This is a genomic window from Streptomyces sp. P9(2023) (assembly GCF_032436795.1).
GTDB lineage: Bacteria > Actinomycetota > Actinomycetes > Streptomycetales > Streptomycetaceae > Streptomyces.
Map to the genome: position 1 here is coordinate 110739 of NZ_JAUPWM010000001.1, position 54295 is coordinate 165033.

Annotated in this window: 54 protein-coding genes and 2 pseudogenes (2 of these 56 only partly in view); 24 read left to right on the top strand and 32 right to left on the bottom strand. The window is 72.7% G+C overall.

Features of this window, described 5'->3' with window-relative positions; all coding sequences use genetic code 11:
* The 3 genes from Q5762_RS00580 to Q5762_RS00590 form a co-directional block, all read right to left on the bottom strand.
* Positions 1-174: the start of an NUDIX domain-containing protein gene (locus tag Q5762_RS00580; RefSeq protein ID WP_315889865.1), read on the bottom strand. 327 nt of this gene lie to the left of the window's left edge; only the first 174 of its 501 coding nucleotides appear in the window; the start codon lies at positions 172-174; its stop codon lies off the left edge, out of view.
* Positions 175-289: 115 nt separating this feature from the next.
* On the bottom strand, positions 290-880 hold the full coding sequence (locus tag Q5762_RS00585) for a response regulator transcription factor (RefSeq protein WP_315889866.1): 591 nt from the start codon (positions 878-880) through the stop codon (positions 290-292).
* Between the two features lie 34 nt (positions 881-914).
* A complete protein-coding gene (locus Q5762_RS00590) occupies positions 915-1799 on the bottom strand; it encodes a YhjD/YihY/BrkB family envelope integrity protein (protein ID WP_315889867.1) in 885 nt (294 codons plus the stop codon).
* A 262-nt stretch (positions 1800-2061) separates the two neighbouring features.
* Between Q5762_RS00590 and Q5762_RS00595 the strand changes: the two genes are divergently transcribed.
* The gene (locus Q5762_RS00595; protein WP_315889868.1) at positions 2062-2550 is read left to right on the top strand and encodes a PaaI family thioesterase; all 489 of its coding nucleotides are present in this window, start codon (positions 2062-2064) and stop codon (positions 2548-2550) included.
* Positions 2551-2553: 3 nt separating this feature from the next.
* On the opposite strand, the gene Q5762_RS00600 is transcribed toward Q5762_RS00595, so the two are convergent.
* The 3 genes from Q5762_RS00600 to dnaK form a co-directional block, all read right to left on the bottom strand.
* The gene (locus tag Q5762_RS00600; protein WP_315889869.1) at positions 2554-2922 is read right to left on the bottom strand and encodes a luciferase family protein; all 369 of its coding nucleotides are present in this window, start codon (positions 2920-2922) and stop codon (positions 2554-2556) included.
* A 284-nt stretch (positions 2923-3206) separates the two neighbouring features.
* Complete coding sequence (locus Q5762_RS00605) at positions 3207-4406, bottom strand: PP2C family protein-serine/threonine phosphatase (protein ID WP_315889870.1); 1200 nt, start codon at positions 4404-4406, stop codon at positions 3207-3209.
* Positions 4407-4577: 171 nt separating this feature from the next.
* Positions 4578-6494 carry a molecular chaperone DnaK gene (gene dnaK / locus Q5762_RS00610; RefSeq protein ID WP_315889871.1) on the bottom strand — a complete coding sequence of 639 codons (1917 nt, stop codon included), beginning with the start codon at positions 6492-6494 and terminating at the stop codon, positions 4578-4580.
* 130 nt (positions 6495-6624) lie between these two features.
* Here dnaK and Q5762_RS00615 point away from each other — a divergent pair, with 130 nt between their 5' ends.
* Positions 6625-6993 (top strand): hypothetical protein, encoded by a 369-nt coding sequence (locus Q5762_RS00615; RefSeq protein ID WP_315889872.1) that lies wholly within the window; start codon positions 6625-6627, stop codon positions 6991-6993.
* Positions 6994-7043: 50 nt separating this feature from the next.
* On the opposite strand, the gene Q5762_RS00620 is transcribed toward Q5762_RS00615, so the two are convergent.
* Entirely contained in the window at positions 7044-7247 is a 204-nt protein-coding gene (locus Q5762_RS00620; RefSeq protein WP_315889873.1) for a cold-shock protein, read from the bottom strand.
* 107 nt (positions 7248-7354) lie between these two features.
* Between Q5762_RS00620 and Q5762_RS00625 the strand changes: the two genes are divergently transcribed.
* Together Q5762_RS00625 and Q5762_RS39905 are read left to right on the top strand one after the other, a co-directional pair.
* The gene (locus Q5762_RS00625) at positions 7355-7936 is read left to right on the top strand and encodes a nucleosidase (protein WP_315889874.1); all 582 of its coding nucleotides are present in this window, start codon (positions 7355-7357) and stop codon (positions 7934-7936) included.
* A gap of 454 nt (positions 7937-8390) precedes the next feature.
* Positions 8391-8567, top strand: a pseudogene (locus Q5762_RS39905) (hypothetical protein); the annotation flags it as partial.
* Here Q5762_RS39905 and Q5762_RS00630 read toward each other — a convergent pair.
* Positions 8551-9561, bottom strand: coding sequence for a helix-turn-helix domain-containing protein (locus Q5762_RS00630; RefSeq protein WP_315889875.1), 1011 nt, complete (start codon positions 9559-9561; stop codon positions 8551-8553). The pseudogene Q5762_RS39905 and the gene Q5762_RS00630 overlap by 17 nt on opposite strands.
* A gap of 52 nt (positions 9562-9613) precedes the next feature.
* Between Q5762_RS00630 and Q5762_RS00635 the strand changes: the two genes are divergently transcribed.
* On the top strand, positions 9614-10072 hold the full coding sequence (locus Q5762_RS00635; protein ID WP_315889876.1) for a cupin domain-containing protein: 459 nt from the start codon (positions 9614-9616) through the stop codon (positions 10070-10072).
* A gap of 12 nt (positions 10073-10084) precedes the next feature.
* Here Q5762_RS00635 and Q5762_RS00640 read toward each other — a convergent pair whose 3' ends face one another.
* Together Q5762_RS00640 and Q5762_RS00645 are read right to left on the bottom strand one after the other, a co-directional pair.
* Positions 10085-11905 (bottom strand): alpha/beta fold hydrolase, encoded by a 1821-nt coding sequence (locus Q5762_RS00640; RefSeq protein ID WP_315889877.1) that lies wholly within the window; start codon positions 11903-11905, stop codon positions 10085-10087.
* Between the two features lie 106 nt (positions 11906-12011).
* Positions 12012-13874 (bottom strand): CocE/NonD family hydrolase C-terminal non-catalytic domain-containing protein, encoded by a 1863-nt coding sequence (locus tag Q5762_RS00645; RefSeq protein ID WP_315889878.1) that lies wholly within the window; start codon positions 13872-13874, stop codon positions 12012-12014.
* Positions 13875-14241: 367 nt separating this feature from the next.
* Here Q5762_RS00645 and Q5762_RS00650 point away from each other — a divergent pair, with 367 nt between their 5' ends.
* On the top strand, positions 14242-15084 hold the full coding sequence (locus tag Q5762_RS00650; protein WP_315889879.1) for a hypothetical protein: 843 nt from the start codon (positions 14242-14244) through the stop codon (positions 15082-15084).
* Between the two features lie 49 nt (positions 15085-15133).
* On the opposite strand, the gene Q5762_RS00655 is transcribed toward Q5762_RS00650, so the two are convergent.
* Genes Q5762_RS00655 through Q5762_RS00665 form a run of 3 tightly spaced genes read right to left on the bottom strand, consistent with a single transcriptional unit; the run spans position 15134 to position 18490 of the window.
* A complete protein-coding gene (locus Q5762_RS00655; protein ID WP_315889880.1) occupies positions 15134-16237 on the bottom strand; it encodes a PP2C family protein-serine/threonine phosphatase in 1104 nt (367 codons plus the stop codon).
* Between the two features lie 58 nt (positions 16238-16295).
* A complete protein-coding gene (locus Q5762_RS00660; RefSeq protein ID WP_399494114.1) occupies positions 16296-17852 on the bottom strand; it encodes an MFS transporter in 1557 nt (518 codons plus the stop codon).
* Positions 17853-17866: 14 nt separating this feature from the next.
* Positions 17867-18490, bottom strand: a complete 624-nt coding sequence (locus Q5762_RS00665; protein ID WP_315889882.1) for a TetR/AcrR family transcriptional regulator — start codon at positions 18488-18490, stop codon at positions 17867-17869.
* 300 nt (positions 18491-18790) lie between these two features.
* Between Q5762_RS00665 and Q5762_RS00670 the strand changes: the two genes are divergently transcribed.
* From Q5762_RS00670 to Q5762_RS00680, 3 genes are all read left to right on the top strand, one after another.
* Complete coding sequence (locus Q5762_RS00670; protein WP_315889883.1) at positions 18791-19375, top strand: TMEM165/GDT1 family protein; 585 nt, start codon at positions 18791-18793, stop codon at positions 19373-19375.
* Between the two features lie 131 nt (positions 19376-19506).
* Positions 19507-20124: a TetR/AcrR family transcriptional regulator gene (locus Q5762_RS00675; protein ID WP_315889884.1), complete on the top strand. Its 618-nt coding sequence runs from the start codon at positions 19507-19509 to the stop codon at positions 20122-20124.
* Positions 20108-21766, top strand: coding sequence for an acyl-CoA dehydrogenase family protein (locus tag Q5762_RS00680; RefSeq protein ID WP_315889885.1), 1659 nt, complete (start codon positions 20108-20110; stop codon positions 21764-21766). The genes Q5762_RS00675 and Q5762_RS00680 overlap by 17 nt, the downstream gene beginning before the upstream one ends.
* A gap of 94 nt (positions 21767-21860) precedes the next feature.
* On the opposite strand, the gene Q5762_RS00685 is transcribed toward Q5762_RS00680, so the two are convergent.
* Positions 21861-22202 (bottom strand): DUF5713 family protein, encoded by a 342-nt coding sequence (locus Q5762_RS00685; protein WP_315889886.1) that lies wholly within the window; start codon positions 22200-22202, stop codon positions 21861-21863.
* Between the two features lie 153 nt (positions 22203-22355).
* Between Q5762_RS00685 and Q5762_RS00690 the strand changes: the two genes are divergently transcribed.
* Entirely contained in the window at positions 22356-23651 is a 1296-nt protein-coding gene (locus Q5762_RS00690; protein ID WP_315889887.1) for an amidohydrolase, read from the top strand.
* Here the strand turns inward: Q5762_RS00690 and Q5762_RS00695 are convergent.
* Complete coding sequence (locus Q5762_RS00695; RefSeq protein ID WP_315889888.1) at positions 23648-24553, bottom strand: LysR family transcriptional regulator; 906 nt, start codon at positions 24551-24553, stop codon at positions 23648-23650. The genes Q5762_RS00690 and Q5762_RS00695 overlap by 4 nt on opposite strands.
* Positions 24554-24648: 95 nt before the next feature.
* Here Q5762_RS00695 and Q5762_RS00700 point away from each other — a divergent pair, with 95 nt between their 5' ends.
* Together Q5762_RS00700 and Q5762_RS00705 are read left to right on the top strand one after the other, a co-directional pair.
* Entirely contained in the window at positions 24649-25935 is a 1287-nt protein-coding gene (locus Q5762_RS00700; RefSeq protein WP_315889889.1) for an MFS transporter, read from the top strand.
* On the top strand, positions 25932-26249 hold the full coding sequence (locus Q5762_RS00705; protein WP_315889890.1) for a cupin: 318 nt from the start codon (positions 25932-25934) through the stop codon (positions 26247-26249). The genes Q5762_RS00700 and Q5762_RS00705 overlap by 4 nt, the downstream gene beginning before the upstream one ends.
* Before the next feature lie 25 nt (positions 26250-26274).
* On the opposite strand, the gene Q5762_RS00710 is transcribed toward Q5762_RS00705, so the two are convergent.
* Positions 26275-26781 (bottom strand): tetratricopeptide repeat protein, encoded by a 507-nt coding sequence (locus Q5762_RS00710; RefSeq protein ID WP_315890234.1) that lies wholly within the window; start codon positions 26779-26781, stop codon positions 26275-26277.
* A 196-nt stretch (positions 26782-26977) separates the two neighbouring features.
* Here Q5762_RS00710 and Q5762_RS00715 point away from each other — a divergent pair, with 196 nt between their 5' ends.
* From Q5762_RS00715 to Q5762_RS00725, 3 genes are all read left to right on the top strand, one after another.
* Positions 26978-28597, top strand: a complete 1620-nt coding sequence (locus tag Q5762_RS00715) for a PHB depolymerase family esterase (protein WP_315889891.1) — start codon at positions 26978-26980, stop codon at positions 28595-28597.
* Between the two features lie 115 nt (positions 28598-28712).
* Entirely contained in the window at positions 28713-30158 is a 1446-nt protein-coding gene (locus tag Q5762_RS00720) for a threonine/serine exporter family protein (protein ID WP_315889892.1), read from the top strand.
* A 131-nt stretch (positions 30159-30289) separates the two neighbouring features.
* Complete coding sequence (locus tag Q5762_RS00725; protein ID WP_315889893.1) at positions 30290-32791, top strand: ATP-dependent Clp protease ATP-binding subunit; 2502 nt, start codon at positions 30290-30292, stop codon at positions 32789-32791.
* 103 nt (positions 32792-32894) lie between these two features.
* Here Q5762_RS00725 and Q5762_RS00730 read toward each other — a convergent pair whose 3' ends face one another.
* The 3 genes from Q5762_RS00730 to Q5762_RS00740 form a co-directional block, all read right to left on the bottom strand.
* Positions 32895-34298, bottom strand: a complete 1404-nt coding sequence (locus tag Q5762_RS00730; RefSeq protein ID WP_315889894.1) for an ABC transporter permease — start codon at positions 34296-34298, stop codon at positions 32895-32897.
* A 171-nt stretch (positions 34299-34469) separates the two neighbouring features.
* Complete coding sequence (locus Q5762_RS00735) at positions 34470-35264, bottom strand: metalloregulator ArsR/SmtB family transcription factor (RefSeq protein WP_315889895.1); 795 nt, start codon at positions 35262-35264, stop codon at positions 34470-34472.
* 62 nt (positions 35265-35326) lie between these two features.
* A complete protein-coding gene (locus tag Q5762_RS00740) occupies positions 35327-35980 on the bottom strand; it encodes a TetR family transcriptional regulator C-terminal domain-containing protein (RefSeq protein ID WP_315889896.1) in 654 nt (217 codons plus the stop codon).
* An 87-nt stretch (positions 35981-36067) separates the two neighbouring features.
* Here Q5762_RS00740 and Q5762_RS00745 point away from each other — a divergent pair, with 87 nt between their 5' ends.
* The 3 genes from Q5762_RS00745 to Q5762_RS00755 all read left to right on the top strand — a co-directional run bounded on the left by Q5762_RS00745 (position 36068) and on the right by Q5762_RS00755 (position 38445).
* On the top strand, positions 36068-37285 hold the full coding sequence (locus tag Q5762_RS00745) for an FAD-dependent monooxygenase (protein ID WP_315889897.1): 1218 nt from the start codon (positions 36068-36070) through the stop codon (positions 37283-37285).
* Positions 37286-37325: 40 nt separating this feature from the next.
* On the top strand, positions 37326-37895 hold the full coding sequence (locus Q5762_RS00750; RefSeq protein ID WP_315889898.1) for a PadR family transcriptional regulator: 570 nt from the start codon (positions 37326-37328) through the stop codon (positions 37893-37895).
* Positions 37896-37989: 94 nt separating this feature from the next.
* Positions 37990-38445, top strand: a complete 456-nt coding sequence (locus Q5762_RS00755) for a peroxiredoxin (RefSeq protein WP_315889899.1) — start codon at positions 37990-37992, stop codon at positions 38443-38445.
* Positions 38446-38708: 263 nt separating this feature from the next.
* On the opposite strand, the gene Q5762_RS00760 is transcribed toward Q5762_RS00755, so the two are convergent.
* Complete coding sequence (locus Q5762_RS00760) at positions 38709-38852, bottom strand: hypothetical protein (RefSeq protein WP_315889900.1); 144 nt, start codon at positions 38850-38852, stop codon at positions 38709-38711.
* A gap of 134 nt (positions 38853-38986) precedes the next feature.
* Between Q5762_RS00760 and Q5762_RS00765 the strand changes: the two genes are divergently transcribed.
* The 3 genes and pseudogenes from Q5762_RS00765 to Q5762_RS00775 form a co-directional block, all read left to right on the top strand.
* Entirely contained in the window at positions 38987-39388 is a 402-nt protein-coding gene (locus Q5762_RS00765; RefSeq protein ID WP_315889901.1) for an SHOCT domain-containing protein, read from the top strand.
* A 143-nt stretch (positions 39389-39531) separates the two neighbouring features.
* A complete protein-coding gene (locus Q5762_RS00770; protein WP_315889902.1) occupies positions 39532-40359 on the top strand; it encodes a hypothetical protein in 828 nt (275 codons plus the stop codon).
* Positions 40360-40462: 103 nt separating this feature from the next.
* Positions 40463-41098 (top strand): annotated as a pseudogene (locus Q5762_RS00775) (FAD-binding oxidoreductase); the annotation flags it as partial.
* A 33-nt stretch (positions 41099-41131) separates the two neighbouring features.
* Here the strand turns inward: Q5762_RS00775 and Q5762_RS00780 are convergent.
* The 4 genes from Q5762_RS00780 to Q5762_RS00795 form a co-directional block, all read right to left on the bottom strand.
* Complete coding sequence (locus Q5762_RS00780) at positions 41132-41500, bottom strand: peptidase inhibitor family I36 protein (RefSeq protein WP_315889903.1); 369 nt, start codon at positions 41498-41500, stop codon at positions 41132-41134.
* A complete protein-coding gene (locus Q5762_RS00785; protein WP_315889904.1) occupies positions 41497-42216 on the bottom strand; it encodes a hypothetical protein in 720 nt (239 codons plus the stop codon). Before Q5762_RS00785 ends, Q5762_RS00780 begins: the two co-directional genes overlap by 4 nt.
* Positions 42217-42553: 337 nt before the next feature.
* Positions 42554-43330 carry a polysaccharide deacetylase family protein gene (locus Q5762_RS00790; protein ID WP_315889905.1) on the bottom strand — a complete coding sequence of 259 codons (777 nt, stop codon included), beginning with the start codon at positions 43328-43330 and terminating at the stop codon, positions 42554-42556.
* A 240-nt stretch (positions 43331-43570) separates the two neighbouring features.
* Complete coding sequence (locus Q5762_RS00795) at positions 43571-43948, bottom strand: hypothetical protein (protein ID WP_315889906.1); 378 nt, start codon at positions 43946-43948, stop codon at positions 43571-43573.
* Between the two features lie 121 nt (positions 43949-44069).
* Between Q5762_RS00795 and Q5762_RS00800 the strand changes: the two genes are divergently transcribed.
* Complete coding sequence (locus Q5762_RS00800; RefSeq protein WP_399494123.1) at positions 44070-44603, top strand: DUF6328 family protein; 534 nt, start codon at positions 44070-44072, stop codon at positions 44601-44603.
* A 9-nt stretch (positions 44604-44612) separates the two neighbouring features.
* Here the strand turns inward: Q5762_RS00800 and Q5762_RS00805 are convergent, their stop codons facing one another.
* The 3 genes from Q5762_RS00805 to Q5762_RS00815 all read right to left on the bottom strand — a co-directional run bounded on the left by Q5762_RS00805 (position 44613) and on the right by Q5762_RS00815 (position 47913).
* Entirely contained in the window at positions 44613-46160 is a 1548-nt protein-coding gene (locus Q5762_RS00805) for an ATP-dependent DNA ligase (protein ID WP_315889908.1), read from the bottom strand.
* Between the two features lie 76 nt (positions 46161-46236).
* Positions 46237-47355, bottom strand: a complete 1119-nt coding sequence (locus tag Q5762_RS00810) for a DUF6397 family protein (protein WP_315889909.1) — start codon at positions 47353-47355, stop codon at positions 46237-46239.
* A 153-nt stretch (positions 47356-47508) separates the two neighbouring features.
* The gene (locus tag Q5762_RS00815) at positions 47509-47913 is read right to left on the bottom strand and encodes a roadblock/LC7 domain-containing protein (protein WP_315889910.1); all 405 of its coding nucleotides are present in this window, start codon (positions 47911-47913) and stop codon (positions 47509-47511) included.
* Positions 47914-48069: 156 nt separating this feature from the next.
* Here Q5762_RS00815 and Q5762_RS00820 point away from each other — a divergent pair, with 156 nt between their 5' ends.
* Positions 48070-48495 (top strand): PPOX class F420-dependent oxidoreductase, encoded by a 426-nt coding sequence (locus tag Q5762_RS00820; protein WP_315889911.1) that lies wholly within the window; start codon positions 48070-48072, stop codon positions 48493-48495.
* 74 nt (positions 48496-48569) lie between these two features.
* Here the strand turns inward: Q5762_RS00820 and Q5762_RS00825 are convergent, their stop codons facing one another.
* From Q5762_RS00825 to Q5762_RS00845, 5 genes are all read right to left on the bottom strand, one after another.
* On the bottom strand, positions 48570-49187 hold the full coding sequence (locus tag Q5762_RS00825; protein ID WP_315889912.1) for an ATP/GTP-binding protein: 618 nt from the start codon (positions 49185-49187) through the stop codon (positions 48570-48572).
* Entirely contained in the window at positions 49168-49584 is a 417-nt protein-coding gene (locus Q5762_RS00830) for a DUF742 domain-containing protein (RefSeq protein ID WP_315889913.1), read from the bottom strand. The genes Q5762_RS00825 and Q5762_RS00830 overlap by 20 nt, the downstream gene beginning before the upstream one ends.
* 13 nt (positions 49585-49597) lie before the next feature.
* On the bottom strand, positions 49598-50032 hold the full coding sequence (locus Q5762_RS00835; protein ID WP_315889914.1) for a roadblock/LC7 domain-containing protein: 435 nt from the start codon (positions 50030-50032) through the stop codon (positions 49598-49600).
* Positions 50029-52881, bottom strand: coding sequence for a nitrate- and nitrite sensing domain-containing protein (locus tag Q5762_RS00840; RefSeq protein ID WP_315889915.1), 2853 nt, complete (start codon positions 52879-52881; stop codon positions 50029-50031). Before Q5762_RS00840 ends, Q5762_RS00835 begins: the two co-directional genes overlap by 4 nt.
* 129 nt (positions 52882-53010) lie before the next feature.
* Complete coding sequence (locus tag Q5762_RS00845) at positions 53011-53958, bottom strand: MHYT domain-containing protein (RefSeq protein WP_315889916.1); 948 nt, start codon at positions 53956-53958, stop codon at positions 53011-53013.
* A 151-nt stretch (positions 53959-54109) separates the two neighbouring features.
* Between Q5762_RS00845 and Q5762_RS00850 the strand changes: the two genes are divergently transcribed.
* Positions 54110-54295: the start of a methyltransferase domain-containing protein gene (locus Q5762_RS00850; RefSeq protein WP_315889917.1), read on the top strand. It continues 417 nt past the right edge of the window; only the first 186 of its 603 coding nucleotides appear in the window; the start codon lies at positions 54110-54112; its stop codon lies beyond the right edge, outside the window.

Genomic DNA, 54295 nt, shown 5'->3' on the forward strand with positions numbered 1-54295 from the left:
CGGGGTCTCCCCCGGGTCCATGTTGCCGCCGGGCCACTGCCAGAGCTCGGTGCGGTAGCTGGCGCGCAGCTGGAAGGGCCTTCCGTCGGTGTCGGTGAAGTACAGGCAGGCGTACGCCGTCGCCCTCGGCAGCGTCGCGATGTACTCGGCGGGCGGCAGCCAGGTGTTCGCCATGGGTCAGCTCTCCTTCGACGGGCCGGGTGGTACCTCCATCCAACCGGTCGCGTTGCCCCGGCCCGGTGCCCGGCGATCATGTTCGCCGGATCGTGTGATCACGGGGCGCAGGCAGTCACGGGGTCACGAGGCCCGTCTCGTACGCGATGATCACGAGCTGGACCCGGTCGCGGGCGTCGAGTTCGGCCAGCAGGCGGGTCACGTACGTCTTGGCGGTGGCGACGCTGATGACCAGTTCCTGGGCGATCTCGGTGTTGGAAAGGCCGCTGCCGATGAGGGTCAGCACCTCGCGTTCCCGCTCGGTGATCGAGGTGAGCTCGCCCCGGCGCGGCGCGCCCGTCGCGGGGCGGCCGGTGAAGTCCTTGATGAGCCGGCGGGTGACGCTCGGCGCGATCAGGGCGTCCCCGGCCGCGACGACGCGGATCGCGGCGAGGATGTCGTCCAGGCCCATGTCCTTGACGAGGAAGCCCGAGGCGCCGGCGCGCAGCGCCCCGTAGACGTAGTCGTCGTCGTCGAACGTGGTGAGGACGAGGATGCGGGTGGGGCCCGGGTCGGCCATGATCCGGCGGGTGGCCTCGATGCCGTCCATGCCGGGCATCCGGAGGTCCATCACGATCACGTCGGGGCGGAGGGTCTCGGCCAGTTCGACGGCCTCGGCGCCGGTGCCTGCCTCGCCGGCGTGGGCGCTGGTCGCGGCCGTGGTCACGGTGACGGCGGCGCACCGAAGGGACCGGTGACTGTCAGGGAAGGTCGTCGCCGGGCAGTTCGGCCGGCAGGCGGTCGATCCGGCGCAGGACCAGGTGCTCGTGGATCAGGCGCCCGACGAGGGCGGCGCCGTAGACCACGAAGCCGACGCCGACGAGCCAGGACTGCAGGACGAGGACGGTGCCGAACGGACCGTAGGTGACCGCGTTGGAGGCGATCAGCGGGGAGAAGACGAACTGCGAGAAGATCCGCAGCCCGAACAGCCCCAGGGCCGTGCACAGCGCCCCTGGGGCCAGCGCGCGCCAGCGGATCCGTCCGCAGAGGAGGAAGCGCTGCGACCACCAGAAGAAGAGGAAGGCGCCGAAGACGTCGCCGACGGCGACGAAGAAGGTGACGGCGGTCGAGGACTCGGCGGGGACAGGGGATTCGATGAAGAGGAGGAGAGCGGCGATGAGGACGGCGAGCCAGACGACGTGGCGCCACATCGTGTGCCAGCGGGCGGTGGGCAGGTCCCAGACCCGTTCGTAGCCGGTCTGGACGGCCGATCCGAAGGTGACACCGAACGCGGCGACGGCGGCGAGACCGAAGGCGGTGGTGCGCTGCAGAGCCTCCCCGGGCTGGCCGAACAGCATCTCGACCTCCTCCTGGGACACCTCGGAGACGCCGAGGCCCTGGATGAGCCAGCGGGCGAAGCCCTGGCCGCTGGCGAGGTCGGCGGCGGCCACGACGATGAGCAGCGGGACGAGGGTGAGGAGGCTGAGCGCCGCGAAGCCCATCGCGCGGTGCATGAGCTCCACGTCGCGGCCTCGGTTCCAGGCGAGCCCGACGACCGACGTGAGGACGGACCGGTGGAGCCGCTGGAACCGGTGGCCGTGCTCGGCGGGGGCACGGTCGTGGGGCGGGCCGGAAGTGGGGGGCATGCCACGGGGAGTACCCGCCCGGACGGTGGACACCTCCGCCATGCCGCCGAACGGGGGGTCCGGGTCCGTCGTGGACAGCGGATGACGGGAGGTCTAGCGTCGATCTTCGTGGCCGGACGGAACCGTCGGTCGGGATCGGGGCGAACCCTCACGTTCAGGGTGAGGGTCGGGTCACGCTCGGCTTCAGGATCAGGGTCGAAGTCGGGGTCGGGGTCGGGGTCAGGGCCACGAGGGTCGGACCAGGGCGAGGAGTGGAGTGGGCATGAAGCGGTCACGCACGGTCGAGTGGGAGGACGCCTCGGCGACCGCGAAGGCGGCGGGGACGATGGCGGGGCTCGACTTCCTGCGGGAGATCGCGGCCGGGCGGCTGCCTCCCGCCCCGCTCGGCTCGCTGCTCGGCTTCGCGCTGGAGGAGGTCGAGGACGGCCGTGCGGTCTTCGGCTTCGAACCGGCCGAACAGCACTACAACCCGATCGGCAGCGTGCACGGGGGCGTGTACGCGACGCTGCTCGACTCGGCGGCCGGGTGCGCCGTGCATTCGACGCTCCCGCGGGGCATGGCGTACACCTCGCTGGACCTGAACACCCGCTTCCTGCGCCCGATCACGGCCGACACGGGCAAGGTGCGCGCGATCGGCACGGTGAAGAGCCGGGGCCGCCGCACGGCGCTCGCCGAGGCCGGTCTCTACGACTCCTCCGACCGGCTCCTCGGACATGCCACGAGCACCTGCATGCTGTTCCCGACGGAGTGACAATCAGGCCCGCACGGGGGTCCGGCAGCTCCGGGTGCAGCCGTCCGGTGCGGCGTCCGGCCGCCCGGTGGAGGCCTGCAGCGCGGCGCTCACCAGGGTCGCCAGAAGGTCGATGTCGGATCCCATGTCCAGCCGGACCGTCACCCACCCCGACCCGGCGCGCAGCCGCACGGCGCTCGATCCGAGCAGCGCGGGGCGCAGCTTGGCGATCATGGCGCGGGTGAGGTGGACGTCGGCCTCGTGCTCGCCGTGGAAGTGGACGATGTCGTGCGTCGCGGTGCGCAGACCGAGCTCGGCACCGCACTGGGCGCGGCCGGGGGCCAGCGAGGGCCAGCTCATCAGACGTTCACTGGCGTGCCGGGCGGTGTTCATACCAGGAGCGTGCCGGGACGAAGGGCCGTGCACAAGCGTCCGGCGGAATTAATCGCGCCCAGGCGTGAAACAGGCCCGTCCTCGGTGACACAGGGCGCCTACGACGCCCCAAAAGCACCTTGCGAGACACGCCGGTTGAGGCGTGTGCGCCCCGGCGGCGACCGGCGCGCGCCGACCCCGTACCGGTTCGAACGGCGTTCACCGGCAGGTGGGCGTACGGGGGTGAGGACGCCCGCTCGGAGCGCTGGGGCGTACCGGTTCACGGCGGGCTGGAGCGTACGTGTTCACGGCGGGGTGGGGCGTTCGCGGATCCGGGCCGCGAGTACGGCGACGTCGTCCTCGGCGTGGTGGGCGTCGAGCCGCTGGAGGACCTCCTCCACCAGCTCCTCGGGGCCGGAGCCGGGACGCAGCCGGAGCGAGGAGAGCCGGGCGAGCGAGACGTCGATGTCCTCGCCGCGCCGCTCGACCAGGCCGTCGGTGAAGAGCACGAGCGTGTCCGCCGGGGCCAGGGTGCGGGTGACCGGTTCGTAGCCCCCGACGCCGGTGCCCAGCGGGGGGCCGACGGGGAGCTCGACGAGCTCCCCGGAGCCGTCCCCCGCGAAGATGGCGGGCGGCAGATGGCCGGCGCTGGCGAAGGTGGCCGAGCCGCGCGCCGGGTCGACCTGGACCAGCAGGCAGGTCGCGGGGCGCAGCCCGCCGTCGTCGGCGACGACGGAGTCCAGCTGGCGGAGCACGCGGTGCGGCGGCAGGTCCGTGGAGGCGACGTCGCGCAGCGCGGACCGGTACGCGTTCATGTCGACGGCGGCGTCCAGGCCGTGCCCCATCACGTCTCCGACGACGAGCAGGCTGCGGCCGAAGTGGAGCCGTACGCTCTCGAACCAGTCGCCGCCCACCAGCGTCCTGGCGCCGACCGGCAGATAGCGTCCGGCGACCTCCAGGTTGGGGTGCGGCCGACCCGGCTCCGCCACCAGGGCCTGCTGGAGGTGGAAGGCGGTCCGCTCGGTGGCGGCGAGCCGGCGGGCGTGGCCCAGGTGGACGGCGGCGAGCCGCGCCGCGTCGCGGACCGTGGCCGTCTCGTGCTCCCTCAGGCCCTCGGCGCGGGCGCTCACGGCGTTCACGTACCCGATGACCCGGCCCAGTGACTCCAGGGGCGCCGACACGACCCGGACGTGGGCACCACCGGGGGCCACGTCCGCGTATGTGCCGGGTACCCCGCTCTCGGGGGGCGGCTCCACCTGGTCGACCAGTTTCGGGTCCCCGGCCACGGCGACGCGCGCCCAGCCGGGCCCGTCCTCGGGCCGGACGTCCACGGCCGCGGCGTCGTACCCGTGTCGGCAGAGGAACCCGGCCAGGTCCTCACAGACGCCCTGCTCGTCGGGGTGCGAGCCGATCTCCTCGATCGCGTCCGTGGCGGCCCGCAGCCGGGCCAGGACCGCCGCATGCTCCTCGACCAGGGAGGCCTGTTCCCCCACTCGCTCCGACAAGGCACCTCCACCGCCGCTACAGCCCCGAGCAGCGCACACATCCCATTGGACCAGCGGGGCGACATGCCCGCGCGCCACACCGGCCGGACCAGGAGTCCATCACATTCCGTGACCCCTTAGCCATATCTTTCGGCCACCAAGCTACGCCGCGTCGGCGAGCTCGTCCGATCTTCACGAATTTCCCCCGCCGTCCTTCCGCTTGTCCTTGCCCTCGCCCTCCTCCTCGTCCTCGACGATCTCGGCGTCCACGACCTCGTCCTCCCCCGCGGCCCCGGCCTCGCCCTGCGGGGCCTCGGCACCGGCCGACGGTGCGGACTCCCCGGACGAAGAGCGCGCGTACATGGCCTGGCCGAGCTTCTGGGAGACGGCGGCGAGCTTCTCGGTGGCGGTACGGATCTCCGAAGTGTTGTCGCCCTCGGCGGACTCGCGCTTGAGCTTCTCCTTCAGCTCGGCGACGGCCGTCTCGACCTCGGCCTTGACCTCACCGGGGACCTTGTCCTCGTTGTCCTTGAGGAACCTCTCCGTCTGGTAGACCAGCTGCTCGCCCTGGTTACGGGACTCGGCGGCCTCGCGGTGGCGGTGATCCTCCTCCGCGTACTGCTCGGCCTCCTGGCGCATCCGGTCGACCTCGTCCTTCGGCAGCGAGGAGCCACCGGTGACGGTCATCTTCTGCTCCTTGCCCGTGCCGAGGTCCTTGGCCGTGACGTGCATGATGCCGTTGGCGTCGATGTCGAAGGCGACCTCGATCTGCGGGACGCCACGCGGCGCCGGCGGCAGCCCCGTCAGCTCGAACATGCCGAGCTTCTTGTTGTACGCCGCGATCTCGCGCTCACCCTGGAAGACCTGGATCTGCACCGACGGCTGGTTGTCCTCCGCCGTCGTGAAGATCTCCGACCGCTTGGTCGGGATCGTCGTGTTGCGCTCGATCAGCTTCGTCATGATGCCGCCCTTGGTCTCGATACCGAGGGACAGCGGGGTCACGTCGAGGAGCAGGACGTCCTTGACCTCACCCTTCAGGACACCGGCCTGTAGCGCGGCACCGATCGCCACGACCTCGTCCGGATTCACGCCCTTGTGCGGGTCCTTCCCCGTCAACTCCCGTACCAGCTCGGTCACCGCGGGCATCCGCGTCGAACCGCCGACCAGGATCACGTGGTCCACGTCCGCCAGGTCGATACGGGCGTCCCGTACCGCCTGGTGGAACGGCTCCTTGCAGCGCTCCAGCAGGTCCGCCGTCAGCTGCTCGAACTGGGCCCGGGTCAGCCGCTCGTCCAGGTGCAGCGGGCCCTCGGGGGAGGCGCTCACGTACGGCAGGTTGATCGACGTCTCCGTCGCCGCGGACAGCTCGATCTTCGCCTTCTCCGCGGCCTCGCGCAGCCGTTGCAGCGCCATCTTGTCCTTGGCCAGATCCACCCCGTACCCGTTCTGGAACTGCTTCACCAGATGGTCCACGATCCGCTGGTCCCAGTCGTCACCGCCGAGGTGCGTGTCGCCGTTGGTGGCCTTCACCTCCACCAGGCCCTCACCGATCTCCAGGAGGGACACGTCGAAGGTGCCGCCGCCGAGGTCGAAGACGAGGATCGTCTGGTCCTTCTCCTTGTCCAGGCCGTAGGCGAGCGCCGCGGAGGTCGGCTCGTTGATGATCCGCAGCACCTTCAGCCCGGCGATCTCCCCCGCCTCCTTCGTCGCCGTGCGCTGGCTGTCGTTGAAGTACGCGGGCACCGTGACGACCGCGTCCGTGACGTCCTCGCCCAGGTAAGCCTCCGCGTCCCGCTTCAGCTTCTGCAGCACCCGCGCGGATATCTCCTGCGCGGTGTAGCGGCGGCCGTCGATGTCACCGCTGTCAGGGAAGCGCCACTGCGCGTCGCCGACGTGACGTTTCACCGAGCGGGCGGTGCGCTCGACGTTGGTCACGGCCTGACGCTTGGCTACCTCGCCGACCAGCACCTCGCCCTTCTTCGCGAAGGCCACCACGGACGGCGTCGTCCGGGCACCCTCGGTGTTGGTCACGACGGTGGGCTCGCCGCCCTCCAGGACGGACACCACCGAGTTCGTCGTTCCCAGGTCGATCCCGACCGCACGTGACATGGCGTTCTCCTCCACGCGGCCCCGTCTGGCAGCTACCCGGCCGCGGCCCGATCATGGGAGGGAGATGCCCCGGAGGCCGCGGAGACCCCAGGGAAGCCCCGGGAAACCCCGGAACGGTCGGTGAGGTGCGATGGCACGCGTGACGGTGGAGGGCACGGACATCGTCGTACGGCTGTCCCCGCGCGAGAAGCTGGCCGCGCGGCGCCGGGCCGTACGGGTGCCGGTGGCCGCCCTGCGCGAGGTGCGGGTCGAACCCGACTGGTGGCGGGCGCTGCGCGGGCGGCGCGGCCGGGGTCTGTGGATCCCCGACCGGCTGCTCGTCGGGACCCGGCTCCTCCCGGACGGCCGCGATTTCGCGGCGGTCAAGCCGGGCACGCCCGTCGTCTGCGTGGAGTTCCGCCGCGACGCTCCCTTCGCGCGGCTGGCCGTCTCAGACCCCGATCCGGAGCGGGCGGTGCGGGAGTTGCGCCCGTACGTCCCCGCGGACCTGCTGGGGTGATGCGGTGATGCGGTGATGCGGTGATGCGGTGATGCGGTGGTTCCACCCGATCAGGTCGGGCTGACGTTCTCGGCCTGGGGGCCCTTCGGACCCTGCACGACGTCGAAGGCGACCTTCTGTCCCTCGGCGAGTTCGCGGAAGCCGGTGCTGGCGATGGCCGAGTAGTGGACGAACACGTCCGGGCCTCCGCCGTCCTGCTCAATGAAGCCGAAGCCCTTCTCGGCGTTGAACCACTTCACTGTTCCTGTTGCCATGACGAGCTCCTCGGCTCTCGACTACACCTCCATGGTCTCTCGGTGCGGGCCGGAAGTCCCGGCGGGCGAGTTCCCGGCGGGTAATCCCCGGCGGGTAGCGTGGCCGCATGGAACTCATCGGAGACATCTCCGCCGACCGTCCCCTGCTCGTCCTCGCCGTCAAGGAGGAGGCCCAGTTCCTCGACACGGATCTGCCGATCCTGCTCACCGGCATGGGCAAGGTGAACGCGGCGACGTCGCTCGCGACCGTCCTGGGGCGCGGCCCGCGCCCGTCCGGCGTCGTCAATCTGGGGACGGCCGGGGCGCTGCGTCCGGGGTGGACGGGGACGCACGTGGTGGGCACGGTGATCCAGCACGATCTGGACGGGGAGTTGCTCGCGACGCTCACCGGAGAGACGTACGGGGAGCCGGTCGTCCTGCCGGACGGCGGTGACGTGACCCTGGCGACCGGTGACGCCTTCATCTCGGACGAGGCGGCCCGGGCCCGGCTCGCCGGACGCGCCGCGCTGGTCGACATGGAGGCCTACGCCCTCGCGACCGCCGCCGGTCTGGCCGGGGTGCCGATCCGGATCGTGAAGCACGTGAGCGACGAGGCGGGCGACGGCGCGGCCCGGACCTGGCGGGAGTCGGTGGCGGAGTGTGCGCAGGCGCTCGCGCAGTGGGCACGGGAGAACACTCCGTACCGGTAGGGCATACGAGCCGCTCAGGCACACGAGGCGCAGGGCCGTCGGTCGGTGCGTCGACCGCCTCACCTGCCGTGTTGTCCGACAAACCTGTCCGTCACAGGAACGACCCCAGGGGCTGCTGGCCCGATCGCGTGGCCCCGGGGACCCGCCTCCCTTCGGGATCGCCCGGCGAAGAGCAGGTTGAGCGCGAACCTGCTCCGGCCGGACCGGGCGATCTCAGAGGAGCGAGCATGGCGACCGACCGCACCCAGCCGACCGTCCCTCAGGTGACACCCGAGGGCGTCGGAGTCGTCGACATCCGGGCCACCAACAATCTGGGCACCTCCCCGGCCGTCCCGCGCGGCCAGTTCGCCTACGGCGGCCCCGCCGCCGCGGTGGTCACAGGGATCAACCGGACAGCGGCCGGAAGGACGACCAAGTCCAGGTCAACGGCGCCCACTTCACCTCGGACTCCCAGGTCTCCTTCGGCGACAACCTCGCCGAGCTCGTCGACTACGCCCCCGAGCAACTGCTCGTCAAGGCGCCCGCCCCGACCATCGCCCCCGGCAAGCCCGCGACCATCGACGTCACCGTCCTCTCGAACGGCTACTCGTCCCCCGCGAGCCCGGCGGACGAGTTCACCTACCTGGAGTGACACCGGCGCTGACCGGTGACGTCGTCGGGCCGAAGCGGCGGCGGTACGCGGACGGTGAGAGCCCCGTCTCGCGGTTCATCAGGGCGCGCAGATGGGCGGTCGTGCCCAGTCCGCTGGCACGGGCGACGACATCGAAGCGGGTTTCGCCGAGCTCGATCAGCCGGCAGGCGAGGGTCACCCGCTCGCCGGTGAGCCAGGCGAGCGGGGTGGTGCCGAGCTGCGCGCGGAACCGGCGGTGCAGGGTCGCCGGGCTGACCGCCGCCCGGGCCGCGAGGTCGGCGACGGTGAGCGGGGAACCGAGCCGCTCCTGCGCCCAGACCAGGAGCGGGGCGAGGGACTCGTCGGGGATCTCGGGGACCGGGCGCTCGACGAACTGCCGCTGTCCGCCGTCCCGGTGGGCGGCGAAGACGAGCCGGCGGCTGACCGCGTTGGCTGCCTCGGCGCCGTGGTCGCGGCGGACGACGTGGAGACCGAGGTCGAGGGCGGCGGCGCTGCCGGCGGCGGTGAGGATGTCCCCGTCGTCGACGAACAGGACGTCCGGTTCGAGGCGTACGGCGGGGAAGCGGGCGCGGAAGGCGTCGGCCCACTGCCAGTGCGCGGTGGCCCGCCGGCCGTCGAGGACGCCGGCCTCGGCGAGGGTGAACGCGCCGCTGCAGAAGCCGATCAGACGGGCGCCGCGCGCATGGGCGCGGCGGACGGCGTCGAGCACGGCGGGGCGGCGGGGCACCTCGACGTCGGGGCGGTTGGGGACGATGAGGGTGTCGGCGTTCTCGGCCGCTTCCAGCCCGGCGACTCCGGTGAGGGTGAAGAAGCCGTCGCGCATGAGGGTGTCGGGTTCGGGCGAGCAGAGCCGGAAGTCGTACAGGTCGCGTCCGAGCTCGGGGCGGCGAAGCCCGAAGACCTCGGTGGCACAGCCCAGTTCGAACGGGTTGGAGTTCGCGTCGACGATGACGACGACCCGGTGCACGCCGTGCTGAGAGGATCCTTGCGACATATGCTCTTTCTAGCACTCACGCCGGGTGACGGACAGCGCGCAGGATGGCCGCATGAGCCAGAACACCGCCGTGAACAGCACCTCCAGCTCCCCCATCACGCCCAGCTCCCCCATCACGCCCAGCTCCCCCATCGCCCTCGCCACCGCCCTCGCGTCCTTCGAGGACCTGTGGAGCCCGCGCATCCTGACCCGCGTCAACGACTACGACGTGCGGGTGGCGAAGGTGGCGGGCGAGCACCTGTGGCACGCGCATGAGGACACCGACGAGTTCTTCCTGGTGATCGAGGGCGAGCTGCACATCTCGCTGCGCGAGGACGGGACGGAGCGGACGGTGTCCCTCCCCCGGGGCTCGGCCTTCACCGTCCCCAAGGGCGTGGAACACCGCCCGTACGCCCCGACCGGCGCGTCCCTCCTGCTCTTCGAGCCGACGGGCACCCTCACGGTCGGTGACCGCCACGAGGCGATCCCCGACCATGTGGACGCGACGACGGGCCACGCGCTGGAGGTCTGAGCCCATGGCCCGCTAGGACAGCGGCAGATCCAGATACGTGGGGTCGGCCGCCGTCGATCGCACGGCGATCTCCGTCCGGTCGATGCTCGCGTCCGCGTACAGCTGGTCACGGCTGCTGACGACCAGCATCAGCCGGTGCCCCGCCGGGATGTCGTACGCCGCCGCCTGGAGGTCGATATCGGTGGTGATCGGTTCGTTCGGGGTGACGTCGAGGAAGGTCTTCGGCTCGTGCGTGATGATCCGCGCCGTGCCGAGGACCGGGTTCACGTCGAAGAGGTACGCGACGAGCGTGGCCGAGGACGCCGACGGGGTGAAGGTGAGGTGCAGCCGCGGGGTCCCGCGGACGCTCTTCGCCGCCGGCAGGACGGGCGTCTTCCAGACCGCCGCGTTCTGCCGGTCGAACCAGCGGGTCCGGTACGTCACCGGTGCCCCGTAGACCTCGGCCGTCCCGGTGGTCACCGGGTTCTCGGCGGCCGTGAAGCCGGCGTCCGCGCCGGCCGTGAACGGCCGCTCCCAGGTGGCCGCCACGCCCTGGGACAGTTCCCCGTCCTTCGGGTGGAGGAAGTCCGGCCTGGACGCCGGTTTGAGGTGGAGCCGCTCGGTGGAGCCGGTGACGTCGGCCCAGGCCTTGCGCTCCTCCACGTCCGCCGGCCGCACGATCAGCCGTGAGATCGGCGGCAGGTTCGGCACGGTGATCGGCACCGGCAGCGGGACGGTGGTGTAGGTGAACATCACCTCGTTGGCGACCTGCGGCAGCGTGTCGACCCCGTTCTCCTCGCCGAGGAGGTGGTGGGCCAGCCAGCGGTAGCCCTCGTCCACGACGCGGTTCGGCAGGCCCGCGAGGCCGGGGAGTTCGGCGCCGCTGTGGTCGCCGATGGAGAGCAGCAGCCGCTTGGGGCCGGTGAGCCGGTGGAACATGTCCAGGGTCTGGTTCACCGGGCAGAGCGTCTCGTGCCAGTGCCCGCCGATGAGGATCGGGACGCGGCGGGCGTTGATGGCGTCGACGTGGGTGACCGGCGAGCGCACCGCCGCCCAGGCCGTGACCCCGTCCATGTTCCGGTGGACGAAGAAGTCGTCCAGGAGGGCCTGCGTGGCGGCGTCGAGGTGGCCGATCGTCTGGCCGTCCTGGGTCTTCGTGGCCGCGAGGAGCGCCTGGAAGGCGCGGATGCGGCGCGTGCTGTTCCCGTACATGCACGCGGCCAGGTCGGACCAGCCGCTGAGCGCGACCACCGCGTCGACGCGCGGGTCGTGCGCGGCGGCCATGCAGCTGATGCCGGCGCCGTAGGAGTCGCCGAAGAAGCCGACCTTCGTCGGTTCGGCGCCGGTCCGCCGGGTGGCCCAGTCGATCGCGGCGGAGGCGTCGCGCCAGTCCTCCTCGCCGCAGACACCGATGAATCCGCCGGACCGGAAGAAGCCGCGCGGCTGGTACGCCAGGACGTGGTAGCCCTGGAGGGACAGCTTGAAGGCGAGGATCGCGAACGCCTGCCAGGGCGCGCCCCAGGCGGAGGGGATGACGACCAGGGGGCGCGGGCGGTCGTCGCGGTGGCGCCAGAAGCCGCCGTCCAGGACGACGCCGTCCTCGCGCCGGATGGTGGCCCGCTCCCAGACCGCGACCCGGGCGAAGCCCTCGATGTCGGCGGCCAGGTCGGTGGCCAGCTCGCCGGGGAGCCCGGCTGCCGTACGGATGGAGTCGGCGGTGGCTGCCGCGCCGGGCCTCAGGGCCGCGAGGAGCGGCTCCCAGGCCGCCTGCGGGGCGCCGATCCGGCTGAGCGCGACGGTGGGGGTGACGGGAAGGGTGGTGGGGTCGGCCTGCTGCTCGTACTCGTCCTGCATGTGGAGTCCTTCGCTGTGCGGTACGGGTGTCCCGGTACGGGTTGTCCGGTACGGGTTGTCCGGTACGGGTGTCCCGGTACGGGTGTCCAGAGGGAGCGTCCGGGTGTCAGCCGAGCGGCAGGCCGAGGTGGGCCGGGACGCCCTCCGGGGAGCCGATGACCGTCTGCGTCCAGGCGACGGAGGCGTCTCCGTACAGCGGGTCCTTGCTGTCGATGACGAGCATCAGCCGGTGTCCGGCCGGGATGTCGTACGCGGCGGCCTGCAACTCCCACTCCACGAAGTTCTCCTGATCGGGCGTCAGCCCGTACAGGTTGAACGGCTCGTGGGTGATGATCCGGGCCGTGTCGTCCTCGGCGACGTCGAAGAGGTGGGCGAAGAGGCTCGCGGAGGAGGCGGAGCTGCGGGCGGTCAGACGTAGCGTCGGGATGCCGCGGACGCGGCGCGGTTCGGCGAACGGTTCGGTCGTCCAGACGGCGGCGTGCGCGCGGTCGATCTTCCGGGTGTCGTAGACCTTGGGGTTGCCGGCGTACTCCGCCTTCCCCGTCTTCATCAGGGCGTCCATGGCGGTGGCCTCGGTGTCGACACCCGCGACGAACCCGAGCTCCCAGCCGGTCTCCTGACCGCTCTCCTCGCCGTCGGCGACGAGCCGGCCGTCGGATCCCTGGCCACCGGCTCCCGTCAGCGCGAACCGCTCGGTTCCCGTGGTCACGTCGGCCCAGTCGGTCACCGACTCGCGCCGCGCCGGTTCGACGATCGTGTTCTCACCGGTCGGCTCGCCCGTCTCCGGGTCCAGGACCGGCACGGTCACATAGGTGAACATGACCTGGTTGCTGACCCGGTCCCAGGTGTCCACGCCGTTCGGCTCGCCCTTGAGGTGGTGGTCGAGCCAGTCGTACGCCTCCCGCAGCGGCGTGTTGTCGGCAACCGGGCCGATCAGCCCGCCGCCTTCAGGTGCCGCGTGGTCGCCGATCCACATGTTGAGGCGCTTGGGCACCTCCAGCAGATTGAAGGTCGTGAGGAGTTCGTTGACCGGGAAGAGCGACTCGTGCCAGGTGTTGGAGATGAACGTCGGGGTGCCGTGCCGGTTGGTGTCCTCGATGTACGACTCGGGGGCGCGCCGGTTCCCCCAGTCGACGACGTCCGCCATGTTCCGGTCGGCCTGGAAGTCGGCGAGGATCCGGCGGTTCTCCTCGTCGAACTTCTCCTCGACCGGTCCTCCGGTGAGGCTCAGCAGCGCCTCGACGGCCTTGACGTGCCGGGTGCCGTGGTCGTACAGGCTGGTGGCGAGGTTGCCCCAGGTGCTGAGCGCGACGACGGCGTTCACCCGCTCGTCGTGGGCGGCGACCAGCTGGCTGATCCCGGAGCCGTACGACTCGCCGAGGAAGCCGATGGCGCTCGGCGCGAGGTGGTCGACGGCGTGGTCGATGACGGTGGAGCCGTCCGCCCAGTCGTACGGGCCGGCGACGTCGACGAACCCCTCGGAGGTGGACGGCAGGAAGGGGAACCCGAGGCCTCGGGGCGTGTACGCGAGGACGTGGTAGCCCCGGCGCGCCAGCGAGAGGTACGCCCACATGAAGAGCGGCCAGCCGAACGGGGTCCAGCCGGCGGGGACGACGACCAGGGGGTGCGGCCCCTCGCCCCGCTGCTTGAGGCTGAACGCGGAGAGCCTGTAGCCCTCGGTCGTCACGATCCGCGGGAGGCCCGGTTCCGCGAGGGCCAGCGCCTGGCGGACGGTCTCGCCGAGGTCGCCGGGGAGCAGGGCGTCGCCACCGGGGGTCCCGACGGCGTGCGCGAGGGCCTGGCCCAGCCGGGCGGCCACGGGGTGGACCGATCCGTCGGCCGCCCACATCCCCTCGTCGGCGAGCCGGGCGATCTCGGCGGAGGTGATTCCGGGACTGTCGGAGCCGAAGCCGGATCCGTCGAACGAGCTGAAGGAATTCGCCGGGTTGCTGGAGTTCTCCTGGGGCACGTGCACCCGTTCCTCTCGTCTGATGTGCCGAAGTGTCCGCTGTGCGGACGGCCGCCAGCCAAACGCATTGCGGACAGAGGCACCAGAGCGCGCACGAACAGCGCACGAGGCACTGAACCGGGTCATGAGCGACACCTCTTGCCCGGATTTCCACGTTTCGGACCGGCGCACCCCGTGCGGACGCGGGCCCGGCCGTCGCCCGCCCTGCGCGATTGGCCGACGCGTGGACCATCCTGGAGACGTGGGCACCGTGCGGAAGCGCACGGCGGTGCCGCTGGTGCGCCCGTGCGCCCCCGATGCGGACGTGAGCGCCGGGGCGCGTTCGGCCCACGATGCACACCTGGGGCCTTCGAGGGAGGCGGGACGCATGAGCGACTGGGGCGCAGGGCGGTCCGGTGAGGGCGCGACGGGCGAGGATGGGCGCGCCCCGGGCGGCAAGACACGGTTCGAGGACATCTACGACCGGCCCGACCCACGGGCGTACTTCCGGCGCCTGGCACCGCTGGAGTACGAGATTCCGCAGCAGGCCCAGGCCGCGTTCCGGCGCGCGGCGGCCGAGCGGGACGGGGGGACGGTGCTGGACCTGTGCTGCTCGTACGGGATCAACGCGGCCCTGCTCAACCACGATGTCACCCTGGCCGAGCTGTACGCGCGCTACACCGACCCGGCCGTGAGCGCGCTGACCGCGGCCGAACTCGCCGTACACGACAAGGAGTTCTACGCGTCACGACGTCGTGCGGACGCGGTCCCGGTGATCGGCCTCGACGTCGCGGGCAGCGCCCTGCGGTACGCGCGGGGGGTCGGGCTCCTGGACGACGCGTACGCGGAGAATCTGGAGGGGGACGCCCTGCCGAGCCCCCGGCTGCGCGCCGCGATGTCGGACGTCGGGCTGATCACCCTGACCGGTGGGGGCAGTTATCTCACCCGGCGCACCTTCGCCGCGCTCCTCGCATGGGCGGGCCGGCCGTTGCGGGTGAGCGCCTTCGTGCTGCGGACGGTCTCGTACGGGCCGATCGCGGACTGTCTCGCCGAGCACGGCCTGCGGACCGTCGTCGACCGCTCGCGGACCTATCCGCAGCGGCTGTTCACGGACGCGGCCGAACAGCGCTTCGCGGTCGAGGCGGTACGGGCGCTGGGGGCGGATCCGGCGGGCCGGGAGGAGGCGGGTCGGTTCCACACGGTGCTGTACGAGTCGACGCCTGAGGGCTAGCCGGGGCGTTTTCAGAGCTCTGGGCGGTCCCGGGCTCTGGGCAGGCGTTTCAGGACCGCCGTACGACGAGCATCGCGGCCACGTCGTCGTCGAGGCCGCGGCCGGCGTAGGCGTCGAGGTCGCGGTGGAGGAGGTCGGGAACGCGCTCCCCCGGCTCGTCCAGCCACCGGCTCATCCGCGCCTCCAGCGGGTAGAAGGTCCCGTCCCGGTCGCGGGCCTCGCTCACCCCGTCGGTGTACAGGAGCAGCCGGTCCCCCGGCACGAACGGGACCTCCTCCACGTGGTGGCGGGAGCGGAGGAGGGTGGACAGGTTGACCGGCAGCGACGGGTCGGCGAAGGAGACGGGCCGGACGCGGGTGCCGTGCTGGAGGTACGGGGCCGGGTGGCCGCAGCTGAGAAGACGGGCGACGGCTTCGTCGTCGGGGATCTCGACGAGGACGACGGTGGCGAAGCGTTCGGCCGCGTCCGAGTCGGGGTCCCAGCCGCCGTAGCGGCCGAGGCCCTCCTCAAGGCGGTCGGCCAATGCGGGCAGGTCGGGGGCGTCGTTGACGGCGGCGCGGAAGGCTCCGAGCAGGACGGACGCGGTCTCCACGGCGCCGAGGCCCTTGCCCTGGACGTCGCCGAGCATCAGGCGTACGGACCCGGGGACGCGCACGGCCTCGTAGAAGTCGCCGCCGATCCGGGCCTTCGCCGCGGCGGCGACGTACAGCAGATGGAGGTCGACGGGACCGAGCCGGGGCGCCAGGGGGCGGAGCACGACGCGCTGGACGACCTCGGCGACGGCCGTCACCTCGCGCAGGTCGCGCTCGTAGCGGAACCGGGCCCGGCTGACCCAGGCCGCGGCCACCGTCACGACCGCGAGCGCGACCTCGTTGGCGACGATGTCGGGGACGAACGGGTCCCCGCTGGTCACCCCGAGCAGCACGCCCAGCGCCATGGCGAGCAGGCCGATGACGACCGTGCCCCGGACGCTCCAGGTGACGGCGGCGAGGGCGGGCGCGGCGCCCAGGAGCCGGTCGTAGCGTTCCTCGTCGGCGCTGACGAGGTCGGCGACGACCGTCAGGACCATGACGAGCGCGGGCAGCGCCCGGCCGATCCTGACCTGCGTGCGTGGGCGCCCCAAGGAGCGGCCACGGTGAGCACCAGAGGGCATTTCGTGATCGTACGCAGCGGGGACCGCGGGGGCGGGGCGGCGGCCCGGCCCTGGCGTGTCAGGCTCGCGCGGGTGCGGCCCGTCCGGGCAGCCCGAGTGCCGCGACGGCGCCGAGGGACGCGACGGCGGCCAGGACGAGCAGGGCGGTGCCCATGGCGGGTACGAAGCCCGCGGACGGAGCGACCGTCATCAGCAGGGTCGCGGCGGCGACGCCGAGCGCGGGACCGATGTTCATGGCGGTCTGCTGGAGCCCGCCGGCGACCCCGGCGTCGGCCACGGAGGCCCGGTGGACGACGACGGCGGTGGCGGTGGCCATCACCGTGCCGAAGCCGGCGCCCAGCAGAGCGAAGCAGACCCCGGTCGGCAGCGCCGTCGCCGTCCCGTCGAGCCGGGACAGCAGGAGCACGCCGAGGGCGAGCAGGGCGGCCCCGCCGACCGTCGTACGGCGGGCCCCGAACCGGCGTTGCAGCAGGGCCGCGGCGGGCGCGCCGAGCACCATCAGGACGGCGAGCGGCAGGGTCCACAGCGCGCTGGACAGCGGGTCGAGGCCGAGGACGTCCTGGAGGAAGTACGTCGCCACGAAGAGCGTGCCGAAGAGCGCGGCGGACGAGGCCAGCAGGGTGGCGAGGCCCGCCACGACGGGCCGGGACCGCAGTAGTGCGGGCGGCAGGAGAGGACGGGCGGCGCGCCGCTCGTGCCACGCGAAGACCGCCCCGGCCACGACGGCGGCGCCGAGGGCAAGACCGGTCGCCGTGCTCCAACCCGACTCCGCCACCGCGACGAGCACCTGGACCAGACAGGCGAGCGCCACGGCGAGCAGGAGAGCCCCAGGAAGGTCGAGCGAGCCACCGGCGCGGACATCCCCCGCGGCATGCTGCGACGCGCGGTCGCGGGGCAGCGGGGTGGCGCCTGAGGCATGGTTTCCGGGTCCGGACCGCTCGGCCGGGTCCGTCGCGAGACCGCCTCGCGACCCGCCCAGCGGGGACCTGTTCGGCGCGGTCAGGTCTCTCGCCGAGGCGCCCGAAGCCGACCAGGCTGTGCCCTTCGTGGCCGGGCTCGACACATCCGCTCCCGGGGCCGAGTCCGGCGGGGTGGCGGCTGCCAGGAGGGCGATGGCCAGGGCCGGGAGCGCCGTCAGGGCGAAGACCGCGCGCCAGCCGTATGCCGTGACGAGGGCGCCGCCCACCAGCGGGCCCGCCGCGGCCGCGAGGCCGATCGCGCTCATCCGGAGGGCGATCGGCATGGCCAGGCGGTCGGGCGGGAAGGCGGCGCGGAGCATGCCCAGCGTGGCCGGTTGCAGGAGCGCCCCGGACACCCCCTGGAGGACCCGCAGGGCGATCACCCAGCCGATTCCCGGCGCGAGGGCGATCGCGGCCGAGGTCGCGGCGAAGCCGAGCGTGCCGAGGACGAAGAGCCGCCGGTGGCCGTACGCGTCTCCGAGCCGGCCCGCGAAGACGAGGAGGCTCGCCACCGCGACGAGATACCCGGTGCTGGTCCACTGCACCTGCCCGAAGTCCGCGCCCAGATCGCGCTGGAGCGTGGGCTGGGCGATCGTGAGCACCGTGCCGTCCAGGGCCACGACGGCCGCGCCGACGACGCTGCAGGCGAGGGTCACCCGCCGTCGACGTATCACCGTGCGCGCCCGGTCGGCCCGAGGTGCGCGTCGAGGACGGCCCGGAGGAGCGGCTCCACGTCGTCGGTGCGCGTGGCGAGCCGGAGGCTGCCCCAGGCCCGGAGCTGGGCGATGCCGTGCAGGTTCGCCCAGAGCGCGGCCGCGACGACGGCCGGTTCCGGGCCGGCCTCCTGGCGGGCCCGGGCGACGAGCCGGCCCAGAAGGTCGAAGAGCGGCAGACTCGTCTCACGCAGCCCGAGCCGGCCGCTCTCCAGCAGGTCGTGCCGGAACATCAGCTCGTACATGCCGCGCCGGGTCCGCGCGAAGTCGAGATGGACCCGGGCCAGGGCGTCGAGCTGCGCACGCGCCCCCTCGCGGTCCTCCGCCTCCTCCCCCATGGCCGCGGCGACCCGCTCCGCGAGCTCGGCGAAGCCCGCGCGGGCGATGGCCGACAGCAGGTCGAGATGGGTCGGGAAGTAGCGGCGTGGCGCCCCGTGGGAGACCCCAGCCCGCCGGGCGATCTCGCGCAGGGACAGCGCCTGCGCGCCTTCCGCGTGCACCAGCTCGACCCCGGCGTCGATCAGCCGGCCGCGCAGCCCGGCGTCGGGGCCGCTCGCGGTCCCCGTGTCCTCTTCGTCCATAGACACTGTCTACCACCTCCACGTAGACAGCGTCTACCAAGATCGACATGACTCTCCGCTACACTGTTCGACAGCGAAGGGGAGTAGCCCTGCGAACCGGTCGTCGACACACTGGAACCCTCGGGTTCCCGGTGGCCGGGTCCGCGCGGAAGCGCGGGCGGGCGAGACCTTCGGCCAGGCAGTCACCGTGCCCGCGTTCCGTGGGTGTGGTCCGTCATGCCGGGCCGAGTGGTTCTCTCCGTCGCCCACCGTGGTGCCGTGTGGATCCCGGGCCCGGACCGAGCAGAGAGCCCCCGCTTCATGCATCTCGATCCTTTGGCGATCCTCACCGCCTTCGGACTGATCTTCCTCGCCGAACTTCCCGACAAGACGATGTTCGCGTCCCTCGCCATGGGCACGCGCATGCGTCCGCTGTACGTCTGGTTCGGCACCTCGACCGCGTTCATCGCGCACGTGGCCATCGCCGTGGGCGCGGGCAGCCTGCTCGGCCTGCTGCCCGACTGGACCGTCACACTCGTCTCGGCGCTCCTCTTCGCCTTCGGAGCGTTCATGCTGCTGCGCGGCGGGGACGACGACGAGGCGGACGAGGCGGGCGGCAGGACGGTGACCGGCTTCTGGCCGGTCTACTCGACCGCGTTCATGGCCGTGTTCATCAGCGAGTGGGGTGACCTGACGCAGATCACGACGGCCAACCTCGCCGCCACCAACGGCACCTGGTCGACGGCGATCGGCTCCGCCGCCGCCCTGATGAGCGTCTCGGCCCTCGCCCTGCTCGCGGGCCGTTTCATCGCCAAGCGCGTTCCGCTGAAGACCGTCCAGCGCATCGGCGGCGTGTGCATGGCCGCCCTGGCCATCTGGTCGCTCACCGAGGTCTTCATCGGCTGACGCTGCGCCGACGCGGACGGACCCGCCGACGCACACGCCCCCGGATCACTCGATCCGGGGGCGCTGTCGTGCGGCCCTCGTTGTCGTTCGAAGCCCTTGTTGAAGCACTGAATCACTGCTTCACTTCTTCCATGCCCTACCGCCGCACCCCCGCCGTCCAGGCCCGGCTCGACGACCGGCGCACCACCGTCGTCGACGCGGCGCTCGGGCTGCTCGCCGAGCAGGGTTACGCCGGCTGCACCATGGCCGCCGTCGCCGCGCGCGCCGGGATCGCGACCGGCAGTGTCTACCGCCACTTCCCCAGCAAGGCCGAACTGGCCGTGGAGCTCTTCCGCACGGTGGTCTCCCGCGAGGTGTCCGCCGTGGCCGTGGCGGCGGACCGGCCCGAGCACGCGGGGGCGGCCGAGCGGGTTGTCGCGGTCATCGAGACCTTCGCCCTGCGCGCCCTGAAGTCCCCCCGGCTCGCGTACGCCCTGCTGGCCGAGCCGGTGGATCCGGCCGTGGACGCCGAACGGCTGGTCTTCCGGCGGGCGTTCCGCGACGTGTTCGCCGAGCGGATCGCCGAGGGGGTGCGGTCCGGTCAGCTTCCGCCGCAGGACGCCGCGCTGACGGCGTCCGCGCTGGTCGGGGCGGGCGCGGAGGCGCTCGTCGGGCCGCTGACGGAGGGGACGGTGGGGCCCGAGACCGTACCCGCCCTGGTCACCTTCACTCTGAGAGCCCTGGGAGTTCCCGATGCCGATCACGCATGAGGTCACCAACCAAGTCCCGCCGCTGAGCGGTTACGACGTGTCGGCCGACCCGGCCCTTCTGGAGGGTCTGCGCCGCGAGGGCGCGGGCTGGGCCGAGGCCGAGGTGCGCGAACTCGGGGTGCGGGCGGGCGGCGAGGAGGCCCAGGAGTGGGGCCGGCTTGCCGAGCGGCACTCCCCGGTGCTGCACACGCACGACCGGTACGGCCACCGGATCGACGAGGTCGAGTTCCACCCGTACTGGCACGAGCTCATGACCGTCGCCGTACGGCACGGGCTGCACGGTGCGCCGTGGCGCGACGAGCGGCCGGGCGCGCACGTGGCGCGGGCGGCGAAGGTGTTCGTGTGGGGGCAGGCCGACCCGGGGCATCTGTGCCCGATCTCGATGACGTACGCGGCGGTGCCCGCCCTGCGCGCGGAGCCGGCGCTCGCCGAGGTGTACGAGCCGCTGCTCTCCTCCCCCGTCTACGACTTCGGGCTGCGTGAGCCGACGTCGAAGCGCGGCATCATCGCCGGGATGTCGATGACCGAGAAGCAGGGCGGCTCGGACGTCCGGGCGAACACGACGCGGGCGGTGCCGACCGGCGAGGACGGCTTCTACGCGCTCACCGGCCACAAGTGGTTCACGTCGGCGCCGATGTCGGACGTCTTCCTCACCCTGGCCCAGGCGCCGGGTGGACTGTCCTGCTTCCTGGTGCCCCGGGTGCTGCCCGACGGCACGCGCAACGCGATCCGGCTCCAGCGGCTGAAGGACAAGCTCGGCAACCGTTCCAACGCCTCGTCCGAGATCGAGTACGAGGGCGCGCTCGGCCGTCTCGTCGGCGAGGAGGGCCGCGGGGTGGCCACCATCATCCGGATGGTGAACATGACCCGGCTCGACTGCGCGGTGAGTTCGGCGTCCGGGATGCGTCAGGGTGTCGTGCAGGCGGTGCACCACGCCACGCACCGCAGCGCGTTCGGGGCACGGCTCATCGACCAGCCGCTGATGACGAACGTCCTGGCCGACCTGGCCGTGGAGGCGGAGGCGGCGACGGTCGCGGGGCTGCGGCTCGCCGGGGCGGTGGACCGGGCGGCGGCGGGCGACGCGGACGAGGAGCTGCTGCGCCGGATCGGTCTCGCGGTGACCAAGTACTGGGTGTGCAAGCGGGCCCCCGCGCACGCGGCCGAGGCGCTGGAGTGCCTGGGCGGGAACGGCTACGTCGAGGACTCGGGTCTCCCCCGGCTCTACCGCGAGTCCCCGCTGCCGTCCATCTGGGAGGGCTCGGGCAACGTGGCCGCGCTCGACGTGCTGCGGGCGATGGGGCGGCAGCCGCAGGCCGTCGAGGCGTTCTTCGCGGAGGTCGACCGCGCGGCGGGCGCGGACCACCGGCTCGACGCGGCGGCGGCGCGGCTGCGGAAGGAGCTGAGCGACCTCGGCGACCCGGTGGCAGCGCAGTACCGGGCGCGGCGGCTCGTCGAGCGCATGGCGCTGGTCCTCCAGGGCTCGCTGCTCGTCCGGCACGGCGACCCGGCGGTGGCCGACGCCTTCTGCGCCTCGCGCCTGGACAGCGACTGGGGCATCGCCTTCGGCACCCTGCCGCCGGGCCTGGACACGGCGTCGATCATCAGCCGCGCCATGCCACAGCCGGCGGCCACGTCGGGCTGAGTCAGGCGGTACGCGCGGACCGTGGCACCCCCGCACTCCTCCGCCACGGTCCGCGGCCGGCGACCGTCGAGCAGCGACCGGGGCGACCGACCTCTCACCACTCGCGGGCGGCGACCAGTTCCTCCGCGTCGGCGTCCGCGAAGCCGTAGGCCGTGGCGACGAACCAGAAGTTCTCGGCGATCTCCTCCCGGGCGACCGTCTCGATCTCGCTCCCCGCCTCGTCGAAGTCCGCCTCCAGCGCGTTGAACTCCTCCGTGGCCCCCTCCGTGAGCGCGTACAGCTCGGTCAGGTCGGCCGGCCCCTCCGCCTCGATCCGCTCGCAGAGCCTCAGCAGGATCGCCCGCCCCTTGTCGACCACATGGTCCGGGTAGTACCCGTCCTCGTACAGCGCCTTGAGGAACGCGTACCCCGCCACCTGCTCGTTCGTGATCGCCATCCTGGCCTCTTCCCCTCGTGATCACCGGACGAGTCCATCGTGCCCGACGCCACTGACAACGCCCCCGAGGTCAGGCCTCCTTCGGCCCGTAGAGCGCGGCGGACGGCCCGAAGTGTCACCCTGGAGGGACGGTCCGACGACGAGGGGTGGCCCTTGAGCACCGATCCGATCTTCGATCCGATCCACCGGGAACTGGACCAGGGCGCCGAGAAGACGGCCCCTCAGGTCGTCGCCTGGCGGCGGTACCTGCACCAGCACCCCGAGCTTTCCAACCGAGAGGCCGGCACCGCCCGGCTGATCGCCGACCATCTCCGCTCCCTGGATCTGGACGAGGTCCGTACCGGTATCGCCGGGCACGGTGTCGTGGGTGTCCTGCGCGGCGGCGCCCCGGGCGGCCGGGTGATGGCGCTCCGGGCCGACACCGACGCGCTGCCCGTCGAGGACCTGTGCGGCGAGGACTTCGCCTCCCGGGTCGTGGACGCCGACTACCCCGGTGGCCCGTTCCCGGTCTCCCACGCCTGCGGGCACGACTGTCACACCGCCATGCTCATGGGCGCCGCCACCGTGCTCGCGGGGGTGCGCGAACGCCTGCCGGGGACCGTGCTGTTCGTCTTCCAGCCCGCGGAGGAGGGTCCTCCGGTCACCGAGCGCGGCGGGGCACGGGCGATGCTCGACGAGGGCGCGTGTGTCGATCCCGTACCGACGATGACGTTCGGGATGCATGTCACGCCGTACCCCAAGGGGTACGTGGGCTATCGGGTGGGCAACCAGTACGGCGCGTCCACGCTGGTGAAGATCGTGGTCACCGGCAAGCAGACGCACGGCTCCACCCCGTGGCAGGGCATCGACCCGATGCCGGCCGTCGGCGCGGTCCTGACGGGCATCGGGCAGCTGTACCGGCAGGTCTCCGCGTTCGATCCGGTCACGGTCTCCATCGGCCACGTCGAGGACGTCGGACGGTTCAACATCATCGGCCAGACCGTCACCCTCTGGGGCACGGTCCGCTCCGCGGTCGAATCGGACATGGCGGAGGTCCAGCGCCGTCTTGCCACCCTCGTCGAGCACTCGGCGGCGGCGTACAACGGCTCGGCCACGGTCGAATACCTGCAGGCCGTCCCGCCCGTGCACAACAGCGCGGAGTGGGTCGCGGCGGGCCTGCCGACGATCCGCCGGGTGGTCGGCGAGGAGCGCACGGTGGAGACCGGGGCGACGCTCGGCTACGACGACGTCTCCGAGTTCATCGCCCGTTTCGGCGGCCTGTACGTGATGCTGGGCGTCCAGGACGCCTCGCTGGACGCGGCCGGGCACCCGGTCCCCGTGCCGGGCGGGCGGGGCCTGGTCACCAACCACAATCCGCACTTCTACGCGGACGACGACACCCTCGTCACCGGCGTCCGGCTGCACGCCCACATGGCGTACGACCATCTGACGGGCGCCGTGACCGGCTAGGACTCCCGGCGCCGCGCCGCCACCGTCGCTACGACCTCCGCCACGAAGGCCCGGACCAGCGCGTTCTCGGCGGCCGTCGGCCAGACCGGTCCGTACGCGACGGGCGGGGCGTCCCGTAGTGGTACGTAGGCGATGCCGGGGCGCGGATGGTAGGCGGCTCCGCGTGCCGCGCCGGGCGAGACGCCGCGTCCGGCGCTCACATGGGAGAGGACCTCCTGCCAGGTGGAGGCGACCGGCCCGCGCGGGATGGCGGCGCCGGACGGGGTGCGCCGCGGGTAGTGGATGTCCAGCCAGTGGCCGGGGTGGGCGCCCGCGGTGGTGACCATGGGCACGCCGGCGAGGTCGTCGAGGTCGACGGAGTCCCGTCGGGCCAGGGGGTGGCCGGCGGGCACGAGGAGGACGCGGGGCTCCTCGGCGAGGACGGGTCCGATCGTCAGCCCGGGTTCGCGGACCGGGAAGACCGTCAGCTGGAGGTCGAGGGCGCCGTCGAGGAGGGGCCGGAGCCCGCCGTCGAGCGGTACCTCCCGCACGGTGATCTCGCAGCCGGGGTGGCGGGCGAGGAGGGTGTCGGCGGCGGCGGTGAGCAGTTCGCCGCCCCAGGGGGCGCCGAAGCCCACCCGGAGGGTGCCCCGCACGCCCCGGCCGGCCGCAGTGGCGCGTTCGAGGGCGGCGAGGATCTGCCGGTGGGCGGGGCGCAGTTCGTCGTGGAGGCGGCTGCCCACCGGGGTCAGCCGGACGCTGCGGCTGGTGCGCTCGAACAGCGGTGTCCCGACCCGGCGTTCCAGCTTCTTGACGGTCTGGCTGATCCGGCCGGTGGAGACGCCCAGGCGCTCGGCCGTACGGCCGAAGTGCAGTTCCTCGGCGAGCGTCAGGAACGCCTCCAGTTCGTACCGTTCGAGCACCGGCCCGACCCCTCGCTCATCGTTGAGTCCTGCTAAACGCCGGTTGCATTGTCGCACCTTGATCGGGCGGTTCGGCGGGCACGAGGGTGAGGGGCATGGAGCTGCTGACCGGCCACCGGCCACGGACGGCCGCCCGGCCCGGGCCCCGCCACCTCACCCGCACCGACGTCCTCGTCATGGCGGTTGCGGGCGCCGTCACCGTGGCCAACCTCTACTTCCCCCAGCCGCTCCTCGACGCGATCGCCCGTGGGCTGCGGGTGTCGCCGCACACGGCGGGGCTCGTCGCCTCGGCGGCCCAGCTCGGGTACGCGCTCGGCATCCTCTTCCTCGTGCCGCTCGCGGACACCGCCCGGCTCCGCCGGCTGACCACCGTGCTGCTCGCGCTGACCAGCGGCGGCCTGCTCCTCGCCGCTGCCGCGCCGAACGTCCCCACCCTCACGCTCGCGACCCTCGCGGTCTCCACCACGACCGTCCTGCCGCAGATCCTCACGCCGGTTGCGGCCGCGCTCGCGGGCCCCGGACGGCGTGGCCGGGTCGTCGGGCTCGTCGGCCTCGGACTCACCCTGGGCTCGACCCTGTCCCGTACCGTCTCCGGCGTCGCCTCGGACGCCGGCGGAAGCTGGCGTACGGCCTATCTGCTGGCCGCCGTGGCGACGGCCGCCCTGCTGTGGTTCGTCCCGCGCGCCCTTCCGGAGCGGCTCGGCACGACCGGGGACCGGCTGCCGTACCGGAGGCTGCTCGCGAGCCTTCCCCGGCTGTTCGCCGAGCACCGGGAGGTACGGGAGTCGGCACTGACGGGGGCCGCGGTGTTCGCCGCGTACAGCGTCTTCTGGGCGACCCTCGCCTTCCATCTGGCCGCCCCTCGGCTGGGCCTCGGGCCGGGCGTGGCGGGCCTCTTCGGGGTGCTGAGCCTGCCCGGGGCGCTGCTCTCGGCGTACGCGGGACGGCTCTCCGACCGGTACGGCGCGGGGGCGGTCCGCGCGGGGGCACTGCTCTGCCTGGCCCTCTCCTTCGCCGTCGTCGGCCTCGGGGCGCACTCCCTCGTGGCCCTGGTGGTGGGGGCGAATCTGCTGGTCCTGGGGACGAGCTCGGCCCAGGTGGCGAACCAGGCGCGGATCTTCGAGCTGGACACCCGGATCGCGGCCCGCGTCAACACGGTCTTCATGCTCTGCACGTTCGGCGGCGGGGCGGTCGGCTCGCTCACGGCGGCGTGGCTGTACGGGGCGTACGGCTGGTCGGCGACGGTCCTGTCGGCGGCCGGGTTCACCGCCCTGGCCGCCGTGGTCGTGGTGGGCGCGCGGCGCACGGCCCCGAGTTGCGGCCCGCGTGACAGGCGCGAGGCTGGGACTCACACCCGCGTACCCCGCAGGGAGAGACGATGAAGGACCTCGCAGCCCTCGCCGACGAGCATCTGGCCGCCGCGCGCACCGCCCCGCACGGCCGCAGCGCCCATGTGGTGATCCACGACGGGGTGCTCCGGCAGAGCGTGATCGCGATGCTGTCCGGCACGTCGCTGGACGAGCACAACGCGCCCCCGGCGGCGAGTCTGCAAGTGCTGCGGGGGCGGGTGAGGCTGACGGCGGCGGGGTGGTCCGAGGAGCTGTCGGCCGGCGAGCTGAAGATGATCCCCAAGGAGCGGCACGGGCTCACCGCCCTGGAGGACGCGGTCGTGCTCCTGACCGCCGTCAACGACTGAGCCAGGGGCCCAGGGGCTCGGAGGATCACACGGTCGCGTCGAGGTCCTCGGCGTAGTACTCGATGGCGGGCCGGTACCGCCGTACGGACGCATCGTCGCTGGTCGCCGCGACCAGCCGCAGGAGCAGGCGGGCGGACTCGTGGTGGTCGCCGGTGTTGAAGAGGGCCATCGCCAGGAAGGTGCGCAGGGCGCCGTCGTCCGGGAACTCCTCGACCGCGCCGCGCAGGGTGGCGACGGCCTCCTCGTACCGGCCGAGGACGCGGAAGGTGCTGCCGAGGCCGAGGAGCGCGCCCCTGCGGTCCTCCTCGGACAGGCCGGTGCGGCTCGCCGTCAGGGCCCGCTCGTAGTACGGGACCGCTTCGGCCTCCAGGCCGAGGACGTCGTGCGCCCAGGCGGTCTGGTAGGCCACCTCGGCATCCTGGGGCCAGCGTGCGGCGAGCTCCACCAGGCGGTCCCGTGCCGCCTCCGTCCGGCCCTGCTCGCGCAGCCCGATCGCCGCGGCCAGCAGGCCGTTCCGCTCGTCGTCACTCATCGGGGTGTCCATGGACGCATCGTCGCAGGTCGCCGTGGAGTGCGGTGCGGCGGAGGCTGCCAGATGACGGAACGCCATACTCCAGGCGGCTGGTTGTGGCTGCCGGGCCCATAGGTCGCCCGCGCGGCCCGCCCCTACTCTCCCGGCAACCACCGCGCCATGCCCTCGGGCTGGCCTGAGCCGCCGGGAGATCCACATGCGTCCACCCCGACCACTCCGCCTGCCCCGCAGGCTGACGGCCCTGCTGCTGTTCGCCGCCGCGGCCCTGTTCCCCGTCGCGACACCGGCGACGGCAGCCGTCGCCCCCGCCGCCGCCCCCGTGCCCGTACCGGGGCAGCTCCAGCCGTACGCCGTCGACTCCGTCTACAGCTCCGGCATCTCGTCCGGCGGCTACATGGCCACGCAGCTCCACGTGGCGTACTCCGGTACGTTCAGCGGTTCGGCGGTGTTCGCCTCGGGCCCGTACAACTGCGCCCAGAACACGCTCTCCACCGCCCTCAACGCCTGTATGAACACCGTCCAGGACCTCCAGCTCGCGCAGCTGGAGCAGACCACGCGGAACTGGTCGGCGCAGGGACTCGTCGACCCGGTCGCGAACCTCGCGGGCGATCCGGTGTACGTCTTCAGCGGCTCGAACGACTCGACGGTCAAGCGGCCCGTGGTGGACGCGCTCGCCGACTACTACGGCCGGTTCGGCGCACGCGTGACGTACAACCGGAGCACCGCGGCCGGCCACGCCTGGATCAGTCCGCTCGGCCCCAACTCCTGCACGGTCACGCAGACTCCGTTCATCAACGACTGCGGCCTGGACGCCGAGCGCGACCTCCTCGGCCACCTGCGGGGCTCCGTCGCGGCGCCGAGCGCCACCCCCGGCGGCACGCTGATCCGGTTCGACCAGAACGCCTACGCCCCCGGCGGCGCGGCGGCGCCGATCTCGCTGGGTGCGGAGGGCTTCGTCTACGTGCCGAAGTCCTGCTCCGAGGGGGCGACCTGCTCGCTGATGGTGGCGCTGCACGGCTGTAAGCAGGGGTACGGGTACCAGGGCTTCGGGACGCAGTTCGTGGACCGGGCGTACCTCAACGAGTACGCCGACACCAACGACATGATCGTGCTGTACCCGCAGGCGGCGGCGACGGCCACGCTGGAGAACCCCAACGGGTGCTGGAACTGGTGGGGTTATCTCGGTGACTCCGCGTACGCCCAACACGGCGGCCGGCAGATCGAGGCGATCATGGGCATGGTGCGGGCGCTGCGTGGCTCCGGAACTCCCCCGCCCGTGGGCGACCGGGTGACGCTGCCGAGCGTGGACGCGCAGGACGGCTATGTGAAGGCGGCCGCCGACGGAACGGGTGCGGCGGTGGGCCCGCTGGAGGACACGTACGGCCTCGCGCTCGGCCGGGGCACGGACGGCAAGGTGAACCGGACGCTCCTCTCCTTCGACACCTCCGGGATCCCGGCGGGCAAGGAGATCACCCGGGCGTATCTGACGGTGGCGCGCAGCAGCGGTTCCGGCGATCCGTGGGCGTCCCCGGCGGGCAACCGGCTCCTCGCCGACGTGACGACGGGCTGCTTCGGCGGGTGCGCCGTGGAGCCCTCGGACTGGTCGGCACCTGCGACGGCGGCGGGCGGAGCGGAGATCGCCGCGTTCGCCTCGGGCTCGGCGACCTCCACGGATCTGTCGGCGCCCGCCCTCGCGGCCCTCGACCGCAGCGGGACGACCCAGGTGCGGCTGCGCTTCGAGTCGGCGCAGGCCTCGACCGCGTACCTCTTCGTGAACAAGGACACCCCGGTGACGCTGACGGTCGAGTACCGCTAGCGGAGCCACTACCGCTACCGCGCGCGGCCACGCGCGCGTGCCGGTCGGGGCGCCGCTCCGGTCCCGCTGTTACGTTGCGCGAATGGGGACGAATCGGCGAATGGGGCGGGGTCCGGTGAGGCCGGCGCGCCTCGACGTGCGCGCTCTCGTCCGCCGGGCCGCGGCGCTCCTGCCCTGGCGGAGACGGCGCGCGTCCACGGTCACCCTGCCCGAGGCGGAAGACGTCGAGCGGGAGCGGCTGCGGGATCTCGCGGCGCTCCTGTGCGAGGTGGGTTCGGAGCTGCTGCGGGCCGGTGATCGGACGGCGGAGGTGGAGCGCGCGCTGCGCGACATCGCCGCCCGGTACGGGATGCGGGCGCGCTGCTTCGTCGTCCCGACCGGTCTCTTCGTGCGCGTCGGCGGCGGGCCCGACGGGCGGGGCGGGGAGCTGGACTTCGCCCCGGTCGAGGGTCCGGACCTGCGTCTGGACCAGGTGCAGAGCCTGCAGTCCCTGGTGGGGCGGATGCGCGCGGGGGCGATGCCGTTCGAGGACGTACGGCGGGAGCTGCGGGCGGGGCGGGAGCAGCCGGAACGGTTCAGCCCGGCCGCCACCGTCCTCGGTTACGTGCTGCTCACCGTGGGACTCGGGGTGATGCGGCACGCCACCGTCCCGGCCGTGATCGGTTACGCGGTGCTGGGCGCCGGGGTCGGTCTGCTGCGGCTCTTCGGGGACCGGCTGCCCGCCGCGCGCACCGCGCTGCCGGTCGTCGCCGCCGTACTGGTCACGGCGGTGTCGCTGCGCTGGGCGGGACCGCTGCTGCACGAGGTGCCGACGGTGCTGTACATCCCGCCGCTCATCGCGTTCCTGCCGGGCGCCGCCCTCACGCTCGGCGCGATCGAACTCGGCACCGGCGCCGCCCTGTCGGGCATCTCCCGGCTCGCGGGCGCGATCAACGTCCTGCTCCTCCTCGCGCTCGGCATCCTGGTCGGGACGGAGCTGGTCAAGCCCCGGCCGCTCGGCGGAGCGCGATCGGAGGTGCTCGGCGCGTGGGCGCCCTGGGTCGGAGTGCTGCTGCTCGGCTTCGGGTTCCTGCTGTACTTCTCCGCGCCGCCCCGGGTCACCGGCTGGCTCCTCGCCGCCCTCCTGGTGGAGCGGTTCGTGCAGTCGGCGGCGACCGATCTGGCGGGTGCCACGTTCGGGGCGTTCGCGGCGGGGGCGTTGCTTCCGCCGATGGCCGCCTGGATCGAGCGCCGGTCGCGCACGCCGGAACAGGTGGTGTTCCTGCCGTGCTTCTGGCTGCTGGTGCCCGGCGCCGTCGGTCTCACGAGCGTCTCGGAGCTGATCGTGGAGCGTGGCACGGCCGGGCTCTCCAACCTCGTCGACACCGTGATCACCGTCGCCGCGATCGCGCTCGGCGTCCTCGTCGGCGCGGGCCTCCAGCGGCGGCCGCGCCTCCGGATCGGCGAGCCGGTGCCGAGCGGCGGTGCCGGCACCGCGCCGGACGGCACCGCGCCGGGCAGCGCCGCTCACCCGATCGGCGGGCAGGACGGCGGGGACGTCCCGGCGGACGGAAGTCGCTGAAGTCGGTGGCCGGGGCTACGGGCGGAGCCGGGGCCACGCTCCGTAGCCGCGCCTCGCCGGGTGGGGGCCGAGGTGTTCTGGTCCAGTGGAGGGAGTACTGACCGGACGTCGACGCACCTGGACGGCACCACATGACCATGTCCTCCTTCGGCTCCTTCGGTGGGCCGGACCCGTTCAACGAAATGCTGAATCGTTTCTTCGGCATGTCGCCCGCCGCCTCTCCCCCGGCCGTCCAGCGCGTGCCGATCGGCCGGCTGCTGACGGACTCGGCGCGGGAGCTGCTCGACCGGGCCACCACCCGCGCCGCGGACGACGGCAGCGCCGACCTGGACACCGAGCATCTGCTCTGGGCCTGCACCCAGATCGATCCGGCCCGTTCCCTGCTCGCCCAGTCGGGCGCCGACCCCGACCAGCTGGCGGCCTCGATCGCCGAGGTGCTACCCGGCGAGAGCGGCGTGCCCTCGGCGCAGCCGGGGCTCACCCCGGCGGCCAAGCGCGTCCTGCTGCGGGCGTACGAACGCTCCCAGGAGTCGGGGGTCTCGTACATCGGTCCCGAGCACATCCTCGGCGCCCTCCTCGACGACCCGAACTCGGCGGCGGCGAAGCTGCTGACGGCGTACGGGACGGACGTCGGCGGCCTGCGGTCCACCGCGGACCGGGCGGCGCGGGCGGACGGTACGCCGACGGCCAAGCCGGAGAGCAGGACACCGACGCTCGACGAGTACGGCCGGGATCTCACCGAGGAGGCGCGGGCCGGGAAGCTCGACCCGGTGGTGGGGCGGGCCGAGGAGATCGAGCAGACCGTCGAGATCCTCTCCCGCCGTTCGAAGAACAACCCGGTGCTCATCGGCGAGCCGGGCGTGGGCAAGACCGCGATCGTCGAAGGGCTCGCGCAGCGGATCGTGGCGGGCCAGGTCCCGAAGACGCTGGAGGGCAAGCGGGTCATCGCCCTGGACCTGTCCGGGCTTGTCGCCGGCGCCCAGTACCGCGGCCAGTTCGAGGAGCGGCTGAAGAACGTCATCGACGAGGTGAAGGCGGACAGCGAATCGACCGTGCTCTTCATCGACGAGCTGCACACCGTCGTCGGCGCGGGCGCGGCGGGCGAAGGGGCGATGGACGCGGGCAACATGCTCAAGCCGGCGCTGGCCCGCGGTGAGCTGCATGTGGTCGGCGCGACGACGATCGACGAGTACCGGCGGTACGTGGAGAAGGACGCCGCCCTGGAGCGTCGCTTCCAGCCCGTGCTGATCCCCGAGCCCTCGGTCCCGGAGACCATCCAGATCCTGGAGGGGCTGCGGGACTCCTACGAGGCCCACCACCAGGTCCGCTACAGCGACGCCGCGCTCGCGGCGGCCGCCGAGCTCTCCGACCGCTACGTCTCCGACCGCTTCCTGCCCGACAAGGCCATCGACCTGATGGACCAGACGGGCGCCCGGGTGCGGCTGCGTTCGCTGGGCAAGTCGACCGAGGTGGTAGGCCGCGAGGACCGGCTGGCGAAGCTCCGCCGCGAGAAGGACGAGGCCGTCGCCGCCGAGGACTTCGAGAAGGCGAACGAGTACAAGCAGGAGATCGCCCAGCTGGAGGGCGAGCTGGCCGGGCTCGTGGAGCGGCGCGAGGGCGTGATGGAGGTGACGGTCGACGACATCGCGGAGGTGCTGTCGCGCCGTACCGGCATCCCCGTGGCGCAGATGACGCAGAGTGAGAAGGAGAAGATCCTCAAGCTGGAGGACGCGCTGCACAGCCGGGTGGTGGGCCAGGACGAGGCCGTGACGGCGATCGCCCAGGCCGTGCGCCGCAACCGGGCCGGTATGGGCGACCCGAACCGGCCCGTGGGTTCGTTCCTCTTCCTCGGGCCGACCGGCGTCGGCAAGACCGAGCTGGCGAAGGCGCTGGCGGAGCTGCTGTTCGGCGACGAGGCCCTGATGATCCGCTTCGACATGGGCGAGTTCCAGGAGAAGCACACGGTCTCCCGTCTTGTGGGCGCGCCGCCCGGATACGTCGGTCACGAGGAGGCGGGCCAGCTCACCGAGAAGGTGCGTCGGCATCCGTACAGCGTGCTGCTCTTCGACGAGGTGGAGAAGGCGCACCCGGACGTCTTCAACACCCTGCTCCAGGTCCTGGACGACGGCCGGCTGACGGACGCCCAGGGGCGGACGGTCGACTTCCGGCACTGCGTGGTCATCATGACGTCGAACATCGGCGCCCAGCGGATCCTGGCCCACCACGGCGACGTCTCGGCGATCCGCGACGACCTGATGCAGGACCTGCGCGGCTACTTCACGCCGGAGTTCCTCAACCGCATCGACGAGACGATCATCTTCCACGGTCTCGGCGAGGACGAACTCGGCGACATCCTCGCTCTGCTGCTGAACCAGAGCGAACGCCGCGTCCACGCCCAGGGGCTGGAGCTGGAGGTGACCGAGGCGGCGAAGAAGCTGCTGGTCGCCCACGGTCATCAGCCGGAGTTCGGCGCGCGGCCGCTGCGCCGCACGATCCAGACGGAGCTGGACAACCGGATCGCGGACCTGCTCCTGGGCGGCGAGGCGGACCCCGGCGACACGATCGTGGCGGACGTCGAGAACGACGCCCTGGTGTGCCGCGTGAAGTCCGGGCAAAAGGCCACGGCCGCCTGACCGCAGGCGCTTCCGCCTGCCCTCGAACGCCGCGGGGCCTGAAGGGTGTTGTCCCCCGCTTCAGGCCCTGCGGCCATGTCCGTTCCAAGCCGCCCGTTGCGGCTCATTCGCTGCGCAGCGCCTCCGAGATCGTCAGCCGCGCGGCCCGGCGGGACGGGAGCAGGGCACCGAGGACCGCCAGGGTGACCCCGGAGAGGACCAGCAGGGCCAGCGTCGGCGTGGCCCACACGTCGAGGACGGACCTCGGGATGGTGACGAGCGCGGCCTCCGCCACCAGCGGCACGGCCACCCGGTGCGCGGCCATCCCGAGCGGGACGCCGATCAGTCCGCCGACGAGACCGAGCGCGGCCATGGAGGTGACGACCATGGCGATCACCTGACGCGGGGTCATCCCGATCGACTTGAGCATCCCCATGTCCCGGCGGCGCTCCCGCGTGTCGAGCACGACGGTGTTGAAGACGCCGAGGGCCGCGACCGTGCCGAGCATCAGGGACAGGGCCGTGGACAGGCTGACGACGGCCACGGTGAAGGAGGCGGCGCTCCGGTGGACGGGGTACAGACCGGGGCCCGCCGCCCGGTCCACGGCGGCCGCGTACTGCTCGGGGGTGGTGTCCGGGGCGAGCTTCACGTGGTACCGGAACTGGTGGGTCTGCGGCCGGTAGTCCGCGTCAAGCCGGGTGAGTGTCGCGCGGTCGAACAGCAGCCGGTCCACGGTCTGGTTCATCAGCGAGCCGACGACGGTCACCTCGGTCCGCTTCCCGGCCAGGACCAGGGTGAGCCGGTCGCCCACCTTCATCCCAGTCTGGTTGAGGAACTCCGAGGCGACGACGGTCTCCCCGGGCCCCTTCAGCCACCGCCCCCCGACGAGCTGCTTGTCGTATCCGAGCTTCGTGTGGTCGCCGCGCAGGAAGAAGCCGTCGACGGCGTCGGCCCGTCCGGCCAGGGTGAGGGGGACGATGACGTCGGGCGTCACCTCGGCCGCGCCGGCCACGGATCGCAGCAGCGCCTCCATCTCGGTGTCGCTCCGCTCCTTCGTCGTCTCCTCCTCGAAGAACGGGTTCGCCGGCCGCATGGTGAGATCCACGTCCTCCTTGGAGGCCTCCGTCGCCTTCACGACCGTGTCGGCGAGTCCGGTCGCGAACGTCACCGTCAGCACGCCGAGCACGATCGCGCACAGGGTCAGGGCGGTGCGGCCCGGCCGGGCCAGCGGCAGGCCGAGGCCCAGGCTGACGGATGGCGGCAGCCGCGAACCGCTCAGCCGGCGCTGGACGCGCAGCCCATGGCCGTTCCGGCGCGGTGCGCTGCCCGCGCTGATCGCCTCGGTGGCGGAGAGCCGGCGTGCGCGCAGCGCCGGTACGAGCGCGGCGAGCAGCACCACCAGGGGCATCCCGATCAGGGCGAGCAGCTCCACCCAGAGGCTGATGCCCTCGATGCGCAGTCCGCTGCCCTGGAAGGCACGCCTGACGCACTGTTCTCGGCCAACGCCGGGGGCTTTTTCTCGCCACATCTGGGCAGCCTCGGAGGCACGCGCTCCGGCCTCCTCGGAGGCGCACGCTCCGGCCGCCGCGCGGCGACGAGCGCACGGACGGCCTCCCGCTGGTTCGGCTGCCGAGCGCACGCGCTCCGGCGAGGGGTCGGAACCCGCCCGACCCCTCCTGCCGCGGCTACGGTCGCCGCCTCAGCGGGGCGGCTCCGGCAGTTCCTCGCCGGTCTCCAACAGCGACTTGAGGCTGGAGATCAGGGCCGGCCAGCCCTCGCCGATCATGCCGCGCATCGTGCCGTCGGGCTCCAGGTCGTCGTGGACGACGGTGAGCTTGACCGTGTCCCCGGCCGGTTCGATCTCGAAGGTCACCTTCGAGCGGCGCTCCTTCGCGAGCTTCGCGTACACGTCGTCGCCGATGCCGACCGCCTCCGCCCACGCGGGCGTGAACGTGTGCCAGGTGTAGGAGAGCCGTCGGCCGGGCTCAGCCGCGAGGACGACCTGCTCGGGGTCGCTCGTCTTCCGGCCGCCCTCGTCCCAGACCATCGGCGATCCGGCGGTCCAGGTCGTCTCGAAGGCCACGCCCCAGAAGCGCCGGGTGAAAGCCGGGTCGGTCAGGGCCTGCCAGAGCTCCTCGGGGGTGGTGCGGATGTAGGTGGTGTAGACGAACGCGTTGCTGTCCATCGGGTTCTGCTCCAATGCTGACTTCAGGTCGGCGAGCGCGCTGACGCGCTCGCGGGCGTACCGGCTGATCCAGCGGTCCCCGATGGCGTGGATCGGAGCGGCGTTCAGGTAGTGCAGCTTCTCCCGTCCCCGCCGCACCGTGACCACCAGCCCCGCCGCCTCCAGGAGCGCCAGATGCTTGCTGACGGACTGCCGTGCCATGTCCAGGCCCTCGCAGAGTTCGCGCAGGGTCTGGCCGTTGCGGGCGTTCAGGCTGTCGAGCAGCCGTCGCCGACTGGCATCGGCCAGTGCCTTGAACACCTCATCCATCGCCCCACCTCAACATGCAGCCTTTTAGCTGCCTCTACGATAGGCAGCCGATCGGCTGCATGTCAACGACCGGCCGCCGCCGCGTCCTCCGCACCCGTGGGCTCCACACCCACGACGGGTCGCGCACCCTTGGCGGGTCGCAGGGCCGCTGCCACCAGGCCTTCCACCTCCTCCACCGAGACACTCCCGCCCCGGACCACCCGGTCCAGCACGAGCCCGTCCACGCACGCGAGCAGCGCGAGCGTGCGCCCCTCTGGGTCCTCGACGTCCTGGTCGGCGAGGAAGCGATGGACCGCGTCGCGGGCGGGGTTCTCCCGTGGGACCAGGATTTCGCGGAGTTCGGGGTCCCGCACGCTCTCGACGACGCAGGCGTAGCGGGCGAGTGACCGGCGCCGGCCCTCGCCGGTGAGCCGCGCGGCCACGAGCGCGCGGACGGCGTCGGCGAGTTCGGCCGCCGAACGCGGTTCGGGGAGGTGCTCCCCGGCGGTGCGCAGCTCGGCCTGGTCGAGCTCGACGAGCCGCCGGACCAGCGCGGTCAGCAGGGCCGAACGGGTTCGGTAGTACGCCGATGTCGTACCGGCCGGCAGTCCGGCGGCGGCGTCGACGGCGCGATGGGTGAGCCCCCGCGTACCGGCGTCGGCGAGCACACCGAGCGCGGTGTCGGCGAGGAGGGTACGGCGGTCGGGGCGCTTCGCGGCCGGGCGATCGGGAGTCACCCCCTCTTTCTACACCTGTAGAGAGGCCGCGCTAGTCTTCTACAGCTGTAGAAGCGGTGGGTAAGCGCACGGGAGAGGCTGATCGCCATGGGGAACATCGCTGTCGTCGTCGGCGCGGGCATCGGCGGACTCGCCGCGGCCATCGGGCTGCGGCGCGTCGGCTGGGAGGTGACGGTCGTGGAGCGCGCGCCCCTGCTCGACGACGCGGGCGCCGGGATCTCGCTCGCCGCCAACGGCATCCGCGCCCTCGACGCCCTGGGGGTCGGCACCGCCGTCCGGGCCGCCGCACGCGGCCAGTACACCGGCGGCACCCGCACGCCGGACGGGACCTGGCTCGCCCGCATGGACGGCGCCGCCCTCGAACGTGCCCTCGGAACGCCCATCGTCGGCATCCCACGCGCCACGCTGCACCGGCTGCTGCGGGCGGAACTGCCCCCCGAGACCCTGGTCGTCGGCGCGGAGGTGACCGAGCTCGACCGCGCCGAGCCGGGACGCGTGCGCATCCGGGCGAACGGCGGCGACCGGGTGGCCGGCGGGACGGAGGTGGAGCTCGAAGCCGATCTGGTCGTGGCCGCCGACGGTGTCGACAGCCGTACGAGGGCGGCCCTCTTCCCGGACCACCCCGGCCCCGCGTACAGCGGCTCGACCGTGCTCCGCGCCCTGACGGACCGGCCGCTCGACCTCTCCTCGGACTTCGAGATCACGTGGGGGCACGGCGCCGAGTTCGGGCACATCGCGTTCACCGACGGGCGCGCGGAGTGGCACGCCGTCCTCAACTCCCCCGCCGGCGTACGGCACACCGACCCGCTCGGGGAACTGCGCGGGCGGTTCGCCGGCTGGCACGAACCGATCCCGCAGCTCCTCGACGCCACCCGCCCGGAGGACGTTCTCCATCACGACATCCACGAGTTGACCACCCCGCTGCCCTCCTTCGTCGCGGGACGGGTCGCCCTGCTCGGCGACGCGGCGCACGCGATGACCCCCAACCTCGGGCAGGGCGCGTGCCAGGCCCTGGAGGACGCCGTCGTCCTCGCCTCGGCGCTGGCGCGGGGCGGGGACGTCGACTCCGCACTGCGCGCGTACGACGCCGAGCGGCGCCCCCGGTCCCAGGCGGTCACGGTCGCCGCCCGCAAGGCCGGGCGGATGGGTCAGCAGCTGTCCGCGCCCGGGGCCGTGGCCCTGCGGAACACCGCCATGCGGCTCGCTCCGTCGGGCGCGACGCTGCGGATGATCCTGCGCCACGCGGACTGGATGCCGCCGCGTCTGCCGGAACCCCCGCCCGCGCCGGCCACCCGCCCGGAATAGGTGGAAACCACCTGTTCAACGGTGCTGCTAGCGTGTGCGAATGTCCCTGAAGCACGCTGTCCTCGCGGCCCTCCTGGAGGGCGAGGCATCCGGATACGACCTGGCCAAGATCTTCGACGTGTCCGTGGCCAACTTCTGGGCCGCCACGCCTCAGCAGCTCTACCGCGAGCTCGACCGGCTCTCCGAGGCCGGTCTGATCTCCGCCCGGGTCGTGGAACAGGAACGGCGCCCCAACAAGCGGATGTTCTCCCTCACCGACGCGGGCCGGCAGGACCTCACTGCGTACACGGCCCAGCCCCCACGTCCGACCGCGATCCGCGACGAGCTGATGGTCCAGGTGCAGGCGTGCGACGAGGGTGACACCGAGGCGGTGCGGGGCTTCGTGGCGGAGCGGATGGAGTGGGCGCGGGGCAAGCTCGCGCGGTGGGAGCGGCTCCGGGAGTGGATGCTCGCCGGGCGGGACGAGGCCACGTACCTGCGCGAGGCGGAGCGGATCGGCCCGTATCTGACACTGATGCGCGGCCGGTCCCTGGAGGAGGAGAACCTGCGCTGGGGCGAACAGGTCCTCGCGATCCTGGACCAGCGGCAGGCCGCGCGCCAGCGGGCCTGAGCCTCCGAGACCACCCGTGTCGCGCCTCGCTACCCTGCGGTAGCGTCACCCGTCGATGACCGGAGGCGCCGGTCGGAGACAAGGGGTGGGCCGGATGAACATCGGTGACATCGTCGAGGACTTCACGCTTCCGGACGAGACGGGGACGCCCCGCTCGCTGGTCGGCCTCCTCGAGGACGGGCCGGTCGTCCTCTTCTTCTACCCGGCGGCCATGACCGCCGGCTGCACCGCCGAGGCCTGCCACTTCCGTGACCTGGCCGCAGAGTTCAAGGCGGCGGGTGCGCACCCCGTCGGCATCAGCGGCGACACGGTCGCCCGACAGCAGGAGTTCGCCGACCGGCACTCGCTCGGCTATCCGCTGCTCTCCGACCCCGACGGCGCCATCCGCGGCCGCTTCGGTGTCACCCGGGGCTTCTCGCTCGCGCCGACCAAGCGCGTCACGTACGTCGTCGACGAGGACCGCCGAGTGCTGGAGGTCGTCCGCAGCGAGCTGCGGATGAGCGTCCACGCGGACCGCGCCCTGGCGGCGCTGAAGGCCCGCACCGCCTGAGCCCTGGCGACGGATCGGATATCGGATCATGGATACCGGATCGTGGATCCAATGTCCGTGATCCGATATCCAATATCCAATATCTAGGATCCGCGGCGTATGCGTGGTCAGAGGCCCAGGACTTTCGCCTTGGCGGCCGCGAACTCTTCCGGGGTCAGCAGACCCTGCTGGGCCTGGAGGTCGGCGATGGCCTGCTCCTGGTCCTGTTCGCGCCGTGCGGAGCGGGCCCGGGCACGCCCCGCGGCGCGGGCCGGATGACGGGATCAGGACGGGCCGGGGGGCGACGGCGCGGGAACATCCCGGTCAGCTCCGGCCGCGCCCTCGGGCCCGAGCAGCTTGGCCTCCGGTCCGATCTTGGCGACGGCGTCCTTGGCGGACCTCTTTCGTACGGGTACGCGCCCGCCCATCCGAACACGCCCTTCCCCGGCCCGCACGCGGAGATCCACCCCTGCTCTCCCCGACATGCGGGCGGGCGGGGGTTGAGCAACACTCGCGAGTACGCCCGGTCCCTCGGTGGCCGCGGCCGGAACGGAGTGCAGGAATGGACGACTACCCTCTCCTCAACCTCTTCTGGACCATGCTCTGGTTCTTCCTCTGGATCATGTGGCTGTTCCTCCTGTTCAAGATCATCACCGACATCTTCCGGGACCACGAGCTGAACGGCTGGGCCAAGGCGGGCTGGCTGATCCTGTGCATCGTGCTCCCGTATCTCGGCGTCCTGATCTACGTGATCGCCCGCGGCAAGGGCATGAGCCAGCGGGACATGAAGCAGGCGAAGGAGAACGAGGCCGCGTTCCAGTCGTACATCCGCAAGGCGGCGGCTACCGGCGGCGACGGCAAGGGCGGCAGTGCCGACGAGCTCGCCCGGCTGGCCGATCTCAAGGAAAAGGGCGCCATCACGGACGAGGAGTTCGAGAAGGCGAAGGCCAAGGTCCTGTCCTGACGAACGGCGAGCCGAAGGAACCGGCCCCCGCGGAACCGGCCCCCGCGGAACCGGCCCCCGCGCTCTCCCGCTCGTTCCTGCGGGAGGCGCGGGCCGAGCCGGGCCGGCTTCCGGAGCTGCTCGCCGCGTTCGCCCTGCGGCACATGGGCCCGGCGGCCGGCCGGAGCATGGAGCGGCTGCGCGGCGAGCTCCCGGACGCGGCACCCGCCGAACTCCGGCCCGTGATCACGGCCCGGGGCAGGCGGGCGGTCACGACCGAAGGGGCGTTCGTGGGCGGGCCGTTCATGGTGCTCATCCCCGTCGCGTTCTGTGGAGCCCTCCTGCTCCAGGCGCGGACGGTCCTCGAACTGGCCGGCCTCGACGGCCGGGACACCGCCGCCCCCGAGCGCGCCGCCGAGCTGCTCGTCCTGCAAGGGGTGTACGCGGACACGGCGACGGCCATAGCCGGGCTGCGCGCCCACCCGGAGCCCGCCGAAAGCACCCGTCCCCGACGTGGCCGGATCGCCATCTTCTGGACCCTGGTCCTGCGGATGGCACGCCTCCTCGGCATCATCACACCCGACGACGACGGGAACGGACATGGCCGAGTCGCCCAGCTCGGCCAGTGGGCGCTCCTGGGAGTGGTGCTCCTGACCGGTCTCGTGGCGCCGCTGGTGTGGCTGCCATACATGGCGGTCTCGTACCACCGCTCCACCACCCGGCTGACGGACCGGGCGACGCTCTTCTACTTCGGCGTCCGCGACCGGCGCCCGCCGCGCACCGGCCGCCTCCAGCCGGACATGGTGGTGGCCGGTGTGCGGGCCCTGGTGTCGGTGCTGATCCCGCTGGTCGGGGTGGCCCTGATCGTCTTCACGGACCTGCAACTCGGCGGCGCGCGGTGGCCGCTGCTGGTCCTCCTGCTCGTCACCGCGCCCGTGGTCGTGGGCGGCCTGTGGCTCTGGCGCCGCCGCCGGTCACGCCGCTCCCCCTGACCTCCCGTCCAACACGGGGGAGCGTTTCTACGCGGGCGTGTTCGCGGCCCGCCCCGAACTGCTGCGGGACCTCTTCAACCGCGCCAATCAGGCCGGCGGCGACCAGTACGTGAGCGTGCGTGTCGAACTGCCCGACGGTGCACGGCAGATCCGTCAGTACAGCCTCTCCGCGGTGCCGGGCCGCCCGGACTGGCGGATCACGGTGAAGCACGTGGACGGCGACCCCGCGGGCGAGGTGTCGACGTGGCTGCACGAGCAGACGCGCGTGGGCGACAGGATCGAGGTGTCCGCGCCGTTCGGCGATCTGGTGCTGCCCGCGGGCGACGGGCCACTGCTCCTCGCCTCTGCGGGCATCGGCAGCACGCCGATGCCGGCGATGCTCGGCCACCTCGCCGCCACCGGCTCGCGCCGCCCGGTGACCGTCGTCCACGCCGACCGCGCTCCCGCCGACCACGCGCACCGTGAGGAGCTGCGCGGGCTGGTCGACGCCCTGCCGAACGGGTCGCTCTGGTACGAGCAGCCGGGCGCCTCGGGCGCGCGCCACGGCCGCGCGGACGTCACCGAACTCGACCTCCCCGAGGACCTGACGGCGTACCTCTGCGGCCCGCTGCCCTTCATGCGCCACGTACGGGGCGATCTGCTGACGGCAGGCATCGCCGCCTCCGCCGTCCACCACGAGGTCTTCGGCCCCGACGGCGTACCGCGGCGCGATCACCCCCGGCGGCCCCGCACCCGGTGAGGGTGCGGGAGCGCGTCGCGAGGAGGGAGCGGGTCAGCAGTTCATCGCCCAGGTGTGGGAGTCGCCGCGGTCGTTGGCGGCGCCGTTGTAGCCGACCTCCTGGCCTGGGGCCAGGCAGATCGTCATGGAGCCGCCCTGATGGGCGTCCTCGTAGACCTTGACATGGTCCTTGATACCCGGCCCCGAGATGCCGTGGTTCGCCCAGGAGGAGTCGGTGTCGGCGATCCAGCTCTCCCACCAGCCGTCGTCGCCGCTCCAGTTGGCGCGCTGGCCGCCGAAGTTGGCCTCCTGCCAGGTGCAGAATTCGCCGCTCGGGCATTCGGCCGCCTGGGCGGGTGCGGTCAGGGCGAGGCCGCCGGTGAGGGCGAGCAGGGCAGCGGCGGTGGTCAGGATGCGCTTCATGAAGTGTCGGTGCCTTCCTGTCGGGTGGTGGGTGCGGACAGTTCGACTGCCCGCCGCAGTGCGCGGGTGCGCAGCTGCTGGTACGTGGTGAGCTGGTCGCCGCGGAGCGCACGGACCTTCGCCAGCTCGGCGGGTTCCAGCCGCGCCCGCACCTCGGCGAGTCCGCTCTCCTTCGCGCAGCGGGCGGCGACGGCCGGATCGGGGCGGTCGGGCCGCGGTCTGCTGCCGGGCGGTGGACTCCCGGGCGGAGTCACGCACGCGTTCCACCGTGCGAGGGCGGACCGGTGTGCGGGGTCGTCCTTCATCCGGTCCTGGGCCTCGGCGCGCAGGTTGTTCACGGTCACCTGGGCGCGGAACCAGCGTGCCTGATCGCCGTAGAGGGTCTGCCGGGCGGCCGCGAGGCAGCCGTCGGTGTGGGCGGTGACGGTATGGCCGGTGGCCAGGGTGAGCGACAGTTCCCGGGGGCCGGTGCCGAAGAGCGCGGCTTGGAGGCGCCGGTCCTCCTCGGAGGTGTCCGGCCGACGGGCGAGGGTCAGCCCACGGGCGTCGAGGCAACGGTCGACGAGGGTCCGCTCGGCGGTCTTGAGCAGCGTGTCCTGGGCCTCGGGCGTGGGCGGCACGCCCGGTCCGGGGCCGGCGGTGACGCACCCCGTGAGCAGCAGCCCGGCAGCGAGGGCACCCACAGCCCACCGGATGCGCGCAGTCGTCCCCCGCATGGCGGCCCCCTCGTGATCGTCACAGCCTGTGACGATCACTGCCCGAGCGCTGGAGGAGCATGCGCGAGGTCACTCGAAGGGGTCGAACGCGCCGGATCGTGCGCCGTGCGGGCGCGGCCCGCGCCCGGGAACGACAAAGCCCCGGTTGGACGGGGGATTCCAACCGGGGCCGATTGCCGCGACGACGAAGAGCGGTCACCTCAAGGGGGGACTCGGGGACCGGGCCCCTTCACCGTCACACATTGATGAACGATAAACCTTCAGGGCGAGTTCCGACGTGCCCGAGGTGACCGATGTGAGACACCTCACCCCATTTTCACCGTTCGTGCACCCCGCCTCACGGACGGTAGACGGCGCCGGGTTCGGCCTTGCCGGGCGCGAGGAGCTGGGGAACCGTCACGAAGGTGAACCCCCTCCTCTTCAGCTCGTCGATGATGCCGGGCACCGCGGGAACGGTCCCGTCGTAGATGTCGTGCAGCAGGATGATGCCGTCGCCGTCGGCGGCGTCGAGCACCCGCTTCCGTATGAGCTCCGAATCGGTCGTGGAGTAGTCCTTGGCCGTGACGCTCCACAGGACCTGCGCGAGTCCGAGGTCACGGCTCACCTCCGAGACCGTATCGTCGGTGCGGCCCTGCGGCGGCCGCATCAGGGTGGGCCGCTTCCCGGTTATCTTCTCTATCGCGTTCTGCGTCCGGGAGAGTTCCTCGCGCACCTCGTCCGCCTCCAGGTCGGTCAGGATGCGGTGGGTCCAGGTGTGGTTGCCGACCTCGTGCCCCTCGTCCGCGATGCGCTTGACGACCTCGGGATAGCGGTCGACGTGCTTCCTGCCGAGCAGGAAGAACGTGGCGGGGACCCTCTTCTCCTTGAGCACGTCGAGAAGGTGGGGCGTGTCCTTGCCGGGGCCGGCGTCGAAGGTCAGCGCGATGCACTTCGCCTTCGCACAGTCGACCGCCCCGGCCGCGCCCGCCTTGTCGTCCGACGTCGAGGCCTTCCCCCTGGCGTCACCCGGACTGATCGGGTCGACGCCGCAGCCGCTGAGCGCGAGCATGAGAGAGGCCGCCGCCAGAAGGGCGACGGCCGGTCCCTGGCGCTTCCCCTTTTCAGTTCGGAACATACTGCAACCCGCTTCCCCGTAGATGGCTTCGGTGAGCCACGCGCGCCTGGTCAGAGGGCGTTTCCGCATGGCATGCCGAGCACTCTACACACGGTGTATACACGTGATGCATAGGGGGTCGGGGCAGACGTGTGCCCCGGGCGGCGCCCGTCCGCTCCGCCCGGGGTGTCGGGGTGTCCGAATGTCCGACCGCCGACGGGGCCGCGAGTCAGCGGGTCAGCGGGTCGGCACGGCGGACCGTCAGCGGGAGGCCAGCAGCAGCCGGGCCTCGGTCTCCTGGTCACCGGAGACGGACTGCAGCGACTGGATGTCGAAGGTCGCGGCGAGCGTCTTCTCGACCTCGTCCACGGCGTGGTACCCACCCGTCAGCAGGACTCCGACCATCCCCGTCAGACGCATCGGGCCGGTCTCCTCCCGACGCCCCTCGGCCGTGTCGAACGTCTCCGTCCAGACGGTGGGCTCGGGGGCGGTGGCCGCCTGCGGGCCGGGCGCGGTCATGTCCTCGAGCTTGTACACGTGGTCGAGGACGTCGAAGACAGCTTGGGCGTCCTCCCGGTTGCAGTCGCTCAGCTGCACGGTGACGTCGGTGTCGATGTGCGTGTCGTACACGTCGCTCATCTCCTCGCGGCCGGGCGTTCCTGTCGTCCCGCCACGCTTCCAGCATCCCTCGCCCCGGAGTCTCACGCGACGTCCGGAGGTTGAAGTCGCCGCGTGCGGTTACCCGCGAGGTGGGGCGACCATGGGAGGTTCCGTGACCACTCGACCGGCTGAGGAGCAGCGGGGCGGCGCCGGCCTCGTCCGTGGGCGGCGCGAGACGCCCGAGGAACGAGCGGACCGGCGGTGGGGTGAACTGATGCAGGAGATCAGGGTCGCCCAGACGGGCGTGCAGATCCTGTTCGGCTTCCTGCTCACCGTCGTCTTCGCGCCCCGGTTCGCCGAGCTGTCGGACACCGACCGGACCATCTACGTGGTCACGGTGTCGCTGGGCGCGGCGGCCACCGGTGCCCTGATCGGACCGGTGTCCTTCCACCGGCTGGTGGCGGGGCGCCGGATCAAGCCCGAGACCGTGGTCTGGGCGTCCCGGCTCACCTTCGCCGGCCTCGTCCTGCTGCTCGCGACGCTGACCTCGGCGCTGCTCCTTGTCCTGCGGGTGGCGACGGACGACGCGTTCGTGCCGTGGCTGGTGACGGGTCTGGTCTCCTGGTACCTGCTCTGCTGGTACGTGCTGCCGCTCTGGGTACGCCACCGGTACACCGACCGGGCCGTGGAATGAGCCCCGGCGTCAGGGGCCCCCGACGACCCGCTCGACGGTGTCGGCCTCGGAGGCGGACTTGTCCGGACGGTGCCGTACGACGCGGGCGAAGCGCAGGGTCACCCCGGCCGGGTACCGGGTGGAGCGCTGCAGACCGTCGTAGGCGATCTCGACGACGAGCTCGGGCCGTACCCGTACGGTGAACCCGTCGTCGTCCACGGCCAGTTCGCCGAGCCTCTCGGTCTGCCAGCGCAGCATCTCGTCGGTGAGCCCCTTGAAGGTCTTGCCGAGCATCACGAAGCTCCCGTCGGCGGCCCGGGCGCCGAGGTGGAGGTTGGACAGCAGCCCGGTGCGGCGGCCGTGGCCCCATTCGACGGCGAGGACGACCAGGTCGAGGGTGTGGACCGGCTTGACCTTGAGCCAGGTACGACCGCGCCGACCGGCCACATAGGGCGCGTCCAGGGCTTTGACCAGGACTCCTTCGTGGCCCCTGGCCAGGGTGTCGGCGAAGAACCGCTCCGCCGCCCGAACCTGTTCGGGTTCCTCGGGATCGTCGACGACGAAACGGCGGACCCGCCGGTTCTCCGGGACCAGACGGACCAGCGCGGCGTGGCGCTCCTGTCCCGGCCGGTCGATGAGGACCTCGTCGTCCGCCGCCAGCACGTCGAAGAAGACCGGCGAGAGCGGCACCGCGGCGCTGGCGGTCTCGACGTCCACCCGCGAGCCGACCCGGGAGGCGATGTCCTGGAACGCCTTCGGCCGACCGGTGGCAAGGTCGAGCGCGATGACCTCGCCGTCGAGGATGAACGGGTCGCCCGCCGTCTCCCGGGCCACGGCGACGACTTCGGGCAGCCGGCCGGTGATGTCGTCCAGGGAGCGGGTGAACACCCTCACCTCGTCGCCACGGCGGTGCACCTGGACCCGGATGCCGTCGAGCTTCTCCTCCACGGCGCAGGGACCGAGCCCGGCGACGGCTTCGGTGACCGAGGCGGCGGTGTGGGCGAGCATGGGCAGGACGGGACTGCCGACGCGCAGCGCGAACCTGTCGAGGGCGGCGGGCCCCTCGGCGAGCACGGCCTGGGCGACGCGGGGCAGGGACCCTTCGAGCATCACGGCGCGACGGAGCTCGGCGGAGGGCACGGTGGCGGCCCGCGCGACGCCTTCGAGGGCGATGGCGTCGAGGGCGCCCTGACGTACCTCACCGGAGAGCAGCCGGATGAGGAACTCCTGCTCCTCCAGGGTGGCGGCGGCGATCAGTTCATGGACGAGCCGGGCGCGCTCGGCCTGCGACCCGGCGCCGGAGACGGCGGCGAGCCGGGTCATCAGGGCGTCGGTGCCGGCGAGGGTGAGGGTGGGGTGCGGGGCGGGCGGCACGGCGGGCGGGATCGTCTTCTTGAGGACACTCCAGCCGACGCCGATACGCCCCTGGGGAAGCCGCCCGGACAGGTAGGCGATCACGAGCGGGCTCTCCTCGGGCGCGGCCTCCGAGAAGAGCTCGGCAAGGACGGCGATCTTCCGCGAGCGGGCGGAGGTGGCGGCGACCTGGTGGGACGCGTCCGCGAGTCGGGCCAGGAGCATGCGCCCATCCTCCCTCGCCGAACACCCGCCCCGCACGTCGGCCGCCCGCGCGCTCCCCACCGTGCGGCGCCCCCTCCTAGCCCCCGGTCGTCGCCTCCGTCTCTCCCCCGGCGGCCGCCTTGCGGCGCCGCAGGCGGTCGAGGAGTCCGCGACGGGTGCGGCGGACGGGCGGGCGGGCGAGCGGCGCCGCACGAGCTGGTCGCGCCACACCCGTACCCGTACCGCCGACCGCCACCGGGGCACGCGCCACCGCCGTCCCCGGTCCGGCCACCGCCGTACCCGGCCAGGCCACCGCCGCTCCCCGCCCCGCGATCGCCGGTCCCAGCCCGGCCACCCCCGGTCCCGCCGGTCCCGGTCGCGCCCCCGCGACGCCCTCCGGGCGTGGGGCAGGGCGGTCCGTGCGGGCCTCCTCCAGGGCGAGGGCGAGGCTCATGCGGTGCCAGAGGATCTCGTCCGGGTCGTCGGCGACCATCAACCGCTCCGCGATCTCGCGGGAAGCCGCCGACTCCGGCAGCCCCGAGGGCGGTTCGGGGCGCAGCCGATGGAGATGGGTGCGTTCGTACGGGTCGGCGACGACCTCCGACAGTTGGGCGGGGTCGAGCAGCGAGGCGATGGCCGCCGCCCGGACCCATGGGTCCTCGGTCGCTCGGAGGAGCAGCCCCAGGCGGCGCGCCCGCCAGTTGCGCGGCCTGCGGTCCTCTCCCCCGTCGACGCGCTCCCTGAGCTCGCTCGGCAGCCTGCCGGTGAGCAGCCCGGGGTATGTCAGGGCGAACTCGCCCAGCTCGGCCGCGAGATAGAGCCAGACCACCGCGCGGTAGCGATTGAGGTAGAACCGCACCGGGCTGAGGTGACCCGTCCTGGCGAGCTTCGTGAAACGCTCCGCCGGCACGGCGAGCAGCTCGGCGGCCTCCGTCGTCCCGACCGTCCGCACCCGCTCCCGCAGTCCCGCCGGAAAGTCCGGTGCGCCCCTCAGCCGGTCGATCTCGGCCTGCTCGACCCTGCGCCGCGGGCCGCGGGCACCGAGGGATGCCGGTGGCGCTCCCGGGGCCCGAGGCGTGCCGGGCGTGGCGCCCGGCACGGTCCTCACGAGGCCCAGCTGCACGGCGAGCTGGAACTCGTCACGCCTCAGCTCCAGTTCCTGTGCCGCTCGCGTCGGTGCCAGCGTGCCACTGTGGGTCTCTACTTCCCCTGCCATGGCCGTCTCCCCCGTGAGTGTCGATTACTCTCGGTGACGACCGTATCCCGGACAGGAACGACCCCGCTCGCCCTGTGGACAACTCTTCGTGGACCACTCTTCGTGGACAGCTCTTCGTGGGCAGCTCTCTGTGGACAACTCCCCGTGGACAGCTCAGAGATCGGCGATGCCCGGCTGGCGCGCCGCCACCCCGAGGTGTTCGCCGACCCGGTTGACCAGCAGCGTCATCTCGTACGCCACCTGGCCGACATCGGCGTCCGCGCCGCTCAGGACGCACAGGCAGCTGCCCTCGCCCGCCGCCGTCACGAAGAGCAGCGCCTCGTCGAACTCGACCATCGTCTGTCGTGCGCGCCCGGCCTGGAAGTGCCGGCCCGAGCCGCGCGCGAGGCTGTGCAGACCGGAGGAGACGGCGGCCAGGTGCTCGGCGTCCTCCCGTGCCAGACCGCTGCTCGCCCCCGTGACCAGCCCGTCGTTCGACAGCACCAGCGCGTGCCGTATGTACTCGACCCGACGGGTCAAGTCGTCCAGGAGCCAGTCCAGTTCCGTGTCCAGCGCCATGCGTCGGTCCTTCCCCCTGTGTGTGGCGTCCCCGTCGACCCGTAGTCCCCGCGGTCCGCGTGTCGCCGGCAAGCCTTACGCACTGTCGTGGACAGGGCAAGCACCCCTGGGCCCCTTGTGTCCCACGGAATACCGCCGGTGGCGGACCATGGGGGCATGGCAAAGATGACCGAGGAACAGTGGCGGGCCTTCGTTTCCGCGGGAACCCGCACCGGCAAGCTGGCGACCGTCCGCGCCGACGGCAGCCCGCACGTCGTCCCGATCTGGTTCGTGCTCGACGGCGACGACATCGTCTTCAACACCGGCAAGGAGACCGTGAAGGGCCGCAACCTGGCCCGCGACGGGCGGGTGGCGGTCTGCGTCGACGACGACCGGCCGCCGTTCGGGTACGTCTCGATCCGGGGCCGCGCCGAGATCGGCGAGGACCCGGTCGAGCTGCGCCGCTGGGCCGCGCGGATCGGAGGCCGGTACATGGGCGAGGACCGCGCCGAGGAGTTCGGCGCGCGCAACGGGGTCCCCGGCGAACTCCTCGTACGCGTACGGATCGAGAAGGTGACCGCCGAGTCCGGCGTCGCGGACTGAGCACCGCGCACGCCGTGTGCGGGGACCCGATATCGGGTCCCCGCACCGCCGCCGCGCTCCGGGTCGGATACGCGTCACCCCACCGAGTCGAGCAGTCGCGCCGTGTGCATCCGGCCCGCGTACTCGACCAGCCTGATCAGGACCTCCTTGCCCGAGTCCCGGTCCCGCGCGTCGCACAGCACCACGGGCGTACCCCGGTCCAGGTCCAGCGCCCGCGAGACCTCGTGCGCCCCGTAGTTCCGCGCGCCCGCGAAGCAGTTGACCGCGACGACGAACGGAATCTTGCGGTGCTCGAAGTAGTCGACCGCCGGGAAGCAGTCCTCCAGTCGTCGCGTGTCGGCCAGGACGACGGCCCCGAGCGCCCCCTGGGACAGCTCGTCCCACAGGAACCAGAACCGGTCCTGCCCCGGCGTACCGAAGAGGTACAGGGAGAGCCCGGACCTGATCGTGATCCGGCCGAAGTCCATGGCGACCGTCGTGGTCGTCTTCTGGTCGACGCCCCCGGTGTCGTCCACCGACTCCCCCGCCCGGCTGAGCTGTTCCTCCGTGCGCAGCGGGCGGATCTCACTGACCGCGCCCACCAGAGTGGTCTTGCCGACGCCGAAACCGCCGGCGACCAGGATCTTCAACGCGAGGGCCGTGGAGTCCACGCCACCGCCCGCACCCGTGCTCTCAGAGCGCTCGTAGGCCATCGATGACTTCCCTCAGGATCCGTTCGTCGGGCAGCTGCGCGGGCGGTACGGGTCGGCTGACCTTGACGAAGCCCGCTTCGAGGAGGTCGCCGAGGAGGACCCGGACGACTCCGACGGGCAGATCGGCGTCGGCGGCGAGTTCGGCCACCGACTGCGTCTCCGCCCGGCACAGGGTGAGCAGGGCCCGGTGCTCCGGGCCGAGGAGCGACTCCTCGGCCCGGCCGGGCGGGTCGTCGTCCACGACGACGAGTGCGATGAGGTCGAACCGTACGTTGCTGGGCCCCGGCTTCGTACGGCCACCGGTCATCGCGTACGGCCGGACGAGCGGGCCGGCGTCCGCGTCGTACCACTGACTGCCCGGCACGGGCCGGCCGTCGCCGGTGCTGTCCACGTTCATGGGGTGTCTCCGGTCAGCCGGCGGCCGGCGGGGTCGCGTGGATCCGCGGTGGGGTGTGCAGATGCTCGCCGACCCGCTTCACCAGGCGGGCCATCTCGTACGCGATGAGGCCGATGTCGGCGCTCGCGGAGCTGAGGACGGCGAGGCAGGATCCGTCCCCGGCCGCGGCGACGAACAGGAATCCGTCGTCCATCTCCACCATCGTCTGGCGGACTCCGCCGGTGTGGAAGTGGCGGCCCGCGCCCTTGGCGAGGCTGTGGAACCCGGAGGCGATGGCGGCCAGGTGCTCGGCGTCCTCACGGCTGAGGCCGCTGGAGGAGCCGACGGCGAGCCCGTCGTTGGACAGCACGACCGTGTGCCGGACTTCGCGGACCCTCAGGACGAGGTCGTCGAGGAGCCAGTCGAGTTCACCGGAGCGGTGGTGGGACGTCCTCTCGTGGTCGATCATGCGTGATCTCCTTCATTGCCGAAGTCGCGTCCGATGTCGCTTCCGAAGTCGGGGCCGTGGTCGGGGCCGTGGCCGTGGCCTGTTGCGTTGCCGAAGTCGCGGCCGGAGCCGGTTCCGAGGGGGCGGCGGGTGCCGGGGGCCGCGCCGCCGCCCCGCGTCCAGCCGTCGCGGTAGGCGGTCATCCGGTCCCGTACCTGTTCGGGGGTGCGTTCCTCCGCGCCCTGGACGGCCGGGGTGGGCGGGAGGTCGGCCGGCGGAGCCTCGCGCAGCTGCGGTACGAGGCTGGCCTGACGGACCCGTCGGGGCAGGTCCCCGGTGGCGTCGGCGGGAGCCCCGGGTTGGCCGGGGACGGTCAGGTCCTGCGGGTCCTGCGGGTCCTGCGGTTCGTGGGACTGCCCCTGCGCCGCCGGGCGGCTGCGCGGGCGGAGGCTGGTCACCCCGGCGGGCGGCTGGTCGGGCGGTCCCTGCTGGGCGCCCTCCGACTGCCCCGCGAGAGCGGGGATACGGGGCGGGCGCGGCATCGGCTGGGACGGGGACCCCGGCGCCGGAAGCTGGGACGCCGGGAGCTGGGACTGAGCGGGTGCGGAGGCCGCGGAGACGGGCTGCTGGGGGTGGTGGCGCGGGAAGGACGCGTCCCCGTCGGCCGGACGTTCCCGGTGCACGCTATGCCCGTGCGGGCCGTCCCGGAACGCCGCATCCGCACTCGCGGTCCGGCCGGTCGGGGCGCCCTTCCCGGGCGGGAGCGCGCTCTGCAGCACGTCGATGGGGAGCAGGACGACCGCCGTCGTACCGCCGTAGGGCGAGGTCCGCAGGTGGACCTTGATGTCGTGCCGGGAGGAGAGCCGGCTGACCACGAACAGGCCGAGCCGGTCGCTGTCGAACAGGTCGAGGGCCTCGGACTGCGCGATCCTCGTGTTGGCCTCGGCGAGGCTCTCCTTGCCCATGCCGAGGCCACGGTCCTCGATCTCCAGGGCGTAGCCGTTGCCGACGGGCTCGCCGCTGATCCGCACCTTGGTGTGGGGCGGGGAGAACTGGGCGGCGTTCTCGATGAGTTCGGCCAGCAGGTGGGTGAGGTCGGCGACCGCGCCGCCGACGACGGACGTCTCGGCCAGCTGGCGCACCTCCACGCGCGCGTAGTCCTCGATCTCGGAGACGGCAGCGCGTACGACGCTGGTCAGCGGGACCGGCGTCCGCCACGCACGGCCGGGAGCGGCACCGGAGAGGATGATCAGGCTCTCGGCGTGGCGTCGCATCCGGGTGGTGAGGTGGTCGAGCCGGAAGAGGTCACCGAGTTCGCCGGGGTCGTCCGCGCGGCGCTCCATGCTGTCGAGCAGGTTGAGCTGACGGTGGACCAGGACCTGGCTGCGGCGGGCGAGGTTGACGAAGACTCCGGAGATGCCGCTCGCGAGTTCGGCGCGTTCCACGGCGGCGGAGAGCGCGGCCCGGTGGACGGTGGTGAGCGCCTCGCCGACCTGGCCGATCTCGTCCTGTGGGGCGGGCCCTGGCGGCGCCTCGGCCCGTACGTCGATCTCCTCGCCGGCCCGCAGTCGCCGCATGGCGGAGGGAAGCTTGCGCCGGGCGATGCCGAGGGCGGTGTTGCGGAGGCTGATCAGTTCGATGACCAGGCCGCGGCCGATGCGTACGGAGATCACGAGGGAGGCGGCGACGGCGGCGAGGCCGAGCAGTACGGCGGCGCCTCCGGCGCTAAAGATGCCTCCGCCGAACGGGTCCGCGCGGTCGGCCGCCGCGCGGCGGGCGTCGGACTCGATGGTCGCAAGTCCGCCGCGTACGACGGCCATGGCGTCGTCCCAGGTGGCGGCGGACACGGCCTGGAGGGCCTTGCGGCCCGGGCCGGCGGCGGCGATCCGGTCCTCGGCGGAGGTGAGCTGCTGGTAGCCCCGCTGGTCGGCGAGCTTCTCCCAGGCGGCGCGTTCGGGGCCGCGCAGGTCGACGGTGGCGGACTCGGTGAGGGTGCGGCGGGTATCGACGGCGCCGGTGAACAGCCGGAGTCGTTCCGCGCTCAGCTCTCCGCCGAGGTACGCGGAGCCGAGCAGGGCGTCCTCGCGGGCGAGCATCTCGCCGACCCGGCCGAATTCGAGGAGCACGCGCGCGTGGGCACCGACTTCGGCGTCCTGGATGCCGGCCAGGGCGCCGCCGACGGCGAAGGCGGCGGTGATCGTGGCCGTGTACTCCTGGTACACCTCGTCCCAGTCGGCCTTACCGGCCGCGGCGGCGGTGCGCAGCGGGCCGAGCCCCTCGGCCTTGGTGACGAACCGGTCCACCCGCTCGGAGACGTCGCGGGGCAGGTCTCCCGTGCCGCCGACGGTGTTCCGGTCGTCGAGGCGGAGCCGGGCGACGGCCGCGTCGGTGCGCCGCGCTTGGTCCTTGAGCTCCGTGGCCCGACCCGCGCCGGGCGAGGCGACCTGGCGTACGGCGGCGCGCCGTTCGGCCTGCAGGGCGGTGACGGCGGCGGCGACGGGTTCGCGGATCTCGGAGTCGACCTGCTGGAGCTGGCGCAGCCGGGCGATGTCCTGGGCGGTGGTGACGGTGGCGAATCCCCACAGGGCCAGCAGCGAGACGACGGGCACCATCAGCAGCGAGACGATCTTCGCTCGGACGGTACGGGGGCGCAGCCCGCGGCGCCGGGGCGGGGCGGTCGAGTGGGGTGCTGCACCCGGGAGGGACGCCGCGTGGTCCGGGGCGGGCGGGACGGCCGACCCGGACGGGGTTTCAGGGGCGCGCTCGGGCGGTTCGTAGGCGGGCGGCCCCGCATGCGCGCGCCGTCCGCGCGCCGCCTGGCGCGGCGCTGCCGTCGTCCCGGCGTCCTGGGTCTTGCGGGGAGTTCGCATGGCCTCCTCGTTCCGGCTGCGTCTGTCCTGGTGCGATGTGCGTTGCCGTGTGTGCCCGTGTGTGCCCGTGTGTGCCGCGTGTGTGCGCGTGTGCTGTCTGCCGGTAGCTACGGGGCCGGCGGCCGAGCGCTACGGTCCGGCGGAACCGCGGTCCACCGGGTGCACCGGCCCCGCCGGGTAGGCGTACGAGGGCGGGGCGCCGGCGAGGCCTCCGTACGAGGTCCCGGCGGGCGCGCGCTCGGGTTCCTCCGTGACCGGAGGCCGGCCGCCCTGCGCACGGAAACCGGGCGGCGCCACGTCCACCGCGCGCTCGTCCGGTTCGGTGAGCTGCTCGGCGGAGGCGTACGCGGCGCGCTCCTTGGCGGTCGGGGAGAGCGCCACGAAGGCCGAGGTGATGAAGAGATAGGAGCCGAGGCCTACGGCGAGCGGGAAGATGAACTGCATGGCCGTGGCTCCGGGAAGCCCCGCGGTCGACGGGGCCACCCGCACCTCGACCGCGAGCATCCCGGTGTAGTGCATGCTGCTGACGGCCGCGCCCATGACCAGCGAGGCGAGCGCCACGGCGGCCGGCTTGTGGATGTTGAGCGCGGCCCAGAGCGCCGCCGTCGCGGCGACGACGGCGATGGCGACGGAGAGCGCGACGAGCACCGGGTCGTACGTCACCTCCCCGTGCAGGCGCAGGGCGGCCATGCCCATGTAGTGCATGCTCGCGACGCCGACGCCGGTCGTCAGACCGCCGATCAGCAGGGCGCGGCCACGGTCGCGGCCGTACCCGACCGCGAAGACACCGACCCCGACGACGGCCATGGCGATGAGCAGGCTGAGGATCGTCAGCGGAACGTTGTAGCGGATGTCGGTGCCGGTGACGCCGAAACCGAGCATCGCGACGAAGTGCATCGTCCAGATGCCGGTGCCGATGGCGGACGCGGCGGTGAGGAGCCAGTTGCGCCGCGAACGGCCGGTCGCGTCGAGCGCTCGTACGGTGCAACGCAGCCCGAGGGCGGCGCCTATGCAGGCCATCGCGTACGACAGCACAGGTGTCAGCCAGCCGAAGGTGGCGTGGTCCAGGTGTCCCATGACTCAGGGACGCTAGTCCGGACAAGGGGGCGCATCAGGGGCGCATTTCGAAAGCTGATGGAATATGACGCAGAGATGTTCCAGAACGATCGTGCCGCGCTCGAACATGCACACAGGACGTTCACCCTTGGGGCTGAGGCATCATGCACGCATGAACGATGACCCCACCCGTGTCCAAGAGTTCTTCGGCTCCCGCGCCGCCGGCTGGGACGCCCGCTTCCCGGACGACGGCCCCGCCTACGCCGCCGCCGTCACCGAACTCGGACTGCGCCCCGGCGCCGCCGTGCTCGACGCGGGGTGCGGAACCGGCCGGGCGCTGCCCGCGCTGCGCGCGGCC

Coding starts and splice junctions, on each gene's coding strand:
- Q5762_RS00590 (WP_315889867.1), bottom strand. CDS start 1,799: ATGCCCCCCACTTCCGGCCCGCCCCACGACCGTGCCCCCGCCGAGCAC.
- Q5762_RS00595 (WP_315889868.1), top strand. CDS start 2,062: ATGAAGCGGTCACGCACGGTCGAGTGGGAGGACGCCTCGGCGACCGCG.
- Q5762_RS00600 (WP_315889869.1), bottom strand. CDS start 2,922: ATGAACACCGCCCGGCACGCCAGTGAACGTCTGATGAGCTGGCCCTCG.
- dnaK (WP_315889871.1), bottom strand. CDS start 6,494: ATGTCACGTGCGGTCGGGATCGACCTGGGAACGACGAACTCGGTGGTG.
- Q5762_RS00615 (WP_315889872.1), top strand. CDS start 6,625: ATGGCACGCGTGACGGTGGAGGGCACGGACATCGTCGTACGGCTGTCC.
- Q5762_RS00620 (WP_315889873.1), bottom strand. CDS start 7,247: ATGGCAACAGGAACAGTGAAGTGGTTCAACGCCGAGAAGGGCTTCGGC.
- Q5762_RS00625 (WP_315889874.1), top strand. CDS start 7,355: ATGGAACTCATCGGAGACATCTCCGCCGACCGTCCCCTGCTCGTCCTC.
- Q5762_RS00630 (WP_315889875.1), bottom strand. CDS start 9,561: ATGTCGCAAGGATCCTCTCAGCACGGCGTGCACCGGGTCGTCGTCATC.
- Q5762_RS00635 (WP_315889876.1), top strand. CDS start 9,614: ATGAGCCAGAACACCGCCGTGAACAGCACCTCCAGCTCCCCCATCACG.
- Q5762_RS00640 (WP_315889877.1), bottom strand. CDS start 11,905: ATGCAGGACGAGTACGAGCAGCAGGCCGACCCCACCACCCTTCCCGTC.
- Q5762_RS00650 (WP_315889879.1), top strand. CDS start 14,242: ATGAGCGACTGGGGCGCAGGGCGGTCCGGTGAGGGCGCGACGGGCGAG.
- Q5762_RS00655 (WP_315889880.1), bottom strand. CDS start 16,237: ATGCCCTCTGGTGCTCACCGTGGCCGCTCCTTGGGGCGCCCACGCACG.
- Q5762_RS00665 (WP_315889882.1), bottom strand. CDS start 18,490: ATGGACGAAGAGGACACGGGGACCGCGAGCGGCCCCGACGCCGGGCTG.
- Q5762_RS00670 (WP_315889883.1), top strand. CDS start 18,791: ATGCATCTCGATCCTTTGGCGATCCTCACCGCCTTCGGACTGATCTTC.
- Q5762_RS00675 (WP_315889884.1), top strand. CDS start 19,507: ATGCCCTACCGCCGCACCCCCGCCGTCCAGGCCCGGCTCGACGACCGG.
- Q5762_RS00680 (WP_315889885.1), top strand. CDS start 20,108: ATGCCGATCACGCATGAGGTCACCAACCAAGTCCCGCCGCTGAGCGGT.
- Q5762_RS00685 (WP_315889886.1), bottom strand. CDS start 22,202: ATGGCGATCACGAACGAGCAGGTGGCGGGGTACGCGTTCCTCAAGGCG.
- Q5762_RS00700 (WP_315889889.1), top strand. CDS start 24,649: ATGGAGCTGCTGACCGGCCACCGGCCACGGACGGCCGCCCGGCCCGGG.
- Q5762_RS00705 (WP_315889890.1), top strand. CDS start 25,932: ATGAAGGACCTCGCAGCCCTCGCCGACGAGCATCTGGCCGCCGCGCGC.
- Q5762_RS00710 (WP_315890234.1), bottom strand. CDS start 26,781: ATGAGTGACGACGAGCGGAACGGCCTGCTGGCCGCGGCGATCGGGCTG.
- Q5762_RS00715 (WP_315889891.1), top strand. CDS start 26,978: ATGCGTCCACCCCGACCACTCCGCCTGCCCCGCAGGCTGACGGCCCTG.
- Q5762_RS00725 (WP_315889893.1), top strand. CDS start 30,290: ATGACCATGTCCTCCTTCGGCTCCTTCGGTGGGCCGGACCCGTTCAAC.
- Q5762_RS00730 (WP_315889894.1), bottom strand. CDS start 34,298: ATGTGGCGAGAAAAAGCCCCCGGCGTTGGCCGAGAACAGTGCGTCAGG.
- Q5762_RS00735 (WP_315889895.1), bottom strand. CDS start 35,264: ATGGATGAGGTGTTCAAGGCACTGGCCGATGCCAGTCGGCGACGGCTG.
- Q5762_RS00745 (WP_315889897.1), top strand. CDS start 36,068: ATGGGGAACATCGCTGTCGTCGTCGGCGCGGGCATCGGCGGACTCGCC.
- Q5762_RS00750 (WP_315889898.1), top strand. CDS start 37,326: ATGTCCCTGAAGCACGCTGTCCTCGCGGCCCTCCTGGAGGGCGAGGCA.
- Q5762_RS00755 (WP_315889899.1), top strand. CDS start 37,990: ATGAACATCGGTGACATCGTCGAGGACTTCACGCTTCCGGACGAGACG.
- Q5762_RS00760 (WP_315889900.1), bottom strand. CDS start 38,852: ATGGGCGGGCGCGTACCCGTACGAAAGAGGTCCGCCAAGGACGCCGTC.
- Q5762_RS00765 (WP_315889901.1), top strand. CDS start 38,987: ATGGACGACTACCCTCTCCTCAACCTCTTCTGGACCATGCTCTGGTTC.
- Q5762_RS00770 (WP_315889902.1), top strand. CDS start 39,532: ATGGGCCCGGCGGCCGGCCGGAGCATGGAGCGGCTGCGCGGCGAGCTC.
- Q5762_RS00780 (WP_315889903.1), bottom strand. CDS start 41,500: ATGAAGCGCATCCTGACCACCGCCGCTGCCCTGCTCGCCCTCACCGGC.
- Q5762_RS00785 (WP_315889904.1), bottom strand. CDS start 42,216: ATGCGGGGGACGACTGCGCGCATCCGGTGGGCTGTGGGTGCCCTCGCT.
- Q5762_RS00790 (WP_315889905.1), bottom strand. CDS start 43,330: ATGTTCCGAACTGAAAAGGGGAAGCGCCAGGGACCGGCCGTCGCCCTT.
- Q5762_RS00795 (WP_315889906.1), bottom strand. CDS start 43,948: ATGAGCGACGTGTACGACACGCACATCGACACCGACGTCACCGTGCAG.
- Q5762_RS00800 (WP_399494123.1), top strand. CDS start 44,070: ATGGGAGGTTCCGTGACCACTCGACCGGCTGAGGAGCAGCGGGGCGGC.
- Q5762_RS00805 (WP_315889908.1), bottom strand. CDS start 46,160: ATGCTCCTGGCCCGACTCGCGGACGCGTCCCACCAGGTCGCCGCCACC.
- Q5762_RS00810 (WP_315889909.1), bottom strand. CDS start 47,355: ATGGCAGGGGAAGTAGAGACCCACAGTGGCACGCTGGCACCGACGCGA.
- Q5762_RS00815 (WP_315889910.1), bottom strand. CDS start 47,913: ATGGCGCTGGACACGGAACTGGACTGGCTCCTGGACGACTTGACCCGT.
- Q5762_RS00820 (WP_315889911.1), top strand. CDS start 48,070: ATGGCAAAGATGACCGAGGAACAGTGGCGGGCCTTCGTTTCCGCGGGA.
- Q5762_RS00825 (WP_315889912.1), bottom strand. CDS start 49,187: ATGGCCTACGAGCGCTCTGAGAGCACGGGTGCGGGCGGTGGCGTGGAC.
- Q5762_RS00830 (WP_315889913.1), bottom strand. CDS start 49,584: ATGAACGTGGACAGCACCGGCGACGGCCGGCCCGTGCCGGGCAGTCAG.
- Q5762_RS00835 (WP_315889914.1), bottom strand. CDS start 50,032: ATGATCGACCACGAGAGGACGTCCCACCACCGCTCCGGTGAACTCGAC.
- Q5762_RS00840 (WP_315889915.1), bottom strand. CDS start 52,881: ATGCGAACTCCCCGCAAGACCCAGGACGCCGGGACGACGGCAGCGCCG.
- Q5762_RS00845 (WP_315889916.1), bottom strand. CDS start 53,958: ATGGGACACCTGGACCACGCCACCTTCGGCTGGCTGACACCTGTGCTG.